The following is a 57,671-nucleotide window of genomic DNA, read 5'->3' as shown; positions in this document are numbered from 1 at the left end:
CCAGAGGCAGAGTTACTTTCATAAACGCGCCAAACCTCGTGGTACCAAAAATCATAGCTGCTTCTTCCAGCTCAACAGATATACCCATAAATATACTTGCGGTAATCCATATTGTCATTCCAATTTGACCAACCGAATATACAAGAGACAATCCAATAGGTTTATCATAAAAACCCATATTTATCAATATAATTACCATTGGCATTGCTATTGAAATACCAGGAAACATTCTAACAAACAATACGCTTAATTTAAGCCAATTTTTACCTTTAAATGTATATCTTGCAAAAGCATATCCTGCCATTCCACCAATAATTAAAGAAATAAAAACCGTTAAAAATGCAACTTCTATACTTCTCAGTAATGCTGGTAATGCATCACTTGTAACTCTAAAAAAGGTCACATAATTATCAAAAAGTTTTTTGGGCACACTAAAATGAACCGTAGCTATTTGATCGTATTTTTCTTCTATTTTAGACAATTCTGATTCTATTTCATTTATTCTAGTATTTTTATTATTTATCTCTTCCTTTATCTGAGATATTAAATCTTCCATACCTCCAATTTTTTCTGCCATCGATATTTTATCCATTAATCTTCCAACATCTACATTCAATTGATTTAATTCCCGTTCTAACAACTTCCTTTGTTGAACAAGACTATCTATTTCACTTTTATTTTTCTCTATAATTTCATTTAATTTAACTATTTGAGCATCAAACTTTTCTTTTTTTATTTCACTATTTGTTTTTCTTCTTATAAACGTTTTTATATCTTCAAACTTACTTTCTTCAATAATTGTAATATATCTTTTTTTTGCCGGACTATATACGCTAATAAGCAATTTATCAGGATTATCCCATGAACGTTCTATTCTAAAATGATTATAAAATGATGGAACCAGTCTTGTTGGCCAATCATAAGCTTCCTGATCTGACATAAGAGAAATAGTAACAAGAAAATAAATTGGAGTAAGTATTACAAGAATTATTCCCGCTACAACAATATAAAATAATGTTGAATAAAGAATTTTTTTATACGTGTATTTAGAGGATTTCATTTAGGATTCCTCCTTTTCAAAGGCACCGGAAACCTTCAAATATATTATTGAAACTATAGAAACTATAACCGAAACTATTACAGAATATGCAAGTGCTACTCTATAAAAACCAAGAATTTGTTCTTTATAAAATACAACCTCTTCCAATAATACTGGTATTCTTCTGTATCCATATATCATAACAACTATCAACCATACCTGAATAGCTGAAATTATTCTCAAAATTAATGCTGTTTGAATACTCGGTTTTAACATGGGAATTGTAATTTTTCTCAAAACAGTAAACTTTGTCCCGCCGAATATATATCCTGCTTCTATTGAATCCTTCGGTATCCCTTGAAGTCCTGCTAATAAAATAACCATCATAAAAGGAATAACCTGCCATGCATCAATTAATATTATTAACATAAGTGATTGAAAATCATTCCCTGCAAGAAATACAATTTTTTGATTTGCATCTATTATACCAAGATGATAAAGAATACTATTCATCCAACCATATGACGCAAATCCACTTGACCACATAGCTCCAACTGCAACAGCAGGTAAAGCCATAGGAATTAAAGCAATAGATAAAAGCACCTGCGAACCTCTAAATTTTTTATTTATTATTAATGCAAGCATTAATGCGATTACAAATTCTAAAGTAACTGACACTATTACAAAAAATGATGTGTTAAAAACTGCCTGTTTAAAATATGGATCTTTAAATATAGTAATATAATTATTCAAAGTAAATATATTATTTTCATCAAAAAAACTATATACAATAGCAGTTATAACCGGTCTTACCCAGAAGATTAAATAATATATAATTGTTGGAGCAATTAAAATGTAAGGTATCCATCTTTTTTCAAGTCTTTGTGTACTCAAAGGTATCACTCCTTTACTAAAGGGGCGTCCCGAGAACGCCCCATCATCAATAAATAATATTTATTTTCTCATTGCATCAATCTTAAATTGATATAATTCCATTAAATCAGGCTCAAACTTTTTATCTTCAAGAATCATCTTTTTGAATAAATCATCATATACTAATTTTACCTGTCCCCAGTCTTTCCAGATAGGTGCAATGTATGATAATACACCTGTATTCATAACTGTTACAGCATTCTTGATAATTTCATCCTGTGCATCATTCCCAAGATATTTTATAGCTTCGTCAACTGGAGGTATAAATCCACCTGTACCTTTACTTGCTTTAAGCATTATATCTGGTCTTGTCATATATTCTAAGAATTTCAAAGCAAGATTAAAGTGTTTTGTTCCTTTTACAATTGCAAATCCGCTTGTACCTGCTACAGAACCTCTTCCTGCTGGTCCTTTTGGTGCAGGTGCAACTATAAACTGTGTAGGATTGCTGTTATATACCTCTCCAACCCTTGCACAATGTGCAACTGTCATCCATGTTTCTCCTCTTTTCATTGGAGGTCTTGTATCATCATATGTTTTTATTGCAGGTGAAAATGCATCTTTCATCTTATAAATAAGATACCATGCTGCCATTGAACCTGGATTGTCTAAATTTGGCCAGTCTGCGCCATAAGATAATGCAATAGCACCAATTTGATAAATCAATGATTTCATAGGAACACCAGTAACAGCAAATTTTCCTTCACCTTCTGCTTTTGCTACAAGATTAGCCCATTCTGCAAGTTGTTCCCATGTCATATTGTTAATATCAATATTCTCTGGTTTGTACTTTAATGCTTTTTTATTAATAAGTGTAAGATATACATCAGCTCCTACAGGTAAGAAATACCTTCTTCCATTAAACATGGTCATTGAATCAAAACCTTTAGAAAATGTTCTATCTGTCCATTTTTCAACATAAGGAGTTAAATCATATACATATCCTTTATCTACCATTTTAGGCATGTTTGAAGCATATAATATTATTACATCTGTAGTTACCTTATTTGTTCTAACCTGAACATCTACTTGATCCATTATACTTTGATCGTCCATTGTCTGGAATTTAACCTTACAATTATACATATCTTCAAATGGTTTAATAATCTCGTTAATAATAAACTCCTTTTCTGTTGGTGGAGTCCATAATCTTGAAGATACTACTAATGTTTCAATAGCAAAAGAAAAAACAACAATTGAAATAATCAAAGATACCAAAATAATCTTCTTCATGTCTAACCCTCCCCTAAAATTTTTAGGCATAAATGCCCACTATATAAAATAATATCACTTTATGTAAGCGGTTACAAATACCAAAAATAATGATTATATACAATTACAGTTGATAATCCATCTTAAATATTAATTATTCATATAATATTCATATTATCGTGTATAAGGTTTAATGGTTAAATATGATAATATTTAATTAGAGAGAATGGAGGCGATTTTATGGAATATAATGATTATATAAACGAGCTTAATAAGATAAAAAAAGATTCTATAAATGGTTTAAACAAAGATTGGAAAGTATTAGAAAGTGTTTATTTAAAAGTAAATGAAAATGGTGAATATAAAAAGTTTATAGGAAATACAGTTGTTATTCCATTGAATAATGAAGACAAAAAAAAGGTTCAAATTATTCAAAAATTATTATACAGCGAATTAAATGGAATATTGGCTAATGAACTACCTGAAGAAACCTTTCATTTAACCATTCATGATTTGTGTAATTATTTTACTGCTGATAATCTGGAAAAATGCATGAAAAATTCTGAAAATAAGGTAAAGGAAGTCTTCCGAGAATTAAAGGAGATATATGAAAATACAACAATAACATTAAATTCCAATGGATTATTCAATGGTGGTGCTGCAATAGGAATACAATTTTATCCAAAGGATTTCCCAGATTTTAATGCACTCATAAATATGTACAATATTTTTGAAAAGGTATTACCTTTGAAAAAAATACTCATTCCTCATGTTACTCTTGGCTATTATTTGCCCAAAGAATATACCTATGATGAAATTCAAACAATTAAAAAAGTTTTAAATGACATTGAGTTTTCATTTGAAATTACACTCAGTTTAAATGCCTTAACTTTCCAGAGGTTTGAAAATATGATAAAATATATTGATCTCTTTTCATTAAAAGATATTTAATAATTTTTATACAGGGGGATTTGTATATGAATACAGACAATTATCTCATTATCGATGCACATTTTGATTTACTTACATATGTAACTGAAAAAAGGAAAGAAGGAAAAAACAAGGTAATAATGAATAGATTTTATGATGATTTTAAAAAAGGAAAGGTTAATATTATAGTGTCTTCATTATTTATTTCAGAAAAATACATTCCTGAAATGGCATTGAGAAACGCTTTAGACCAAATAGCATCTTTACATTATGAAATTGAGGAATCTGAAGGAAAAATAATGCTATGCAGAAATATGAAGGATATTCAATACGCAATTGATAATCAAAAGCTTGGAATATTACTTTCATTCGAAGGTTTAGATCCCATTGGAAATGATTTATATTTATTAAAAGTGTTCTATGAATTAGGAGTAAGATTTGCTGGTTTAGTCTGGAGTCGAAGAAATTACGTTGCAGACGGTGCTTTTTTCTCTGAAGTAGAAACTGGTACAGAAGGAGGATTAAGCAGTTTCGGAGTTAAAATAGTGAAAGAAGCGGAACGATTGGGAATGTTGATTGATGTAAGCCATTTAAACGATAGTGGTTTTTGGGATGTAATTAAATTTGCTACAAAACCTATTATTGCATCACACTCCAATGTCAGAAAACTTTTTAATTCAAAAAGAAATTTAACAGATGAACAAATAAAGGCTATTGCAGATAGCGGTGGAGTAATTGGAATAAATGCAAATGGTATGTTTGTAACAGATAATAACTCTGAAAATAATATTAATGGCTTAATTAAGCATATAGATTACATTGCAAACCTTGTAGGAGTAGAACATGTGGGATTTGGTTTTGATTTATGTGATATGTTTAGAGATGAGCAAGTAGATTCTTTAAACACTCATAAAGAAATACCTGTATTAATTGAGAAATTAAAAGAACATGGATATACTGAAACCGAAATAAAGAAAATAACAGGTGAGAATTTCTTACGTGTATATAAATCTATTTTATAAACTATTCTAAAGGGAGTGATAAAAATTAATTTAAAGCAAATATCCTTACTCTCCGGTATTTTGTTGATATTATTTTCAGTTTTGATTTTGGTAAAAGTGTTATTAAGTCCAACAAATGGAGGAGGACTTTATCTGAGTTTAATGATAGCTTTTACCTTTCTCGGAATAGCTTCTTCATTAATATATTATTATATAAAAAAAGAAAAATAGATTTTTAACCTAAATTTATTTAATACTATATAATTAATTACTTTGAAAGATTTTTATCATCTTTTATCTTATAACACAGAAATAGATCACTAAAAGCTAAAATAAATGCTATATCAAATCTTACTTTCAAGGAAATGCCTATTATATATCCAAAACCAAAAACTATTATTGTAGTTATTAAAATTTTAAAAAAAGTAGTTTTCCATTGGAAATCAACTCTCCTTCCAATTTCAAAAATTATAATGAACATAAGATAGACCAAAATAAAATTGACAATATTATTGTTATTATTTTCTATTGAATTTTTTATAGAAAAAAACCAAAAAATACTACTTATAATCAATATATATAATAGACTTTCTATTGATTTTAACATTTTTCTCAAGTGTTTCACCTTTATTTCCTCCATAATCTTGAATATATGAAATTCATAAACAATTTTACTTTGTTCATATCTATCCCTTTTCAAAATAATAAAAAATAATCATTTATAATAATATCTTACTTATTTTCTCCACAGCATTTTTTTCTCTACCATATAAAATAACAAGTTTGTTCTTATTTTTGTATATATAAAAATAAAGACCTTTATATTTTTGAGTAATAAAATAATAGTCTATAACTCTTATTTCAAATTTAGTCTTTAATTTTAAAAAATCACCTGAATTTAAAATTGTTTTTATTTTATCAAATTTTATTTTTGCTATTTTATTATTAAAAAATTCATAATATTCTATATATATTTTTTTGTATTCAGAATTTTCATCTATATATAATACCAAATTATTTTTGGTATTTTCATCATTAAACACGTGAATAAAATAACTTTTATTTAATGGATAATATTGAAATCCTTGATTATCCAGATTCCTCTTGAATTCATTAAATTCTCTTATTCTAATTTTTTTTACTCCACCTATAGTAAATATTATAACAATGAATAATATAAAAAAGAAAAATGTAAATTTAAGATTTTTTCCCATTTTTTCACCTCTTTTAAACCAAAATACTTAAATTTAAGATTTTTACGAATGTTTATTTAAATCTTAACAACTAACCAAATGAGGCAAAAGCCTCATTTGGTTAAATACATCCCCATCACAATTAATACTTCCATACACTTCTTTCTGGTTTCGTATAGCCCCCTCAATACTTTGGTTCATATTTCCTGAAGAATCTATATCCTATTGTGAATATTAACATTGTGATTGCCATTGGTATTATTATTCTCCACAATCCCACGTATATTACAAACTCTATCCCTTTTGAGCTTATTAATTTTTTTGTCATTAAATATACGTAGTTTAATGGATGATATATTTTGTTGTATCTTGGCAATAGGAAATATGTGTATATTACAAATAACGATACCATTATTGAGAATAGGTTGTTTTTTACTATTGTATATATCATCATTCCCAGTATTGCTGTAAATAGTATCGCTATTTCATAGTTTATATATATTACTATTGTCATTATTAAATCTTTTATTTCCGGTTTTCCTATTATTGTTATATAATAGTAGCTGAAAATTATCAGGTTATATATACTGTATATTGTTGTTATCCACAGTAACGATATGGCTTTTTTGCTGTAGAATTTTAATCTGCTGTTTTTCATGAATATGTATGTGTATAATCTGCTTTCTGTTGTTTCATGCAATACTTTTATTCCAAATATTATTGTTATTAGCTGTATTAATCCTAAGAAGTTCCACATGCCTCCAAAGTATTTTGCTGCTATATATGACATTTCTGGTTGCCCATAATATGATCTTGCTATTAGATATACTATTCCTTTGGCTTTTATTGTTGAGAAGAAGTAATATATTATTAGCGATGATAGAAAGAATTTGTCTTTTTTTATTTTTTGTAGTTCTGCTTTAATCATTTTTCCCATCTCCCGAGGATATTTTTATGAATGTTTTTTCCAGTATTGATGTGTTTTTTTCTATGTCTTTTATTTTTATCCCTTCCTGTTTTAATTTTTCCAGCGTTTCCATTATGTTGTCGCTTTTTATTATCGCTTTTCCATCTTCTATTCGGTATTCCAGCCATTCTGGATATCTTTTTGCCTCTGCGTCTATTATATATTCATTCTGTTTATCAAAGTCTTCTCTTGACATTATTTTCTGTATTTTTCCATCGTATAATATTCCCACTCTATCAGCCATTTCTTTTGCTTCTGATAATACGTGTGTGCTTATTATTATCCCTTTTCCTCTTTCTTTTAATTCTTCCATTAATTTCATGAAGTTTTTTCTTTCTATTGGATCCAGTCCTTCTGTTGGTTCGTCGAATATGTATATATCCGGATCTATCATTAATAATAACGATACTGCCAGTCTTTTTTTCATTCCCGTGGAATATTTACCTACTTTTTTCTTTGCATGTTGCTGTATTCCTGTTATTTTTAAATATTTATCCATTTCTTCTTTTGTGACTTTCTTATATATGCTCGAGCTAATATATTTCATATTTTCATACGCATTCATGGTTTTTATAAACTGTGGTTCTTCTACGAAGCCCAATAAATATTTCCCTTCTTTTATTTTTATTTCTCCTTCATCGGGATTATATACTTTTGTTAATATATAAAACAGTGTGGATTTCCCTGCTCCATTTTCCCCTAATATTACAAACTTTTCCCCTTCTTTTACGTCAAAATCCACGCCTTTTAATACTTCTTTTTCTTTGAAGCTCTTTTTTATCCCTTTTACTTCTATCATTTTTTCACCACCGTTCTTTACTCAATTTTTAATTCATAAATTTCAAATACTGAATAGTTCTTCCCATCTTTCTTTTCTGTTTCGTTTAATACTCCATAATATTTATCTTTCATTTTGAAAAAGATTATTGGTTTGTCTGTAATTTTTGTAATTTCACCAGTTTCAAAATTAATTTTGTAATTTTTTCCTTTATATAAAACTTCTTCAATTTCTGTCGGTAAATCCGGAATTAATAAAAAAATACTTTTTGTTGTTCGTGGAAAGAATACTCCATTTTTTTCTAATTCTTTTTTCCAGATTACTTTGAATTTATTATTTATTATTTCACCCATTACCAATTTCATAATATCTTCTTCATTTATTTCTATTAATACTTTTTTATTCTTATATGCAAAATATGAATATTCAATCTTTCCCTCCTTTAATAATGGATATATCTCTTCCATGTTTATATCCTCTACTTTTCCATTTTCAAGATTATATCTTTTTATGTTTATCTTCCCTCCATAATTTCCAAAATATGCATATTTCCCATCCTGATATATATAAACATAATATTTCATATCTGAAAATGCCTTTTCATCTTTTTTTAGAAGTTTATATGTCTTTGCATCAAATGTATGTTTTAGTTTTATGTATTTACTATTTGATCCAAAGAATGACGATACGCTTTTTTCCCCTGTGCTCTCAAATATATATAATTTATCCTTATACTCTGCCGTTTCAAGATATCCCGAAAAATCATTTAATGTAATTAAATCTTTATGCCACTCAAGATTTTTATCAACTACCATTATTTTTCTTTCAGACTCATTTACTCCTAAACTTATTATTAATCTATCCTTTAGTTCTTTATCAATCATCACTGCCCATGATTTTATTTTTAAATTCAACTTTTTATTGAATATATATTCATTATCCTTTTTTATATATTCATTTATTTCCATATCTCCATTCTTCTCATTTCCACATATTATCCAGAATTTATCATCAAAATTAAAAATTGTTATTGCTGTCACACTTCTAAGATCGCCTAATTCATATAATGCCGGTGATTCCTTTTTTATTATTTGTTCTGTGTTATCTTTTAATGAATATATGCGTATTTCAAAATATTTTCCACTTGCTACCCATGGCACGAGTACTACTTCATTTTTTGTAAATGCCGTAACTATTTTTGGTGGTTTTTGGACATTTTCTATTTCCAGCTCTATTTTCTTTATCATTTTTAAACTATCAGAAAACAACGAGATCGTTAGTGTCAATATAAATAAAATGATTAATCCTCTTCTTTTCATTTTCTCATCCCCCTATTTTTAATTTTTCAACTTAAATTTTATCATTTCTAACATGACTTTCAAGGTCTATTTCCAAAATAAAAAGTCGCTATTTATCAGTGTTTCAGAAATTAAAAAATGTTACTGTTTAATTAACTCATGTAACACACGTTTTTTTCATATTCTTTCTTTGTTATTTATAATATGCTTGTATTAAACTTTTTAACCAATTCCAATTATAAATCTTATGTTACAATGTAATGTTAAATTCAATGTTTCCAAGGTTTGGATTTTTACCGGTAAAATTTTGGTTAAAAAATAATTAAATAAATAAAAATCCCCTTTCGGGGATTTTGAATGTCAAATTATATACTTTTTTAATCTATTCCATGAAATTAATGCTTCTCTTAAAGAGTTCCAGATTCCAAATATAGAATTATTCATTATATTTGCTACATCTTTTACATACATGTATAATGCAATTAATGAACCAACATCTTTTAAAAGTAATCCTCTATATATTAGATATGCATATATTGAATATTGAAAAAAATCATTTATTGTAAAAGACAAAAACCAATCCAATATATTTATTTTTATTGAAAAATCTCTATATTTATTAATGTTATTTTCAAAACGTGATATTTCAGAATTTACAGCATTAAATAAATGTATCTCTTTCAATCCCTCTAATTGGTCCATTGCATCTGATATGTTATTAAGATTTATCTCAATTTGTTTATCATAATTTTCATAAAAATATTTATTTGAAATCCATATGCTAACGAACGATAATATCGTATATATTATTGTTGCAATACCAGATTTTATATCAAGGTTAAATATAAAAATTATGAGAAATATCATCTTAAATATTATAGTGAAATTTTCCATTCCTGAAGAGCTTACTGCTTCCATTATTTTTTCAGGTAATCTTAATAAACTTTCAGAATAATATATTTCATCATATTCCTTGAATTCTAAATAATCGAATTTTAAAATGTTTGATAAACCTTTTATAGTTATTAAATATGATGCTTTCTTCTTATAATATTCTAAAAAGATTTTTACCATGGTTTTTAATAAAAAAGATATTATAATTATCAAAGTCATATTTAATAAAACTTTATAATTAATTATTCCAGATGTCAAAAAATCTATGAAATCCTTTGTATAAAGTGGAATTGTAGTATAGAGATATTCTGAAATAATTGAAATAATAGAAAGAACTATGATAACAAATATTATTTTTTTCATAATATCACCATTTTATATCTTGGTTTATTGAAAATTTTTAGAATATTCCTCATATACACTTATAATCTCTGGTATTACGTTAGTATAATTGCTTATAAAAATAGAATAAGAAGTGATAATTTCAACCATTTGAATGATCTTAATTCCTTCACCAAGAGAAATGTTTTTTTCTATAATTGAAATTCCAACAATATACAAAATTGCTGGAAAAACCAAAAAATTCATAATTTCAAAACCTGAAATAAATAATTCTATTTTCTGTTTTCGCTTTATAATATTCAAAATCTCTTTGAAATGATTTGAAATTCTATTGACCTCATTTTTTAAAATATTAAATACTCTAATTTCCACAAAACCTCTTAAAATATCCTCAATTTCTTTTATTTTCTTCGCTTCTAATCTGATAATTTCCAAATTTTTTGAAGAAAGATATTTTATTTTTAATCTGGATACTATATATAAAACAATTGTATTAGCAATTAATAGTACTCCCACTATTAGGGATCTTTTCAATATATAAAAAAGCAATATAAAATAAAAAATTATATAAACCACAAAATTGACGTTTGATTCGTAAAATAAAGATGCTATACCCTCTTCAGAAAGATTAAATAGTAAATCTATCTTTTCTGAAAAATTATTTATCTCTTTATTGTTTCTCAATAAAAATTCAAAACCTCGTTTTTTATAATAAGATGAAATCTCGTATATATTTTTTGTATAAAATATTCCAAAAAAAATATTTAAAAGTAATTGAAGAAAATATACAAACAATAATATCTGAAAATATTGAAAGGCTTTTTCGCTACCAAAATTATCAGTCAATCTCTGAAATATAAACGGAACTGATATATTTCCAAATTGAATAAAAATGCTTATTATAAACACAAAAAATGTTTTTAGCTTATTAGATTTTGGTAATTCTTTTAAAATATTAAAAAAAACTTCCATTTTTATCACCTTATAAAAAATTTCGTTTTCTATTATATCATACAGATAGTCTCAAATGAGTTTTTATCTCATTTGAGACTATTATAATTAATCAAAATGTTGTATATAAATAATTATCAAATTTTATTCTTCATATTCTATACTCATTTTTTCTTCAAAACTATTTAAATAGAAATTTAAGATAAAAATTCTAAAATTTTTCAAATACCTTTGCTATTCATTTTATTTATGAAATTAAGATTTTTTGATATAATATTTTCTGTATCAAAAACATAATATATTTACGATGTATCTTAAATAGTATTTTCTTTTATTTTATCATTTCTAACATGACTTGCAAGTGTTTTTTTTAAAATAAAATTTCGCTTTTTATCAATATTTTAGAAGTTGATTTTTATTACATTTCAATTAACTCATGTAACATCGAAAAATCCGGTATTTTATTTCGTTTTTTAAAATACTTTTATATTCGTTATTTTGTCTTTTTCTTAATTCTTTATTATGTTACAAGAGAATGTTAATTTTAAAGTTTCTTACTTTCAAAAAAGATTAGTAAAAATATTTTTAACTTTTTGTAAGTTGGAGGTTAAAATGGGGATTTGTATAAAAGATATTTTAAATATAGTTGAGTATGGTTATTTTTCAAAACCAATTGTTAATTATATTTATCCAAAGATTAGTGATGTAGCATTGAAATATTATCTTCTGTTATTAAAATCAATATGGAATGAAGATTTAGATAAAGCTTTATTTTATGCAAATAAAGTTATTTCAACAACACCAACAATAATGTTAAGAGAATTAGCAAGATTTGAAAAAATAGATATATTATTAAAACAAAATAAATTTGAAGAATCAAAAAAAGAATTCATAATTCTTAGAAAAAACATTAAAACACTTTCTGAAGATGCACGAAATATTATTTTACCTGGATTAAAACATATCTCTTCGAAATATAAAGATAACTATGATTATATAAAAGTATATGGTAAAAACTACAATGAAAGTTATGCTCAAAAATCATTATTGAAATATTCTCAGGCAAGAAAAAACTTAAATGATAAAAATTACAAAAAAGCATTTGAGATTTTTATTGAAGGTTACTTTATTGCAAAAAAATTTCCACATCCAACAATGATGAATGCAGGTTTAAATAGTGCAGCCTGGTGGATTCGAAAGATTGATAAAGAGAAAGCTTTAATCACTGCTAATTTATTGGAATATTATATGGGATATTATTATGATAATTTAAATTATACTTATAACTGGTTTGATACGATTTTTGAGGTATACAAAATAAATAAGTATTTAAATTTATTTGATATTTCGGTTATTGTTTTGGATTATAAAAAAAATGTATCTTTCGAAATAAATCCTGAATTTGAAAATGTTTATAACAATAAAAGTAAATTCAGAAATAGACGTTTTAGAAAAAACACTTCTCTATATTTTAAAAATAATCTATTCAAAATTAAAAAAACTAATATTTCTAAAATCCCTGTATTATTTTTTTCAACATATACAACATTAATAGAAAAACCATTTTTTACAAAGAATCATATTTTGAAATTGATTTTTGAAGGAGATAAAAATAAAATCATTAAATTCTTCTCTGCTAATTATGAGAAGATGTATTTTTTTAATATTATGATGAGTGATTTTGATTTGAAGAAAGTTGAAAGAAGATTATTGAATTCTGAAGATGTTGAAGATGCGGAATATAATATTTCACCATTTTATTTAGCAAGAAAAAAACTCATCACTGAGCTTTTTAAGAAACCAAAGAACTTTAAGGAGTTTGTTTTTAATTATTTTAAGCTCAGTGATGAGGAAATGAGAATATTTGATGTGTTTTTAAGAAATTGCGTTCGATACGATATTAAATGGCCCATTACTCCTTATCCAAAAGGTAAGGTTCGTGATTTTGCTATTAAATATGGTCTTGGTCAAAAACGTGTTGCTTTAGGCTATTACTCTTTTGAAGACGATGAAAGAGCTTTGGTTGATGAGATTATTGAGAGGTTTTTATAATAAAATAAAAAAATCAAGCTGAAAAAATCCAGCTTGATTTTTTATTGATTATTAACTTCGACTTAGTCGACAACGTCGACAATTTTCGACAACTTTCGACAGAATAATTTAAATATATAAATATTTTACTTTGCCTGAGAGTTTATAAGTTCCGTTTTGCTCTATAATTATTCCCAATTCTAATAATCTATCAAAAATTGAATATGCAGTTGATCGAGGTAATTTATTTTTTGAAATAGCTTTTTTTACAATCTCTTCTCTACTTCCAGGATATAAACTTTCATCAATAAATGTTTTTTGTTTTTCTGTTAGCGAAATTTCATTTAAATATTCTTTTACAATATTTCTCATTAAAGTTTTTACCATTTTTTCATCAATTTTTGTAATCTTTTGAGACAATGCTTCAAAAATAATCTTTTGTGTAATCCAGAATGCATCTCGCGGATTACCGTCTGAAAAATCAGCAATTAATTCCAATGATTTATCATCAAAAAAATCAATATGTTCTTTTAACCTTTTAATAAGAATTTCCTTGATTTCAGATGAGGTAAATTCTCTTAAAAAAATTATATCTTTTATTATATTTTCAAGGTTTCCACTTTCATTTCTATGCATTCTATCATTTTTATATTCTCTATATATAGAATACGGCAATGAAACAATTACAATAAGTCCTTCTTTTTGCAATTCCAACTTTAAACTATCCAATACAATTAATACATCACGTTTTTTTTCTTTATCCAATTCATCAATTATTATAATCACTTTATTATATTTTTTTATCAATTCATCAGTTAATTTATTTAAATATTCTTTTGCTTTAAAATAATTAAAACGTGGTGCTTTTTGATTTTGAGAACCAACTGATGCATTTCCAATAAAACTTATTCCTAATGAAAATCCCTTAATATATGAAATTTCTTCAAGAATCCATTCTTTAATTTCCTTTGCAATTTTTATATCTTTTTCAGATACCAAAGATAAATTATAAAGTATATCATAAAGAATTGTATCCTGATTTTCTCTTTGAGTTAATGTTATTTTTATTGTATGAAAAGGTATTTCAATATTATTTATTACAGTTGTTTTTCCAATACCAGTTTCTCCGCAAATACCATAAATTCCATATGGCTGATACTGCGTCAAAAGATTTATTAATTCAAATTCTTTTTCTCTATTCACAAGCAATTTTTTATCTGTTTTATTTAAAGGTTTATCAACTACTTTTTCAATTATCTTCCCTAATTCCATAATCTCACCCCAGATATTATTATATCACATTAGTTCGACTTAGTCGACAACATCGACAATTTTCGACAACCTTCGACAGGATATTTAATCAAGCCGCTTCCTATTCCAAAAAATTGTTTGACAAAATTATCTATCAAGGAGTTTTTATAACAAAATCCCTAGAATCTAGGGATTTTGTTAATTTTATGATTTTTCATTTTTTATAATACTGCGAAATATAATCATCAATAAAATCATTCCACAATCTTCTTACATCGATATTTTTTATTCCATAAGATATATATAATCCCAATGTATCCATAGTTACAAAAATTTTTTGAGCTAATAAATTTATATCTACATCTTCTTTTAACTTTCCATTTTCCGATATTTCCTGTAATTTTTCTCCGATTTTATTTAGAACCTTTGTTATATATTCTTCAAGCAATTCCTTTATTTCTTTGTTTTTTAGTGATTGTTGAAATAACACCATAGTAATATTTTGAGATTTTTGATCCTGTTCATATATATCTATAGCCATAAAACCAAATTCTTTTATTTTATCAAGAGAATCAAAGGAATATTGGTCAAAGATTTTTACAAACTCTTCAAAATATGATTTTATTACATGATAAAATAATTCATCCTTACTTTTAAAATAATGATAAATAGCTCCTTTGGAAACTCCTGCAGTTTCCTTAATTTTATTTAAACTCGCATTTTCATAACCATTTTCTGAAAAAACCAGATATGCTGCTTTTAAAATCTTTTCATAAGTATCTTCCATATTAATCACCAAGCTTTTTTACTATTTCATTTACCCATTTCTTTACTTTATCTCTATCTTTCTCATTAATTTTTCTTATCCATCCCCAAAAAACTCCACTCTCAACAACTAAATCTCCAACTTTTTCTTCAAGCGGTCTTAAATAGTGATTTTTTATATATTTCTCTGTAGCTTTCCCAAATAATTGAGCCATACAAACAATAAATACAGCTGTTTTTTTCTCTTTTAAGATAGAACTATTTTCTTCTAAAAAATTCATAATTCCTTTTAGGGGTTTTTCATAATAAATGGGACTTCCTATTATAAACAAATCATAATCATATTTATTGTTAAATTCATTATATTTAAATATATCCACATCTATATTGTGTTGTTGGAAATCTTCTTTAATCCATTTTGAAAAGACCTTCGTTGAATTCTTTTTGGTATCATATATTACACATATTTTCATTATTAATTTGACTCCTTATTATCTTTGCTTTCCATATAACTGATAATAGACGTAATTACATATGCTGTAATTAAAAAACTAAATATAACTCCCATTAACAATAATAGTCCAAATCCTACGAATCCTCTATATTTAGCCAGAACAAATGAACCAAAAGCTGCTCCTGTTGTTAATGTTGTCATTGTAATAGCTTTTCCTGTACTCCTTAACGCCTCTCTTAAATTCTTTTCTCTTCTATATCTATGTATCAAATGAATTCCATCATCTACACCTATACCAATAATTAATGGTAAGGCAATAATATTTACTACATTAAATTTAATATCAAACCAACCCATTATTCCTAACATTAATACAATCGCAAGTAGCATTGGCAATAACGCTAAAATCGAGTATTTCAAACTTCTAAGATCTATTAAAAGAACAACAAATATCAAAATTAATGTTAATATCAATAGATTTTTTCCCTCTTCGGCAGAGATTTTCACAACCTTATAGAATAATAAGGAAGTGCCTGTAACATTATCAACATTCAAGCCATCTAAAATCTTAAAATATTCTTTTTGGAAGTCTGCATTCCATATATCTCCTGCTGGATATACTGTAGTTAAAACTTTTCCATCATCACTGACATAGTTAGATTTTATTTCTTCTGGAATCTTATCAATAGTAATAAATTCAGAATCATTTAAATCCTTTTTTAGTGAATTTATCTGGCTAATAATAGTTTTTTGAATTGCCAAGTAATCTTCATAATTCTTATCCATTAATTTATTTATAATTCCAGATTTAACAATTTCATTTACTTTTTTCCCTAAATCTTTGTATCCAAAAGTATTTAAGGATAACGAAGCTTTTAGCATATTAAGATTTAACCTTCTCAATTCATTTTTTAATTTATTCATATCAAAATTAATAGGTTCTACATATAATGATTTTACCGTTTTTGCATTTTTTAACCTAACAACCTGTTTTTCTGTTTCGGGAATAAATGGAATTATACTATCTACTTCTGAAAATACTTTTACATTTTTAATCTTTTCATATAGCATCTTTGCTTCAGCCAGATTATTACTTATAAATATTGTATTATCAGGTGAAAGCTCAAATTCTTCAAGAATTTTGTTATTAATAGCTATACTTTCTAAACCTTTTGCTTCAATTTCAAGCATATTTTTTTCAAATTGCACCTTAGTTATTTTTACGGCAGAAAAAATAATTAATACAACAAGAAGAATTATACTAATCATTCTATATTTTTTTATATCATAATCAATTACAAATGTTTTTCCAGGATCTTTAAAACTCTTACCAAACCATTTTAATAATATAGGCAATATTGTTATTGCAGAAATCAATGTAAAAATAATACCTGCAGATAAAACAATACCAAATTCTCTAAATCCTGGAAATTCACTTATCATAAATATTCCCATTACTATAGCCGTTGTAACAGCACCGGCAACAATACCTCTAACGTTCTTTTCAAAAACACCATATAATGCATCTTTTACATTATTTCCTTTACTTCTCAATTCAAGATATAGGGATATAATGTGAATTGAATAATCAATTCCTAATCCTGCAAGTATTGCACCCATCATTACTGTCATAATATTTAATGAACCTATAGTTATTTTTGCATATCCTAAAGCAAGAATAATGCCTGTTATCAACGGAATAATTGAAAGTATCATAAACTTAAAACTTCTAAATCCAAGATAGAATATTATAAGTATCAATATAACGGACACAGTTGTTGTAATTGCCATATCCCTTTCTGTAGTAACCATTTCATCTCTTTCAATAACAGCCGTTCCTGTTAAACCGGCTTTTACATTATAATTTTTTGCTTCATCCTTTACAACCTTTTCAATTTTATTAACCAATTCAATAGTTCTATTTAAATCATTAAAGGATATACCAGGTCTAACAATAACTATTCCAAACTTTCCGTCATCAGAAATCATATATTCTTTGCCAAATAACATTCCCTGGAAATTTTGTTTAACTGCTTCTATATCATTATTATTTATTGAAACAAGTAAATTATTAAAAGAATCAAGAATATAGTTAAATTGCCTCTTTTCCTGTTCTGAAATATGATAACCGTTATCAGGAGTTTCAAACATCTGGTTTAAAGAATCAAAAAAATCAACAATATTTTCCGAAGAATATAATTTTAAAAGAAATTTTTGTTGTTCGTCTGGTGACAACAAAAATATATTTTTTTTCATAAAATCCATGGGATTCCTGGCATATATTGCATCAACCCCATCCATTGTTTTTAATTTAGATGAAATAGCATCTATATACTTTATGATATCTTCTTTATTTCCTTCAATACCAATCATAATATTATCTATACTTTTAAAGCTCTTAGACGCTTCTTTATAAACCTGAACATATGGATCATCTGCTGGCAATAAATCCAAAAAGCCAGGTTTAATATATAACTTTGTCGTAAAATATAAGGCTACAAGAGTTAAAACCATCATTAAAGCAAATACAACTTTAGAGTGTTCAATGATTATTTTTCCAAGCTTTTTCACAAAATATCCCTCCTTCTAGACCGGCTGGTCGGTATAAAAAATACTACACCTATTTCTTTACAAAAAGATAAACATAAAATAAAAAACAGAGCACTAAAAATTTAGTGCCCTGCATTAATAATTATCTTACTTATTCAAGAAAAATTTTAAATCTTCTTCTACTGTTGTAATTGGATTAATTCCAAAATTATCTACTAATACTTTTAATACATTTGGTGAAATAAATGCTGGAAGTTTTGGACCTAATTTTATTCCTTTTACTCCTAAATAAAGTAATGCAAGTAATACTGCTACTGCCTTTTGTTCATACCATGCAATATTATATTCAATTGGTAATTCGTTTATATCTTCAAGACCAAATGCTTCTTTTAACTTTAATGCTGTTACAACTAATGAGTATGAATCATTACATTGACCTGCATCCAATACTCTTGGAATACCATCTATATCTCCAAGATCAAGTTTGTTATATCTATATTTTGCACAACCTGCTGTTAAGATAACTGTATCTTTTGGCAAGTTAGCTGCAAATTCTGTATAGTATTCCCTTTCCTTATGTCTTCCGTCACAACCAGCCATTACAAAGAATTTCTTAATAGCTCCTGATTTTACGGCATCTATAACCTTATCTGCAACCTTTGCAACCTGTTCATGAGCAAAACCTATAACAATCTTTTTACCTTCTCTTTCTGGAATTGGACCCAATTCTAATGCTTTCTTGATTACTGGTGAGAAATCTTTTGGTTTTCCATCTGTTCTATTTGGAATATGAGTTAATTTATCAAAACCAACAAGTCCTGTTGTGAATACCCTATCTTTATATGATTCTTTTGGAGGTACTAAACAGTTAGTTGTCATTAAAATTGCTCCACCAAATTCAGCAAATTCTTTATCCTGTTGCCACCATGCTCCTCCAAAGTTTCCAGCTAAATGCTCGTATTTCTTTAATTCTGGATATGCATGGGCTGGTAACATTTCACCATGTGTATAAATCTTTATGCCTGTTCCTTCAGTTTGTTTTAATAATTCCTCTAAATCTAATAAGTCATGACCACTAATTAATATAGCTGGTGTATTATATGTTCCTGTATAAACTTCTGTAATTTCAGGATTTCCATATGTTGATGTATTTGCTTTATCGAGTAATGCCATAACTTCAACAGCGTATTTACCAGTTTCAAGTGTTAAATTAATTAATTCATCTGCTGTAATATCTTCTCTTAATGTTTCAGCCATTCCTTTTTGTAAGAAATATAAAATATCATCATTTGTATATTTTAAAACATAAGCATGATCAGCATAAGCTGCAATACCTTTTAATCCATATATTACTAATTGTTTTAAAGATCTGATATCTTCATCTTTATCAGCTAATACTCCTACTTCAAAACCTTTTTGTGCATATAAATTAGCGTCGCCTCTCTTATCCCATTCTGCTGCTTCTGGTACTTTTTCATCAAATGATTTGCCTTCTTTTTTAGCATAAGCTTCAAGAAATTTATGCTTTACTCTGTCTTTTAAATCTAAAGCTTTTTCTATAAATTCAACCATTCTTTCAACAGAAAAGTTTACATTTGTGATTGTAATAAATAATGCTTCTGCTACAAATAAATTAGCTTCATCGTCTTTAATTCCATATTCTTTTGCTTTTAATCCCCAATACGATAAACCTTTAGTTACCCAAAGCAACATATCCTGTAAATTAGCTACTTCTGGTGTCTTACCACAAACACCCATTGCTGTACAACCTACACCTCTTGCAGCTTCTTCACATTGATAACAAAACATTCCCATATTAACACCTCCGTGTTCATTTAAAAAAAATTGATTTAATATATGATTTTGTGAATTTTTTTATTTTATCTACATATTAATTATAACCTTTTTTGTCGGTTTTTGTCCGTAACCTATGTTACACTTTTTGAATCTTAACATTTTTTACACAGAATTAAATTTATAATATTTACTTTATTATATCTTTTCTTAAATCTTTTGCTTTATGCAAGTAAACAAAAATTTGTGTATCGCTCTCACAATGAATTAGTAATCTAATAATTGCTTTTGGAGAATTTTCAAAAACGGCTTCTTGAAGTGTAAATAATGCTACATTATCCAATTTGAAGTTTTCTCTAATAACAGTGATAGGATTATAAGCAGTTATATCAGGGGTTACAGAGCAAAATATACTAATAATTCTCTTTATGTTGTTTTTTTCTACAATTTGGGTGTATAATTCTATTGTACGAGAGATTATTTCTTCTTTGGTATTATTTTCAATTGAAGTTGCACCACGTATTCCTACTATCATTAAAGCTCACCTCCAAATTATTGAAAAATGAAAGAAGGGGTATTATGAATTTTGCCATTGTAATTAATACATATATTCGTACTAATGATAATAAAAGAGATTTTTTTGATCATCCTACACCTTTAAATGATTTTGAAAACAAAAATACATTACATAAAACTATTGATAGCATCAATAAATTAAATGTTGGTAAAAACGACAATATTAGCGTCTATATTTTCGCAGTAGCTGCACATGAAGATGTTTCAAAAGATGGAATTATAATCGAAAAAATTGAAAAAATAATGGAAGGTTTTAAATATAACTTTTATATATATACTAACACAGATATTCAATGTTGTAAAGAAAAATACAATTCCCTTTTTTTCTCTTCAAAAGGATATCCTGAAATTAGAAATCAGGGCTTTATTTTCCCGATTATGAATTGTGAAGATGTGATTATACAAATTGACGATGATGAGCTTTTACGTGAAAATTATATTTTAAAAACAAAAGAATTATTAGAAAAAAATCCTGATAAATATGTTTTTACAGCACCATATGAAAAAAATGGAACTATACGAATTACTGGAGAAGATAAATTGAAAACCTGGAAGAAAACTACCTCTATGGATATGGATATTGTTAGGTTTATGAAAAGTCCCAAACCGCAGGAATCTATTTTTGGATTCGGTGGGAATATGATTATACGAAAGGAATTTGCAGAAAAAATGTATTATCCACTTGATGTTCCACGTGGTGAAGATTTTTCTTTATTACTTGCTTCAAGATTAATATATGAAAATGGGAATGAGTATGCTGAAATTAAAGAAAAAAACCCTATTTTCAAAAGCTATTTTATTTATGATAAGGATATTACTATTATTCATGAACCGCCATATGAAGCTAATGACGATTTTCTATTTTATGTTGAAAAGAATTTAAAGCGATTTATTCTTGAATGGCTTATGATAAAAGGACAAAGTAATTTTAAGTTCAATGATCTAAAAAAATATTCTTATTATCTGTATGAAATGATTGGTTATGATGATTATATTTCTAAAATTTATGAAATTCTGGAAGAATTAAAAGAATTTTATCCAAAAGAATCAATCGAAAATCTCAAAAAAGAATTAATAAGTTTTTATAATAAAAACTACAGTGAAAATAGATTTGAAAAATTTAAAAAACTACAAAAAGAATATATTTCTCTTATTAATCGAATAAAAGTTTAGAATTCCGTTAAATATTTCCAATAGCGTATAGGCATAAATTGTTTTTGAAGTTTAGAATTGTTTCTTTCTGTAATCGCTGCACTATTAAAATATGTTTTCCATAAACTCTGGTATTCAATTTCATCTTTTGATAAATTTTCCAAATCTTTAAAAAAATACTGATTTGAAATATTTATATTAATTAAATCCACCTTGCCCTTTGAATAAACAAGGGCAAGGTTTCTTTTTATATCATGAATAATCCAATTTTGATTTGAAAATCGGTTTATAAAATGCCGGGCAAGTAGAATAATAATATTATGGTCGGGTTCAAACGGTGCATAATAAAGTCCATTTGATAATTCTCTAAAACGTAATAACCCTATAAATTTATGCTTTTCATTTGACACTTTATATATTACCTTTTTTATTTTCAAAATATAGTCCTTTTCTATATAATTTATGGGGTCTTTTTTCAATTTCAAAGCGATATTGACATATTTTATAATATCAACTTCTATGTTTTCATATTCCGAAAGATAGGCTAAAAATATATTTTTCAAAATTCCATTATTTATTTTTCTTTTTATAAAATTACTCACATATTCAGCTTTTTTAAAGTCGGTTTTTATAATATTACCGTTGCCAAAAATCCCTTTATTTCCTTCTTTTAAAATTAAGTCAGGTAATTTCCTTTTTTCAAAACAATAATATGTAATAGTAAGTAATCCCTGAAATGTTCCATCATATGTAAGTATATTCATAATTTCAGCTCCTTGAAACTTCAATTGCCGTTGTGGGAAATAATGGTATTTTCATACTTAAGTTTTCAGTTAATTTTTCCCTTATTGCGTCAGGAGATAAAAAAATATTACTATAATATTTACCGTTACAGGTAATAAAATATTTTGCTCGTTTTAGAACAACACCTATTTTTTTCAAATCATCAAAGGTTATAGGTGAATATTTTCTTGCTTTAATTATAGTCAATGCTGATTTTATTCCTATTCCAGGCACTCTGATTAATTCATCATAAGATGCTCTATTAATTTCTATAGGGAAAAAATGAAAATTTCTTAATGCCCATGACGTTTTGGGATCAAGCTTTTCATCTAAAAATGGATTTTTCTCATTAAGAATTTCAGAAGCTGAAAACTTATAAAATCTCAATAACCAATCTGCCTGATATAATCTATGTTCTCTTTTCAATGGTGGCTTTATATTTATAGGAAGACGCTTATCTTTATTAACAGGTATAAATGCTGAATAATATACTCTTTTCATATTGAATTTTTTATACATACCTTCTGCCAATCTCAAAATCTGATAGTCGCTTTCAGGCGATGCTCCAACAATTAACTGTGTGCTATGGCCGGCTGGAACAAATAGAGGAGTTTTTTTATATTTCTTTCTATCTTCAACATTAGCCAGAATATTTGTTCCCAAAAATTTCATGGGTTTAATTATATTTTCTTTTTTCTTTTGTGGGGCCAATAGTTTTAAACTTTTTTCACTTGGCAATTCAATATTAACACTTAACCTGTCCGCATAAAAACCTGCTTCACGTATAAGTTTCAAATCTGCTCCTGGAATAGCCTTCAAATGGATGTAACCATTAAAATTTTCTTCTTTTCTGAGCTTTTTTACTACTTTCAACATTTGCTCCATAGTATAATCAGGACTTTTTATTATTGCGGAACTTAAAAATAAACCTTCTATGTAATTTCTTCTATAAAAATTCATTGTTAACTGAACAACCTCATCAACAGTAAATGTTGCCCTCTTTACATCATTACTTGCTCTATTTATACAATAAGCACAATCGTAAATACAGGCATTAGAGAATAAAATCTTCAAAAGTGAGATGCATCTTCCATCTGATGTCCAGCTATGACATACACCACTGGTTACGGCATTTCCTATACCTTTTTTTTCATTATTTCTATCAGAACCGCTTGAAGCACATGAAACATCATATTTAGCCGATGAGGATAATATCCTCAATTTTTCATTTATATCCATGGCATCACCCTATAATATAAACTTATTTATAATCTTACTACACATAGTATACTACAAAATAGTTGCTGTGTCAAGTTTTTAATTAAAAATAAAAAGGCCCCTTTCGGGACCTTTAATATAAATTATTTTCTACCGCCTCTATAACCATTTCCTGGTTGAGCATTTTCTGAACCGTTTAAAATATCGCTAAGTTCATCTGGTGAAATATATTGTGCTGAATATGTTTCATTATACCTTTCTAATAACCCCACAAATGCTCTCATATGATTTTCAGAACCGAATTTAAGATTTTCATATACCACTTTTATATCTTCATTATCTGTTTCTTTTAATAACTCTTCAAGATCATATATATCTAAGTCTTCTATTGTTGCTCCAACTTTTAAGGCATCTATGATTGAAGTTTTTCCCTGTTCAACAAGTTGATCATATAATTTTTTTAATTCTTCATTTTTAAAAACACCAACTGTATAATCTGTAATTGGATCTTCAATATCATATTTATCTAAAATAGTTTTTACTGCATTCATATGTGTTTGTTCTGATTGAGCAATGTTATAAAACGTTTGAATTCCCCAGATATCATATAATGTTAAATAAACATCTCTTGCTAATTTTTCCTCTTCTCTCATTTGTAATAAACCATCAATTTCATTTGAAGACAACTCTTGTGTTGGTAATGATTCTACTGCTGCTGCCGGATTATTGAAAAAGCCTCCTGCGAATGATACTATTACTAATATTAAAATCATACTTCCTAATAACAAACCTTTTTTCATAATACCGCCTCCTTATTCCTCGATTAATTTTCTTTTTCTTAAAAATTCTTCTTCACTAATTTCGCCTCTCGCAAATTGTTCCTTCAATATTTCAAGAGCTTTATTTATCTTCGACATCTTTATAATACTCTATAAACCTTAGAGGAGACTTAGAAAAAACTTAAAGTTACCTTAGAAAAACTTGATTTTCTTTCTTATTTATGATATTATAAACAATAGACTAATTAAATAAACAAAAGTTTAGGTGATAAAATGACAAATAGAGAAAAGGAAATTTTAGAACTAATAAAAGAAAATCCTTTCATAACCCAGGACGAATTGGCTAAGCAACTAAATATAGCCCGTTCTTCTGTTGCTGTACATATTGCCAATTTAATAAAAAAAGGATATATTTTAGGTAGAGGATATATAATAAATAAACTTGATTATGTAACGGTAATAGGCGGAGCAAATATTGATATCAACGGATTTCCAAATAAAAAACTAAAATTAAAAGATTCAAACCCTGGTGAATTAAAAATCTCACCTGGTGGTGTAGGAAGAAATATCGCAGAAAATCTTTCAAGATTAAATATAAACACTAAATTACTAACAGCTATTGGAAATGACATATATGGCAAAAAAATTATTGAACATTCTAAAAATATAGGAATTGACATTAGTGACTCATTAATACTAAACGACTTCTCAACATCAACTTATCTTGCTATACTCGATGAAAAAGGAGATATGGCTGTTGGATTATCCGATATGGAGATATGCGAAAAAATAGATATAAATTATATTAAATCCAAAAAAAATATTATTGAAAAGTCTAAAGCTGTTATACTCGATACTAATTTACCTCAAAAAACAATAGAATACATTACAAAAAACATTAACAACACATTTATTGTAGATACAGTTTCTACCGCAAAAACCGTTAAAATATTAAATATACTCAATTATGTCCATTCCATCAAACCTAATATATATGAAGCTGAAATACTTTCTGGCATAAAAATCGAAAACAAAAAAGATGCTGAAAAAGCTGTTAGAAATATTATTAATAAAGGAGTTAAAAGAGTATTTTTAACAATGGGAAAAGATGGAATTTTATGTGCTGACAAAAATAAAACGATATATATAAAAACACCGAAAATTAAAGTAATAAATGCAACTGGTGCCGGAGACGCATTTACAGCAGGAATAGTATTAGGATATTTAAACAACTATTCTTTAGAAAAAACAGCGAAAATTTCCATAGCTGCCTCGGCAATTACATTAGAGTCAGAAGGGGCAAATTCAGAACAATTATCAAAAGAAAACATAGAAAATAAATTAAAGGAGATGAAACTATGATTGAAAAATACCTTGAAATTTCACCAGAAGTAAAAAAAGCTTTAGAAGAAGGAAAACCTGTTGTAGCTCTTGAATCAACAATAATATCCCACGGAATGCCATATCCACAAAATGTTGAAACAGCTTTAAACGTTGAAAAAGTAGTTAGAGACAATGGAGCAATCCCTGCCACTATAGCTATTATTAATGGAAAACTAAAAGCTGGATTATCCGAAGAAGAAATTGAATATTTAGGTAAAAAAGGATATTCAGTAATGAAAGTAAGTAGAAGAGATATTCCATATGTAATTTCCAAAAAAATAGATGGAGCAACAACTGTAGCTGGAACAATGATTATCGCCGAAATGGCTGGAATAAAAGTTTTTGCAACCGGTGGAATCGGAGGAGTTCATAGAAACGCCCAGGAAACCTTTGATATTTCTGCAGACCTTCAGGAATTAGCAAACACAAATGTTGCAGTGGTTTGTGCCGGTGCCAAATCCATACTCGATCTTGGATTAACTTTAGAATATCTTGAAACTTTTGGCGTTCCAGTTATTGGATACCAAACTGAAGAATTACCAGCATTTTATACACGAAAAAGCGGTTTTAATGTCAATTTCAGATTAGACACACCAGAAGAAATTGCAGAATTTTTAAAAGCAAAATGGGCATTAAACTTAAAAGGTGGAGCTGTTATTGCTAATCCTATCCCTGAAGAATATCAAATGGATTATGACACCATAACCAAAGCTATCGAAGATGCTTTAAAAGAAGCAGAAAAACTTGGAATAAAAGGTAAAGAAACTACGCCGTTTCTATTGGCAAAAATAAAAGAAATAACAGGCGGCGAAAGTTTAAAATCAAATATTCAACTTGTATACAATAATGCAAAACTTGCTGCATTAATTGCTAAATCATTATAAATTACCTTATTATATAAATTTTAAAAATAAAAGTGCTTAATTCCTTCTAAATTTTGGAATTAAGCACTTTTTTTATAAATAAATTCAAGTCCATCTTTAAATTTATTGATTAAATTAAATATTTTTAATAAAAATCTTGATTTTATTATAAAAATATGATATACTATTTTATGATTTCTAAAATATGTTTTATTTTTTTGAAAGGAAGGGATTAAAATGAACGAATCTGAAAAAAGAAATTTTATTCTTTTTGTTGTTGGAAGAATGGTTTCTTTAATAGGAAGTGGTATTCAAATGGTTGCAATGCCGTTATTTATATTGGATTTAACCGGTTCAGGTACAAAAATGGGATTATTTGCAACTATAAATATGGTTCCCGCTCTTATCATGGCACCTTTTGCTGGAGTAATAGGAGATAGATTCAATAGAAAAAAGATTATGGTACTTATGGATTATTTAAGAGGTTTTATAATTTTATCCCTTGCATATTTGACATATATAAACAAATTGAATTTATTTGTATTATTTTCATTTCAGGTTGTTATTTCTTTACTTGATAGTTTTTTTGGCGCAGCAACCAGCGCTATGATTCCTGATCTTGTCCCCGAAAAAGATTTAATGAAAGCAAATTCAATCACCGAGAGCATTAGTAGCGCTTCAATGATAATAGGTCCTGTATTAGGCGGAGTTATTTATGGATTCTGGGGAATGCAATGGATTTTTATATTAAATGGTATTTCCTTTATCCTTTCAGCCATTAGCGAAATGTTCATCCGATATGAAAAAACAAGCAAATTAAAATCTCACGTAAATGCTAAAATTATTTTAAATGATCTAAAAGAATCCATTCTTTTTATTTTTAATAATGACATTTTAAGAAATCTCATTTTATTGGCAATATCTTTAAATTTTTTATTCAACCCACTTTTTGTTGTTCTTCTTCCATATACATTTAGAGAAATTATTGGTTTTTCTGCACAACAATATGGCTTACTAGAAACATCATGGACTGTTGGAATTTTAGTAGGAAATATCTTTTTAGCTATTTTCTTTTCAAAAAGAAATCCTCAAAAATTATTTAAAAATGGCTTTTATGGTATGATTGTTCTAAATTTTTTAATAGCAATAATGGTATTTCCTGACATATTAGCATATTTTGGTAATATCTGGACAATTTTTATTATAGTTAGTATAATCTTAATCATGATAGGAATTACAAATGCATTTGTCAACACACCTATAAGCGTTTATTTCCAACAAATAATCCCAAACGAAAACAGATCAAAAATTTTCTCTGCACTTGGCGTAATCTTTCAAGCAGCAACACCAGTTGGAATGTTAATTCTTGGCATTTTAATAGATCACGTGGCAGTTCATTGGTTATTTTTAGCAATTGGTATCCTATTGTTTATAGATATATTCTTATTCTCTGGAAAAATTAGTCAAATATCCTTTGTATTACCAGAAGAAGAGTAGCACTCTTCTTCTTTTTTTATAAAGATATTGAAATATATCTGTTATTTTTTTCTCATATAAAATAGTTATAATATACGTGAAATATATATCAAATATATATAGGAGGCGATACAATGAAAATTGCAATTCCAGTATTAGAAGACAATGGGAAATCTTCCCCTATAAGCGAACATTTTGGACACGCACCATATTTTGCTTTTATTACATTAAACGACAATTCTTATGAAGTTGAAGTAATAAAAAATCCTCTTGAAGAACACGGACCTGGAGATATTCCAAATTATCTTAACGACAAAGGAGTTAATATGCTTGTAGTAAGAGGTATAGGCGGAAGAGCAATAGCATTTTTTGAGCAGTTTGGAATTCAGGTAATTAGAGGTGCTGATGGAACCGTCGAAGAAATCATCGAAGCTTTAAAAGAACATAAGCTTATAGATAGAGAATATGAAGTAAAAGAAAAATTCCATAATCATTAATAACACCAGGGATAATCCCTGGTGTTTTATTCTAATATCCATTTAAATACTTCATCTTTAGAAATTGTAGCCAGTGCAATATAGTTATCAGCTGCGCCATAATAAATATAATATTCATCCTTATACTCAACCATTGCATCAGAAAACACAACAGTTGGAACGCCACCAAACTTTTCCCATGTTTCTTCAGGTTCAAGAATTGGTTTTTCAGAACGTTTTAATACTTTCGTTGGATCATCAAGATCAAGCAACATAAATCCTAATCTATATATATTTCTCGAAGCCTCCTCAACCCCATGATATAACATTAACCAACCATACTTAGTTTTAATCGGAGGCCCTCCAAGACCTATTTTTAAACTATCCCAATACCCTTCCCGAGGACTGGCTATTTTTACATAATTTCCCCAATGAATTAAATCGTCAGAATACGCAAACCATATATCAGGTTCTAATCTATGAATCATAATATACTTTCCATTAACCTTTTCAGGAAATATACCTGCATCTTTGTTTGGACTTTCAGGCAAAACAATTCCATATCTTTCCCATGTAAAAAAGTTCTTTGTAGAAGCCAAAGCAACACTAATATTATCAGGGGAATATGCAGTATAACACATATAATACTTTCCATTAATAAAGGTTAATCGAGGATCCTCTACACCATATAATTCATTTAATTCCTGGGGCTCAAATACAGGTTTTTCCATTCTATTAAAATGCACACCATCAACACTCACAGCATATCCAAATCTTGAAACCATATCTTCTCCTTGAGCTCTATATAACATATGGAATAATTCCCCGTCATAAACCACAGCAGGATTAAAAACGAATCTCGATTCCCATAAATGATTTGGTATTGGAGCTAATATTGGATTCAATGGATGTCTTTTTAATTTTAAAGCCATAATAACACCTCACTTAATTAAAATTGTATTTTTCATTTGATTTTACCAACAATCCAAAAGTAACAGCTATAGTAAAATAACCAAGACAAATTGGTATTCCGTCTTTTATTCCTCTATAAAATTCTTTCATAGTATCTCTCCAATTTTTTATAATTATAACATAAAATTATTCTGATTTTAACGAATTTTCATTAGTAAATATTATGTTAATTTCAAATTAATAAAAATTATGAAAAATTCTTTGATAATTAGATATAACCACATCTATTTTTATTTTATCCGGGTAAATTAACTCAAATACCATTTTGTCAAGAATGTAAAATGTGCTTTAATTAAATCGGTAACGTTACCGATAACGTTACCGAATAAAAATCCGAGGTGGTTTTTATGGGAAAAAGGTATGTAACAATAAAAGATATTGCAAAAGTTGCTAATGTTTCTATAAATACAGTTTCAAGAGCTTTAAATAATAAACCAGATATTAATGAAGAAACAAAAAAGAAGATCTTAAAGATAGCTGATGAATTAGGATATGTAAAAAATGCAACAGCATCATCTTTGAGAAACAGGAAAACAAAAACAATAGGAGTTATTTTCAAAGATATTACAAACCCTTTCTTTGTTGAGGTTTTAAAAGGAATTGAAAAAGCTACTAAAGAAAATGATTACAGTCTTATTTTAATAGATGTTGAAAAAAATTATGAAGTTGAAAAAAAAGCTCTAAAATTAATGTTCGAAAAACGTGTAGATGGAATATTAATTAGTCCTGTTAGAAATCAAAAACAAAAATCTGATAAATTTCAGGCATTGATAAACCTCAATATTCCATACGTTATAGTTGGTGATCATTTTGAAGGAATGGATGCCGATGAAATATATGCTGATGATTTTAAAGGCGGATATTTGGCTACAAAACATTTAATAGAAAACGGAAAGAAAAAAATTCTTTTTCTGGACGTGTATAATCATAATTTTGTTTCATATTCAAGGTTTTCTGGTTATAAAAAAGCTTTAAAAGAATATAACATAAGATTCAGCAAAAAAATGGTCTATACAATAGAAGAAGATATGATTGCCGCATACGAAAAGATAAATGAATTAATAAAAGAAAAGGTGGATTTTGATGGAATATTCTGTTTTAACGATATTTTAGCTTATGGTGCATTAAAAGCCTTAAGAGAACATAATATTAATGTTCCAGAAAAAGTAGCTGTAGTGGGATATGACGATATTATTTACTCCTCAATTATAGATTTAACGACAATAAAAATACCAAAATTTGAGTTAGGTTTCAAAGCTTTCAATTTATTATTGGAAAAGATTAATAACAAAAGGCATAAACCGGAAAAAATTATATTAGATATTGACTTAATAAAAAGAAAAACCACATAGTGGTTAAATATCAATCCTAAACAGGGGGTGTGAAGGTATGAAGAAGTTTTTAGTAGGTTTCATTGCTGTATTATTGTTGGTAAGTAGTGTATTCGCAGCATCTAATGATTTAGAGATTTTTAGTTGGTGGACCGGTGGAGGAGAAGAAGAAGGTTTATTAGCCTTGTTCCACAGATTTAATGAAATATATCCAAACATAAATATCATCAATGCAGCTGTAGCAGGTGGCGCAGGTACTAATGCAAAAGCAGTTTTAAAAACAAGAATGCTCGGTGGTAACCCTCCAGATTCATTCCAGGTACATGCTGGTATGGAATTAACAGATACATATGTAATTCCAGGATTAATGGAACCATTAACACAATATTTAAAAGACTGGGGCGTATATAATAAATTCCCAAAAGATGTTATGAATATTTGTAGCTATCAGGGAGAAGTATATTCTATACCTGTAAATGTTCATAGAGGAAATGTTGTATTCTATAACAAAAAAATATTCAGAAAATTAGGTTTAACAAAAGAACCAACAACATGGTCAGAATTTTTTGCAGCATTAAAAAAGGCTCAAGAAGCAGGATACATCCCTCTTGCCTTAGGAGATAAAAATAAATGGACAACAACACATTTATTTGAAAACATAATGCTTTCAACATTTGGACCTGAAGGATATAAAGGATTATTCACAGGAAAAACATCTTTCGATTCTCCAGAATTAGAAATGTCATTTGTTATCCTTGAAAGATTAATTCCATACTTCAATAGAGACCATTCAGCATTAACATGGCAGGATGCTTCAAGACTTGTATTTGAAGGAAAAGCTTTATTTAACGTAATGGGTGACTGGGCAGAAGGTTATTATAAAACATTAGGCTGGAAACCTGGCGTAGACTTTGGTTGGTTTGCAGTACCAGGTACAGCAGATGCATTTATGTTTATTTCAGATACATTTGGACTACCAAAGAATGCACCACATAGAGAAAATGCTCTAAAATGGTTAAAATTCATCTCAACCAAAGAAGCTCAGGATATCTTCAACCCAATTAAAGGTTCTATCCCTGCAAGAATTGATGCAGATAAATCAAAATATGATGTTTACTTAACATGGTCAATGAATGATTTCTCAAAAGTTGCAGTTGTTCCATCAATCATTCACGGTTCAGCAGCACCAGAAGGATTTGTAACTACATTAAACGATACATTAAACAGATTCCTTGTTAAAAAGAACGTATCTTCTGCTTTAAGAGATATTATGTGGGCTGCAGAAGACCAAGGTTACCTTACTGAATAATAGACAAACCCGGCTTCACAGCCGGGTTTTATAAAAAAGAGGTGAAAAGATGAGCATTCAAAAAAGAAAATCGAGGATAGGTTTTTTAATAATTCTTCCATCATTGATTTTAATAGGTATATTTGTATACTATTTTATTTTCTGGACAATAAGGACCTCTTTTTCCAACTGGAATAGCTTCAGCAGTTTATTAAGAGGTGTATATAAATTCGTTGGATTTAGAAATTATCAAAGAATATTTATGGATGCAAGATTCCAGACCGATTTGTGGAATACATTGTTTTTTACAGTATTCTTTATAGCAGGTTCTGTTGGATTAGGCTTATTCTTAGCAAATATGATTGACAAAGGATTAAAAGGTTCACGATTTTTTCAAAATCTCTTTTTATTTCCAATGGCAATTTCATTTGTAGTTACAGGTACTGTATGGAGCTGGATTTTTGCACCTGGAAATATTCCTAATGATCCTCAGGGAATTAATTTGTTATTAAAAAAATTTGGTTTAGAAAATCTTCAATGGATGTGGTACACAAGCACAGAAAGTATAGGTCACTTTAATCTTGCTTTAATAGCAGTTATAATAGCTGCCATATGGCAAATGTCAGGATATATTATGGCAATGTATCTTGCAGGATTAAAAGCTATCCCTGAAGATATTCTCGAAGCTGCAAGAGTTGACGGTGCTGATGAAAGATATATATTCTGGAAGATAAAAATGCCTTTACTAAAACCTATTACTTTAAGTGCCATGATAGTTCTTGGCCATGTTTCATTAAAAATATTTGATTTGATATATGCAATGACTGGAAGCGGACCTAATAACGTTACGGACGTTCCTGCTATATATATGTTTGAACTTACCTTCAGATCAAACAGATATGCAATGGGTTCGGCAATTTCTGTAATAATGTTACTTATGGTTGCAGTAATAATTATACCTTATCTCTACTCTTCCCTGAGAAAGGGGGCTGAATAATATGACATTAAAAAAGATGTGGATATATTCATTGCTTATTCTGATTTCAGCATTTTTTATTTTACCTTTTTATGTAACGATAATCACCAGTTTTAAACCTCTTAGTGAAATTTCAATTGCCACAATGTGGGATTTTCCAAAACATTTTTCACTTGAAGGTTTTAAAGGAGCATTTGAAAAACTTGCTCCAAATATGAAAAATAGCTTTTATTTAACAATTCCTGCAACTATAATCTCAGCATTATTGGGTTCTATAAATGGGTTTGCTTTATCAAAATTAAGATTTAGATTTTCAAATTTAATATTTGCTTTAATATTATTCGGTATGTTTATTCCATATCAAAGTGTTTTATTTCCTTTAATTCAATTTTTTCAAAAAATAGGATTATATGGAACAATTCCGGCTTTAATTATAATTCACGTTATTTACGGTATTCCTATTACAACTTTAATGTTCAAAAATTATTATGAGGAAATTCCTGATGAATTAATTGAGGCTGCGTCGATAGATGGTGCTGGATTTAGAAAGATCTATACACAAATTCTTCTTCCAATATCTATCCCTGGATTTGTAGTTGTGGCAATATGGCAATTTACAAATATATGGAATGAATTTCTATTTGCAGTTACAGTAACAAATAATCCTTCAAAACAACCAATTACCGTTGCTCTTGTAAATCTGGCTGGTAGTCAGGTCGTAGAATGGAATATTCAAATGGCTGGTGCATTAATTGCTGCATTGCCAACATTAATAGTATATATACTCCTCGGAAAATATTTCATTAGAGGTTTATTAGCCGGTTCCGTAAAAGGATGATAGGAGGTCCCTATATGAAAATTTTTAATATAAACTACGAAAATGACTATTTTGAAATTCAAAAAGATAATTATATGGTTTTATTAAAAATGGAAGAAATTCCTGAAGGATATATTCTCAGAGGAAAAATAAAAGGAAAAATTGACAAAATAAACATCTTTGAGGATATTATAGATGAAAATATTATCGTCAATGATTGGCATAGCTGGGGTGAAACAAAAAGTATAAACATAAAGGATTATCCGGAAATAAATTCAGATTATTTTATTCTTTCTGAAAAAAAATTAATAGGATTTTTATCCTCAAAGGTTTCTCATAATCATTTTAAAGTAAAAAATATGACCGTTTATGGATATATGAATTTCTTTGAAAAAAAATTAGATGATTATATTGATTTTGACCCTTTAATAATTATTGAAGGGAAAAGTCCAGAAGATTTACTTGAAATATATGCTGATTATGTAAAGTTTGAAAATAATATAAAATTGAATAAAAAAAGACCTGTAGGATGGTCTTCATGGTATCAATATTTTGACAAATTAAACTGGGAGGATGTGAAAAAAAATCTTGAATTATCCCAAAAATATGGTTATGAAGTATTTCAAATAGATGATTCATGGCAAAAAGATATTGGCGACTGGGAATCAAAAAATAATTTCCCATCTTTAAAAGAAATGGCAGAAAAAATAAAATCATATAATATGACGCCTGGAATCTGGACAGCGCCATTCAATGTTTCTGAAACATCTCAAATATTTATAAATCACCAGGATTGGCTCATAAAAGATGAAAATGGAAATCCAAAGATAGCTTATAAAAACTGGAATAAAAACATCTATACACTTGATATAACAAATCCTGATGTACAAAAACATCTATATACATTATTCAAAAATATGTATAATGCCGGTTTCGAATACTTCAAAATAGACTTTCTCTATTCAGGTGCAATAGAAGGAAAAAGATTTGATAATAATATAACTCCAATTGAAAGCTACAGAAAAGGGTTGGAGATAATAAGATATGCAGTAAAAGATTCTTTCATATTAGGCTGTGGTGCTCCATTATTACCTTCTCTCGGTTATGTAGATGGAATGAGGGTTAGTGAAGATACAGCGCCTATATATACCACAGATGAATCTGTAAAATTAAATGCATATATCGCTTTAAAAAACAGCATTAACAGGTTTTTCATGAATGAAAAATGGTGGTGGAATGACCCTGATTGTTTAATCTTAAGAAAAGAGGATACTCAACTGGATTCAATTGTTCGCCAGATGTATGGTTATGCCACAGGATTATTGAATTATATGATTATACAAAGCGATAATCTCTCTCTGGATATTGAAGAAGATATATACTTTAAAGCTTTAGAGCTTCAAGGTGGAATAGTAAAAGTAAAAGGTATTATGGACGGAAATTATATTATAGAGTCAATTCATCCAAAATATGGAAAGATAACACTAAAAATGAACCTTGAAGAAAAAAGATATAATATAACATTTGAAGACAATATTATTTCATTAAACAAGAAAACAATAGTCAATGAGGATAAAAGACTGTTCCATTTTTATACATTAGAAGGTGAAAATAATGCTTGAAAGACGTTATAATCCTATAACAGATGAGTGGGTAATGATATCCTCTTCCAGGCAGAAAAGACCTAACCTTCCAAAAGACAGCTGTCCTATTTGCCCGGGAGTACTGGAATTACCTGAAGAATATGATTTAGTTAGTTTTGAAAATAGATTTCCTGCTTTAAAAAGAGATGCTGAAAATGTGGAAAACAATAGTGAAATATTAAAAAAAGCGTCTTCACAGGGAATTTGCGAAGTGGTTGTATACACCAAAGAACATAATTCCGAATTATCAAAAATGCCATTAACTCAAATAGAAAAATTAACCTCAATGTGGGCTGATAGAACTTTAGAATTATCTAAATATGAATTCATAAAATACATTTATATATTTGAAAATAAAGGAAAAGAAGTGGGAGCAACATTACCTCATCCTCATGGTCAATTATATGCCTTTCCTTTTTTGCCTCCAAGAATAAAGGTAAAAATAAATGCATTAAAAAAATGGTATTCCGAAAGGAAAACATGTTCAATATGTGAAATCATAAATGAAGAAAAAAAACTTAACGAAAGAATCATATACGAAAATGAAACAATGATAGCTATAGTTCCATTCTATGCAAGATATCCATATGAAGTCCATTTATATCCCAAAAGGCATATTAGCTCCATATATGAAATGACCGGAAAAGAAGAGAAAGATTTTTCCAAAGCTCTAAAAATCATTACTTCAAAATATAATGGCCTATTTAATATGCCATTTCCATATATGATGATGTTCTTTCAAAAACCCTTTAATCTACCTGAAAATATGCATTATTTCCATTTTCATGTAGAATTTATCTCACCAATGAGAGGACCAAATCTTATAAAATGGATAGCGAGTGTAGAAAGCGGCACCTGGGCTTTTATAAACCCCATTGAACCAGAAAAGGCTGCAGAACAACTGAGAAATATCGAGGTGAATATAAATGAGTAAATACAGATCGCCGGGAAGAATCAATATAATTGGAGAACACACTGATTACAATGATGGATACGTATTTCCATTTGCAATAGATAAATACATATATATAAATTTAGAAAAAAGCGAAAAATTTGAATTTTATTCTGAAAGCAAAAATAAAATAATAATTCAGGAAAAACTCGAAAAAACAAATACATGGGCAGATTATATTATAGGTGTAATAAAAGAAATCGAAAAGATTCTTCATATAGGTATACCTCCTTTTAAGATTAACATATCTTCAACGCTTCCAATTGGCGCAGGGCTTTCAAGCTCTGCTGCTTTGGAAGTGGGAATTGCTTATGGAATAAACGACATTCTCAATTTAAATTTATCCCGGGTTGAAATTGCAGAAATTGGTTGGAAAGTTGAAAATGAATTTATTGGTTTAAGGTGTGGAATTATGGATCAATATGCCTGTTCCCTTTCAAAAAAAGACAATGCCATTTTGCTTGATACTTATACAAAACAATTCCAGCATATTCCTCTAAAACTTGGAGAATATAACTTTTTTATCATCAATTCAGGTGTAAAACATGAATTAGGGAATTCCGAATACAACAAAAGAAGGCAGGAATGCGAAGAAGTTTTAAATAAATTAAATAAAAAAACATTTAGAGATGTAAATAAAAATGATCTAGAAAAACTCAACGGAACATTATTTAAACGTGCAAAACACGTCGTTGAAGAAAATGAAAGAGTGTTAAAAACTGTAGAAGCTTTAAAAAACAGCAATATACAAGAGGTGGGGAAATACCTTTTTGAATCACATGAAAGCTTAAAAAATCTATATGAAGTTTCCTGTGAAGAAACGGATTTTATAGTTGATTTTCTAAAAAATAATGTTTTAGGTGCAAGAATGGTTGGAGGAGGATTTGGCGGAAGCATTCTTGTTTTAAGTAAAAAAAATGAATTTTATAATTTAATAGATGAACTAAATAAAAGATACCATGAAAAATTTGGTTTGAATATAGATTATTTTGAAGTTAATTCAGCTAATGGAGTGGAAAAGATAGGTGACTGATGTTGAAATATTTAAATATGGAAGCAATTGAATTGGAAAATGATTTTTTAAAAATTCATATATTGCCAGAATTGGGTGCTAAAATAGCTTCTATATTCTACAAGCCCCAAAACTTCGAGGTTTTATTTCAACCAATAAAGGGGTTTTATGAAAAAACAAAATATGGAGATAATTATGACAAATACGACACCTCAGGCATTGATGAAATGTTTCCAAATATTGATCCCGGAATATATTTAAATGGAAAAGAATTACCGGATCATGGCGAATTATGGTCAATTCCGTGGAAATGTAAAAAAGAGAATAATAAAATTTTCTGTTGCGTAAAAAGTCCTGAATTCAATTATATTTTTTGCAGAGAAATAATACTTTTTAATAATTCAATTAAATTATATTATTCAGTTAAAAATACCGGAAATGATATATTTTATGGTTTTTGGACTTTTCACGGATTACTTGCAATAGATGAAAAAAGTGAAATATTTCTGGAAAATGTGAATCAAGTTCTAAATGTCCATAACAGCAAATTCCTTGGAAAAATTGGAAATATATGTACATATCCAGAATATAATAACTACAAATTAAATAAATTTTTACCGCCATCAAGCCAAAATACAGAAAAGTTTTATATAATAAACAAAATCAATAAAGCAGAGATTACTTTAAACAATAATAAATTAAAATATACAATAGAATTTCCTGACATTCCCTATTTTGGAATCTGGAAAAACGAAGGCGGCTTCAAAAACGAATACAACTGCGCCCTTGAACCTTCAAACGGCTTTTACGATTCATTTGAGATTGCATATAAAAACAAGAAAATTCTAAAAATCCTGCCGAATCAAGTATTAAAATGGGATATAGTTATTAATCTTTCAGAATAAAAACAGATCTTCAAAAATCTGCTTTTATTTTTTAGATTTTATATGCTATAATTAGTATAGCTAACATTTACAAAAAACAAGGAGGCATATAGATGATAGTAACTGATGAAAAAATTACAAAAAAACCCAGAAAATACTTCAAAGAAGAAATAAATTTAAATGATTGGAATGAAGTAAAAAAGGTACTTGAAGATTTATTAAGCACAGAAATCAAATCTAAAGATGAATTAATTGAATTTTTAGAAAAATGGTCAGAACTTGAAAGTATTATATCAGAAGAAATGGCATGGCGATATATAAAAATGACATGTGATACAAAGGAAGAAAATTCAAAAGCTTTTAATGAATTTTATGCAAATATAGTTTCACCAGCTCAGGAATATGATTTCAAATTAAAAAAGAAATTCTATGACAGCCCATATAGAAACGAACTAACTGGTGAATCATTTGAACATATGAATAGATTAATATCCAGGGATATTGAATTATTTAGAAAAGAAAATCTGCCATTAATGGTAAAAGAACAGGAATTAGGTTCTAAATACGGTGAAATAATCTCAAAGATTACAGTTACATTTGACGGAGAAGAAAAAACATTATCACAGATGGGAGTTTACTTAAAAAATCCAGACAGAAAAGTAAGAGAAGAAGCATGGCGTTTAACAATGAATGCAGTTGCTGAACATCATGAAGAGCTCGAAAAGCTTTTTGATGAATTAAAAGAAATTAGAATTAAAATTGCCAAAAATGCAGGATATGATAATTATAGAGATTATATGCATGATGCTAAAAAACGATTTGATTTCACACCGGAAGATTTATATGAATTCCATAAATCTGTTGAAGAAGTTGTAGTACCAGCCTTAAAAAAATTAAATGAAGAAAGAAAAGAAAAACTCGGTGTTGAAAGCTTAAGGCCTTGGGATACAGAGGTAGATGTTGATGGTAAAGTCTTAAAACCTTTTGACAACGTTGAAGAATTCATCGATAATGCAATTAAAATATTATCAAAAGTGGATATTGAATTTGCTAAAAATCTTGAAAAAATGAAAAATACAGGATTTTTGGATTTAGAAAACAGAAAAGGAAAAGCACCAGGTGGTTATAACTATCCTTTATCAGAAACAGGTGCAGCATTTATATTCATGAATGCTGTTGGACTAAGCGGTGATGTTCGAACATTATTACATGAATCAGGACATGCTCAACACACATTCAGGTCAAAAGATATAAGCATCTCCTTCTTAAAAGATTTTCCAAGCGAAATTGCAGAGCTTGCTTCAATGTCCATGGAATTATTAACCCTTGAATATCTTGATGAATATTATAAAAATGAAGAAGACTTAAAAAAAGCAAAAAGAGAACAATTGGAAAGCACGTTAAAGATTCTGCCATGGGTTATGATTGTTGATGCATTCCAGCACTGGATATACACAAACCCAGATCACACCATTGAAGAAAGAGATGAATATTTTGGCAGTTTAATGGATAGATTCAATACAGGAATAGATTGGAGCGGATTGGATAAAGAAAAAAGAATAAGATGGTTAAGACAATTACATATCTTTGAAGTACCATTCTACTATATTGAATATGCTATGTCACAACTTGGAGCAATAGCGGTATATAAAAATTATAAAGAAAATGGACAAAAGGCTATTGAACAATACAAAGAATTCTTAAGTTCCGGTTATAAGTATCCTGTTAAAAAATTATATGAAATTGCTGGAATTAAATTTGATTTCTCAAAAGAATATATTAAGGAATTAACAGACTTTATAATCTCAGAAATTGAAAAAGTAAAATAATATTGAGGGCCTTTTTAAAGGCCCTCAAATAATAATTACAATCACAGGAGTTGATTTCATGAAAAAAGCGGAAACCTATTTTGGATTCAGCACATTTTACCTATTCGGTTTTTCATTAATTCTTGTCAGTACTTTAATTCCAATAATAGAAAAGAGCTATCATATCGATCATTCATTAATAGGACTTGCATTTTCAGTTGGTTCAATTGCATTTTTCTTCTCTTCTATAATTTTTGGATATATACTTGAAAAGTATAATATGTATTACACCATAATATTTACCTTATTGCTATTTATAATTGGAAATTTCTTTTTGTTTTCCATGACAGGTTATATACATCTTTTACTTGGAATATTTCTAACAAACTTTGCAGGTGGAGGCTTAGAATTATCAATTCCATTTTTAATAGGACTATCTCAAGAAGAAAAAAAGAGCAAAACCCTTAATTTATTACACTCTGCTTTTGCCCTTGGAGCCGTATCAAGTCCTATAGTATCCTCATTAATACTGAGATACACTAATCAATGGAAATTACCATTTTTAATTGCAATTATTCTAAACATAGTTCCATTTATACTTTTCTCATTATCAAAACATGATATTTCTAAAAAACATACTGAATATCTGGCAAATCCACACAAAAAAGAATCAAAATTTATTATCACCAAAGCGCTTATAATATTAACGCTATCTCTTGGAATTTATGTAGCTTATGAGATGAACTTCACATCATGGCTTGCAACATTCTTATATGAATATAGAGGCTTTAAAGTATCAGATGCAGCCATGTATCCTTCATTTTTATGGATAGGTCTTTTCCTTGGAAGAACATTGCTTTCACACATGCCAGAAAAATATGGCTATAAAAACTGGCTCGTTATAGCTGTACTCATGTCATTAATCTTTTCAACATTTACGGTATTTCTTGGAAAAACACTTTTATTATCTTTAATTGGAACACTTTTAACAGGTATTGGGTATGCAACAACATATCCAACAATTCAAGCATTATTAATTGAAAAATTTAAAAACAATAAAGGTTTTGCTCTAAGTTTTGCTTCTGCTTCAACATCAGTAATTTCGGCTATAGGTTCGTCAAGTGTTGGATATATAGGAAAATTATTTGGTATTTTCTTTGGATTGCTCTTTTTAATCGGATTGAACTTTATTGAATTTCTGCTTATTTTTAGAATAGAAAAACAATAATTAATTTAGGTATTCAAATTATTTAAAAAGAAATATTATTCAAAGACCACTATATAATAAATATATTAGAAAAAGACAGTTAAAGGGGGAATACCATGAAGATAACAGGAATTGTAGATAATTACAAAGTACATCCTTTACTAAAACGCGACTGGGGGCTTTCCATACTCGTTGAAAATAACGGAAGTCTCACATTGTTCGACACAGGAAACGATTATAGAATCTTAGAACACAACATCACACATCTTGGTTTAAGATTCAAAACAATTGATAATCTTTTTTTGAGCCATTACCATGACGACCATACTGGTGGGCTGGAATATATAATGGAAAACTATACTGTTAAGAGAAGCTTTATACCTTCGCGATTTCCTGAAAGAATGCTTAAATTACTCAGAGAAAAAAGTGAAGTAATAGTTTGTGATTCACCAAAAGAAATTGAACCTAATATATATTCTACAGGAACTTTTGAAGGTGATATTCCAGAACATTCAATGGTTTTAAAAACTCCAAAAGGTCTTGTAGTCATAGTTGGATGTTCTCACCCAAAGGTTGAAAACATTCTTGAATTTGCTAAAAAAGAATTTAAAGATAAACTTCACGCAGTAATTGGCGGATTTCATTTCTATAAACTATACGAAGAAAAATTATTTGTTAGAATCGATAGAATTAAAAAAACAGAAGTAGAATATATTTTACCTTCACACTGTACTGGAACAGATGCATTAAATGTATTAAATGTAGAATTCAAAGGCAGGATTATGAAATTTGGTGCTGGAACAATTTTAGAAATATAATTTTTCAATAAAGGGCTTTTGCCCTTTATTTTTTTATAATTTATAATATAAATTTATAAAATTATAAAATATCACTTGACAATTTATAAATTTTGTTTTATAATCATAGTAGAAAGGGGGATGAAAATGTTTGGTGCAATTATTTTAATAATTATTGGATTGTCTCTAATCTTTGGTGGCGCAAAATTTTTCTGGGCTTCACTCTTTATTGGATTGGGTATTTATATAATCTACTCATACTATGAAATTTCAAAAAGAAAAAAAGAAAACAAAAAAATATTAACAAGAAATATTGAAAAGATCATTGAAACACATACACCTCAAGAAGCAGCTAAAATTATCTCTGAAAAAGTTAAAGATCCTGTTGGTTCAAAATTTGTTATTTTAGTGGATACAGAAGATGCTAAAGTTAGATTATTCTTCCCTTTTGGAATCCTTATGTCATTTAAACCATTACTTATATTTACGAAAAAAATCATAAAAAAGAAAATAGAAGAGGAATTTTCAAAAAAAGATAAGAAAATACCTATTGATGTCGATGAAATAGTAGATTTAATCATGGAATCCATGGATTTATTATATCAATATTATGGTGATTTTATCGATGTTGAAGCAGATAATGGAAAAACTAAAGTAAAAATATTTATTGCGTAGGAGTGATTAATATGTATAAAGCACCTGTTATATGTCCAGTATGTGGTAACAAATTACACATTGAAAAATTAAAATGTTCAAACTGTAATTCCAAAATAGAAGGTGAATTTGAATTAAATGAATTTGCAACTTTAAGTAATGAAAATATAGATTTTTTAAGGCTTTATCTTTTAAACAGAGGGAATTTATCAAAAGTCTCAGAAATACTCGGGATTTCATATCCAACTGCATTAAACAAATTCAACAAATTACTTAAAGATTTAGGTTATATTCAAAAAGAAACTTTCGAAGAACCAAATGAACAACCTCAAAATACAGAATTAGAAAAAAAGAAAATTATTGAAATGCTTGCTAACGGTGCAATTTCTTCAAAAGAAGCAATTGAAAAACTTAAAAAATTAAAGGGGGAATGAAAAAATGAAAGAAGAATTATTGAAAATCCTTAATATGGTTAAAGACGGTAGCATTGAAGTAGAGGAAGCTGCTGAATTAATAGAGGCATTTTATGATAATCCACAACCAAAAAGCACAAATCAAAATCCAAGAAAAAAACTTGTTATTAAGGTTAATTCATCAGATGGAGACAAAGTAAATGTAAAAATACCTATGGGATTAATAAAAATTGCGAAGGTTATGATACCTTTAGCATTAGCGAAAGAAGGAAAAATGAAGGATGAGGAAATAAACCAGATAATGCAATTTATCAACAATATAGATTTTGACCAATTTGAAGGAGAAGAATTAATAAATGTAGATTCTGCTGATGGTGATGTAGTAAAAATATATATAGAATAATAAATTACTATGGTTTTTAGAATACTTTAATTTTTCCATCTAGTCTTGACTAAATGTAATTTTAATGGTATAATATTTTTGCTGTGCCGAGATGGCGGAATTGGCAGACGCGGTAGACTCAAAATCTACTGAGGGTGAAACCTCGTGTGGGTTCAAGTCCCACTCTCGGCACCATGTAACCGGCTTATGCCGGTTTTTTTTATACCATAATAAAATCCCCATTAAAACGGGGATTTTATTATATCTATTAAATTTTTTCAATTATATAATCCTCAATATTCCTTTTTTCTGAATTTATATTTATTCCTATCAAATAGACTTCTTTTCCTGCATACTTTTCATAATACTTCATTTCTTTTATCTGTTTTAATGCTTCCTCTGCGCTTTGATCAAGCTTTATTTCAAATAAATATATCCTATCTTCAAAATCTATTACTAAATCGCTTCTTCCTAAGTTTGTCAATTCTTCTGCTTTTACATCTATTCCTGCTGAGGCTATTATTGTGAACATCAATGAATGATAATACTTTTCTTCTTTTTTGTGTAGATTATACGGCACTGCACTTATTATTTTTTTTATTTCTTCTATTAATCCTTTTATGTCATTTTCTTCTATTTTTAAATATATCTCACTTACCCTGTTTATTTCTTCATCATTAAATCCATAATTGGCTTCTAATATTAGTGTTGAAAAACTGTTTTTTACTTCAAAATTTGGATAGTCCAGTATATATTTTTCTTTAAATCCATATTTTTTTATTCCTTTAAAGGTTAAATATCCTGCCTGCGTAAAGAAGATATTTGCTTTTGCATCTTCTATTTCTCGTGTTGAGAAGTCTTCTGCACTTACTGGTGTTTTTACTAAATCCTCATATTCTATTTTTTTGCCTTTTATGTATTCATACAGAAAACTCGGTGATCCACTTTCAAACCAAAAGTTCTGGAATTTTCCTTCGCTAAAAAATCTCAATATTGAATATGGATTATATACATAATGTTCTCCGTCAAATGAAAAGCCATTATAATATCTCTTCATTTCTTCAAGCAATTCTTTTTCTGTTATACCCATTTCTTCTGATAATTCTTTTATGTAATCTTTGAAATAATATTCCAATTCTTCCTGCGTATATCCAAACATCTGTCCATATTTCCTGTTTAATGATATATCGCTTAAATTGTTTAATGCTGAAAATACTCCTGTTTTGGTAAATTTTGTTATTCCGGTTATGAATACAAATTTTACATATGCATCCTTTGTTTTTATCTTTTTATAGAATTCCCTTAAAAATCCTCTGAATTTTTCAGCTTTTTTCTTATCATTTATATGTTCCAATATTGGTGATTCATATTCATCTATTAAAATGACAACTTTTTCTTGATATTTCTCATTTAACTTTTCTATTAAATTTCCAAACTTTGTTGGTATGTCATCTATATCAGGAATTATACTATATGCTTTATAAATTTTATCAAGCATATTATCAAGAGATTTTTCAAATGATTCTATATTCCTCAATGTATTATCCGACATATCCAATTTTATTATTGGATACTCTTTAAATTCCCATTTGTCATATATATATGTATCCTTAAATAATTCCTTTTCCCCTTTGAACAAATAATAAAATGTTGATACTGTTAAGCTTTTTCCAAATCTTCGAGGTCTTGACATAAAATAAAACTTTCCACTATTTATTAAATCATATAAATATTTTGTTTTATCCACATATATATAATTTTCTTCTATTATTTCCTTATAATCTTGTATTCCTACTGGTAATTTCTTCATCGTTTCACCTCCATGGCTTTCCACATCTTTTTCTAAAAAATTTCTTCACGCTTTCACAAAGTAAGCTATTTTATATTATTCTTTCTATTTTAATTATATCATATTATATTAAGAGGTAATGTTTGGTAAAGGATAAATATCCATAATCAAAATTAAAAACAAACATAAAGAGTAAAGAAAAAATTATTTCAGTGTATAAGTCTTTTTATTATTATATAGTATAATAATTACGAATACAATTATAATAACTCTGGAGGTGGGAAAATGCCAAAGGTTTCATTTACATATGAAATTCCGGAAATCGCAGAAAAAAAATTAAAGGACGCTGGTTTCGATGTATGGGTTAACAGAGAAGAGAGAACATTAACCCATGAAGAAATAATAAACCTTGCAAAAGAATCAGATGCATTAATAACATTATTAAGCGATAATATTAACAAAGAAGTATTGGAAGCTGGAAAAGGAAAATTAAAAGTTGTTTCCAATTACGCTGTTGGATATAATAACATAGACGTGGAATCAGCTAAAGAATTTAGCATCTACGTTACCAACACACCAGGTGTATTAAGTGATGCTACTGCTGATTTAGCATGGGCTCTTTTATTTGCAGTTGCAAGAAAAATCGTCGAAAGCGATAAATTTGTAAGAGAAGGAAAATTCATAGGCTGGAGACCTCAATTATTTCTTGGCTATGACATAAAAGGAAAAACACTTGGAATAATTGGAATGGGAAGAATCGGAAAAGAAATGGCAAAACGTGCTTTAGGATTTGATATGAAGGTTTTATATTATAAAAGAAATAGATTAAGTGAAGCTGAAGAAAAAGAATTAAATGTCGAATATGCACCTTTAGAAGAATTAATTAAAAAATCAGATTATATATCATTACATACACCTTTAACTCCAGAAACACATCACTTATTAGATGAAAAAGAATTCTCAATGATGAAACCAAATGTTATAATCATAAATACTGCAAGAGGTCCTGTAATCAATGAAAAAGTTCTTATAAAATATTTAAAAGAAGGAAAAATAGCTGGTGCTGGATTAGATGTATATGAAGAAGAACCAAAAATTCCAGAAGAATTATTAAAATTGGATAATGTAGTTTTAACCCCGCATACTGGAAGCGCTACATTTGAAACAAGGGACAAAATGGCAGAAATGGTTGCCGATAATGTTATTGCAGCCTTAAAAGGAGAGGTTCCGCCAAACAATGTTTATTAATCTAATTGAAATATACGAAACTTTAAAAAAAGAATATACAATTCCTGAAGGTTGGTGGCCTGGCGAAAATCAATTTGAAATAATGCTCGGTGCATTATTGACACAAAATACAAATTGGAATAATGTAGTAAAATCCCTGGAAAACATTAAAAACAAAAACCTTTTATATCCAGAAAAATTATATGTTTTAGATATAGAAGAACTACAGAAATTAATAAAACCAAGCGGCTTTTTCAAGGTTAAAGCTAAATACGTGAAAAATCTATTAGAATGGTTCAAAAAATATGATTTTTCATTTGAAAAACTGGAAAAAATAGATAAAATCACCTTAAGAAACGAATTACTTTCTGTAAAAGGTATAGGGAAAGAAACTGCCGATTCTATACTATTATATTCACTCAACAAGCTAAGTTTTGTTATTGACGCATATACAAAAAAAATGTTTTCGAGATTAGGGTTAAATATAAAAACCGATTATGATGCATACCAAAAATTTTTTGAAGAAAATCTCCCCGAAGATATAATGATATATAAAAATTATCATGGATTAATTGTAGAACATTCGAAAAATATCTGCAAAAAGAAACCTTTATGTGAAAATTGTATATTCAAAGATCTATGTAAATATAATAAAGGCGCTTAATTTAGCGCCTTTATTATTATATATACTTAGCTGCCATTGTTATATATGTCATTGCAAGTAATCCTTCAAAGATCGTACTATAATCTTCACTAACAAGCTTCACCTTTCTTCCGTCTATTCTCTCAACTAAAGGCATAGATTCCACCATATCTGCCCTTAACGTATCAGAAAATTCGACAATCATTTCAACTGGTGACTCAAACTTAAATAATTCAAAATCTTCCTTTTTCATGCTTAGCATCTTCCTCGTTGCATTTTTTATTTCTTCAATCAATTTTTTCATTGGCTTAAATTTTGCAGAAAATCTTCCGAGAGACTCTTTAGTTGAAACATATACAAGTTTATTATAATGCTCTTTTAATTCCTCACCAAGTTTATCATCACCAACAACCATTGCAAGCGGAACATTATACAAACTTCCATATGCAGCATTAATCAAAGTTTCATTCACTCTTACACCATTAATCCAGACATTGTGTATTGAAGAACTGGAATAAGTATGATCCATTGTGGCATATCTTGTTCCAACACCTGCATGATAACCAAAGAATATCATTCTATCAAACGTTGAATCCAATCCAGCCATCATATAATATTTCCTTATTCCTCCGCTAATTAATTCCACATTTGGAAATTCATCAGTAACACTCCATAAAATATTATCCCCCATTGCATGAGAATCTGAAATTACTACTTCATGTTCTTTTAATTCTTCAAGCATAGCTCGTAACTGTATCATTGCATAATTCTGTTTATAATCTCTTCCTTTCGAAACATCGTTCCAGTGATTAACACCAGCCAATCCTTCAAAATCAAATGAAATATAGATTTTCATTATATCCCTCCCAAATTTTATTAATACTACAATTAAATTATACAATATCTTATAACTTTTATGCATATTATCATGCTATAATATCAAAAACAAGCAATGGAGGTTAAAAATGAAAAAATCCATTTTTTATATAATACTCGCTGCATTATTAATGGGAAGCACATTTCCTATTCAAAAGCTTGGATTAAACAATATAAATCCTCTGGCATATACAACATTAAGATTTTTCATTGCTTTTATTTTTTCTTCGATAATATTTAAATTTGGTAATTTCTTTTATTCTTCGATATTGGGAATAGTTTTATCAATTGGTTATATTTCACAAATTGTAGGTATAAAATACACCACAGCAACCAAAGCAGGTTTTATTACCTCACAATATATAATTTTTATTCCTATATTTGCATATTTAATCAACAGAGAAAAAATCAACAAATTTCAAATAATCGGATTAACCTTTTCCATAGTGGGTTCTTACCTGTTATCTGGTGGAATTAATGGATTTAATATAGGAGATATGCTAATGATAATATGTGCTATCAGCTTCGCTTTGCATATAGTACTAATAACAAACTTCAGTCAAAAAGTGGAAGAAAAATCGCTTTTAACATTTCAGTTTTTAACTGTAACTATTATCAGTGGAATTTTCTCTTTAATTTTCAAAGCATCATACAATATAAATGCTATTTCATTATTAACAATATTTTATTCTGCAATAATTGGAAGTATAATCGTTATCTTTCTACAGCTAAAACATCAAAAAAATATAGGAAGTAACCTAACAGCTATTCTATTCCTTACCCAACCTATATTTTCAGCATTACTATCTTTTATTATTTTAAAAGAAACTTTAAATGCTACACAATTTTTAGGAGCTATTATATTGATATTAAGTATACTTATCGCTAATTCAAAATATATTTTTCAAAAAAATAACAGGGGGGAATTTCAATGAAAATAAAGGTTATAATTGTTATTATATCCACTTTAATTATTTTACTAAGTTGCTCTTTTTTAAAACCCAATTATGAAAATAGATACTTCGTATATCAATTACAGAATATAAACATTCAGGAAATAATCACATATCCTGTAAATTTTCTTGTAATGGACTATTCCCGAACAGGTTTAGAGGATGGTAAATATACATACGATGAAATAAAAAAATTAAAAGGTGTTGGAATGGCACCAATCTGCTATCTTAGTATTGGTGAAGCTGAAGATTATAGATACTATTGGCATGATGAATGGAAAACTAATCCTCCTTCATGGCTTGGACCTGAAAACCCTGATTGGGAAGGGAATTATAAAGTAAAATACTGGAACGAAGACTGGAAAAAGATAATTTACGATTATCTTGATAAAATAATTGACATGGGCTTTTCAGGTGTATATCTCGATATAATCGATGCATATTATTATTGGTCAAATGAAGGTGAAGCACCACAAGTTGATCAAAGACCTATTGAAGAAACAGCAAAGGACATGATAGATTTTGTTGTGGAAATAGCAAATTATGCCAGAAGTAAAAAAGAAAATTTCTTGATTATACCTCAAAATGGTGAAGATATACTGGATTACGATAATAATGGAATATATTTAAAAACCATTTCTGGAATTGGAATAGAAGATTTATTTTATGATTCAGAAGAACTCGACAACGGAAGTTATTTAATACAAAAAAGCACTGAAACAGAATATAAGCTAAAATACATAAACAAAATCCTATCTTCTGGAAAAGTGGTATTGAGCGTAGATTATGTGGTCGATGAAGATAATATAAACATCGATATAATAGACGATTATATCAAAAATTGCAGAGATAGAGGAATAATCCCATATCCAGCATATGTTGATAGAGAATTAGACAGACTATCCACAATTATTTATGATATAGAAATACAATAAAAAACATTTATTATCTTTTTCTCATGTTTAGGCTTAAATACGGAAAAATACAAAAACATTCCCTGATAGAATTGTAATATAATTCTATCAGGGAATTAAAGAAATTAAAAATTATTTTTACCAGATTAAAATTGCCCCAAAATCTGACATTGGTATCTTCCAATTAATTCTTACAGAATCTGGCTTTAAAACATTTATCTGCATATATCCCATTGACCCTGCAACATAAACAACATTATTATTTGAATCAAATTTCACATCATAAATATAACCATAATCATAATTTTTAATTTTAACAGGCGATGTTATCTCAGAAATATTTTTTGTATCATAAGCTGCTATTTTTGTTGGATTTGTTTTGTCGCTTATATCTACTATTACAAACTCTGAATTTCCAGCTGCAAGATATGCGTAATTCCCATCTACATATACTTTCTCTACATTATAAAAATAACCTGGACTATACGCCCCCACCTTTACTGGATTTGTCTTATCACTTATATCCACTATTTCTAAGCCTTTATAACTATTTGCAACATATGCATAATCACCATCCACATATATTCCTATAGCAAAACCTAAACCAGTAGTATTATACTCCCCTATTTTTCTTGGATTTGTTTTATCACTTATATCCACTATTACCAGACCTTTATCAAAACCTGCTATATATGCATAATCACCGTCCACATATACTCCGTAAACCTTAGTAAAATTATTATAGCTTCCTACCTTTTTGGGTTTTGTTTTATCACTTATATCTACTATTACAAGTCCAGAATCTCCAGCTGCAAGATATGCATAATTTCCTTCCACGTACACTCCCTCTACACTATAAAAATAACCGGGATCATAATCTCCTACTTTTTTAGGATTCGTTTTATCACTTATATCCACTATTTCCAAACCATGATAATAATTTGCTACATATGCATAATTATCATCTACAAAAACATCTCTTGCTGTACCTTCAAGATAAAGAGTATATGTTTTCCTTGTTGTTTCATTATATATAGCAAGTCCACTATCTCCCGCTGCAATAATATCATAATCATCCACATGAACACCGCTATATGCAGAAGGATTTGAATATTTATCTACATATTCATAAATTGGTTTATCAAAACTATATTGATTACTAATATCAACTACCGCATACCCATCCCCTGTTACATAAGCATAATCACCTGAGATCACGCCATGATGTACTGAAAAATCATCAAAATATGAATCAATAAGATACGCTTTGTTTAAATCAGTTATATCAACAGCTTTTAATCCTCCTTCAGTTCCAAGAAATATATTTTTTTGAACACCATATATTTTTATACCAATAATTTCATATGCAGAACCATTTGTTGAAACTGACGTTACCTTTATTGGATTTGTTTTATTTGTTATATCAACTATTACCAACCCATTATCATAATCTGCCACATATGCATAATTGCCATCTATATATACTCCATAAGCTGTCCCTGTATCATAATTTCCCACTTTTTTAGGATTTGCTTTATCGCTTATATCCACTATTTCCAGACCTGAAATACCAGCTGCAAGATATGCATAATTTCCATCTACATATACTCCATAAACATATCCTGTATTATACATCCCTATCTTTTTAGGATTCGTTTTATCGCTTATATCCACTATTTCCAGCTTATCAAAAGTTGCTATATACGCATAACCATTTGTTACTACAATATCTCGAGCATCCGATGGCATATACGCACCATCATGCTTTTCTATTAATTCTGGATTTTTTACATCGCTAAGATCAATTATATCAAGATCTTCGGTATACAAATATACACCGTCAAAACAGAAACTTGTAGATTCATGCGGCAAATCTATTGATGATACAAATACCGGATGTTCCGGATCTGAATTTACATCATATATCGCAAGCATACCATCACCATACACAAACATATAACCATTTTGAATCATTTTCTTTTCTGTTGTAAATGACCATACTTTACTTGATAGCTCCTCTCCTTTACGATTTTTCGCAACCACTTTCCAATAGTATGTTTTACTTTTTTCAAGTTCAGGTATATTTACAGAAGTTTTATCTAAATCTTTATAAACTAGTTTCATCGAATTCTGTGATTCTCCAAAATACACATCATAACTTATAATATCTCCTTCTGAACCTATTGATCCTTTCCATTTCAAACATAGGTGATTTATATTTACATTTTTTGCTCCATCTACAGGCTCTGGAGTAGTTGGTGCTATTGTTTGAATATTTTCTTTTGCTTTTTCCGATTGGTGAAAACAGGATACCATAAAAAACAGCATAGTTATTGTCACCATCAAAAATACAATGACTCTTTTCATCATCCTGCCCCCTTATTTTCAATTGAATAAAATATTAAATTACCAACTATAATGTATCATTTTTTTTTTTTTTTTTTTTTTTGAATTTTTATTAACTAAATATTTTAATTTAGAAAATTTTTTGTTTTTATGATGATTTCACAAATACTAAATGGTTTCAATAATAATTGAAAGATTTCATTCAAAATTTAGAAGTATCATAATAAATATGGTATAATATTTGCAGAGTAAGTGAAATAACTTTATATTATATTGAAAATAATACTATTTCTATAAAACCACCAATTATACCAGGAGATGATTGTATGGAAAGAATAAAGGTTAAAAATTTTATAGTTCTTAAAAATATAGATATTGAGTTAAAACGGTTAAATGTTTTTATAGGAAAACAGGAAAATAGAATGAAAATATTAAAATATTTAAAATTTAGTAATTTTATAAGCGAAGCCTATTGGCTTCGTTTTTTTATTAGCATGTTATAATTAATTAAGTGGAAAAGTTATAGTTGACAGCAGGGAGACAGATATTGATGATAGAAATTGTTGCGGTTTCTGATGAAGAAAAGGGAAGTATTCATAAAATAATTAAAAAATGCGACATTTTGCTTGGTTGCGGTGATTTATCACCGGGATATTTTGATTTTTTATTGAATACATTAACCCCTAAAATTAGCCTAATGATTTATGGAAATCACGATAAAAAATATTTCAAAAAGTTTGAAGATATAAATTTAAACGATTTTTCTAATATTTATACAGGAATTAAAGTAATCCACAATGAAATTATAAATATCAAATCAGCTCTTAATATTTCTGAAGATGTGTATATCACCGGATTTTCCGGTGCATTATCTTATGGTAAAAAACCATTTCATTTTAAAGAAAAAGATGCAAGGGCTTTTTGCCACAAGTTAAATCGCAGCAAATTTTTAAATAGATTTAAAAAACTGGATGTGATTATCTCCCATTCGCCACCGGGAATTTCAAATATTTTTGATGATATGGATGATTATCACAAAGGTTCAAAACAATTAGCAAAAATTTATTTAAAATATTTTCCAAAAATCTGGTTTTATGGCCATATTCATCCAAGATATACCAGCAAACCTTTAAATTTCAAGATTTATTATAAAGGGAGAATTTCATATTTACTTAATACAGTTCCTTTTAAGTATGTATTATATGATGAAAATTTGCATGATATTGTAAAAATAAAAGGTGAAAATGGAAGGATTAAATTAAAGGAAATTTATTTATGATTTTCGGGGAGAGGATATAATGAATCGATTTGACAGCGCAAAGGAATACAAAAATGCAAAGAAAAAAGGGGAAAGGGAGTTATTATACTGGGAAGGTAGAGGGAAAGACGGATATTTACCTTCTTTAGAACATTTGCTTCAAAAATATGAAATTAGTGGAGAACAATATCTTGGAACAATAGAAATACCGCTAAAAAAGGTTAAAGGCACTTATTACGAATCCCGAAGAAGTGCATTTTCAAAAAACTTTCTTCCATTGTTAGAAGAAACAAGTGAATTTGCAATTAAATGGATGAATCTTTTTGAAGCACAGCAGGAAGAAGGCATAAGGGAACCTATAGTAGCTTATGAATTTTTAAATTATTTTTATGTTGTAGAAGGAAATAAACGAGCAAGTGTTTTAAAATATCTCGAAGCACCTTCAATTGTAGGAAATGTAAGAAGGATAATACCAAAATATGATGAACTGGACCCTAAAATCAGAATTTATTATGAGTTTCTTGATTTTTATGAAAAAACAAAAATAAATATGATATGGTTTAAAAGGGAAGGAAGCTTTAAAGAGCTTGAAGAAATCCTTTTAAAACATATAAAGGAAACCAATCAAAATCCAAATGAATTTTTCAAATATTTTGAAAAATTTATATACTGGAACTTTAGAAAGGTGTATCATTCTCTTGGTGGCGAAAGTCTTCCTTTGACTACCGGCGATGCCTTTCTTGAGTATATAAAAAAATATGGAATTGAAGATAATATTTTAGACAAAGAATTAAAAGCAAGAGTAAAAGAATTAATTAAGGAGCTTGAAACTGTTTATTTAGAAGAAAAAAAAGATTTACTACATGAAATGTTAGCTTCTTTTATTAAATTGTCAGCTGCACAGGAAAAGACTTTAAATATAGCTTTTGTGTATAGAAATACTATTAATGAAAGCACCTGGGTTCAGGCTCATGAAATTGGAAGAAATTATATTGAAGAAAAGTTTAAAGATAAAATTCATACTACATATATTGAGAATGTAAAAAAAGAAGATTCATATGAAGTTATTCAAGAATTGGTGGATAAGAATTATAATTTAATTATTACTACAAGTTTTGATTTTATGGATTCAACTTATAAAGCAGCTGTAAATAATTTGTCTGTAAAGTTCTTAAATTGTGCGGGATATAAGAGTTATAGAAATCTTTCTGTATATTTCGGAAGAATATATCAACCACAATTTTTAACAGGAATGATAGCGGGAATTATGACGAAATCAAATAAGATAGGGTTTATTGCGCCTTATCCATTACCTTTATTTGTAAGGAATTTAAATGCTTTTGCTATAGGAGTTAAAATGGTAAATCCATCAGCTGTTATTGACGTAAAATGGACAAAAGAATGGATAAACTATGAATTAGAAAAGGAATTAACGGTGAAACTTATAGAATCTGGAAATGATATAATAGCTTCTAATCTCGACACTCTTACTCCTCTGGAAATTGCCGATGAGCATAATGTATATAGCATAGGATATAATATAAAAAAAGATGAATTATTTCCAAAAACCAATATAGCAGCTGCAACATGGAATTGGGGACCTTTTTATGAAAAAATTGTAAAAAAACTTTTGAATGATGAGTGGGAAATTACCACTTCAAAACATCTAAAGGACTTAAGAAAGTACTGGTATGGAATGGATAGAAAAATTGTAAGATTATTTAAATCGAAGAATTTGCTTCCCGGACAAAGCGAGAATCTTATTGAATTAATGAAAAACGCAATAAAAAACAGGGAATACGATGTGTTTAGCGGTCCAATTATAGATGCAAATGGTAATATAGTAGCAACAAATGATGAAAGTATTACAGATGAAGAATTATTAAAGATTAATTGGTATCTTGATAATATAAAAGGAGAACTGGAAAAGATTATATTTACTACTGATTAAATTTAATAACAAAGTGCCGGAATTAATCCCGGCACTTTAATTTTATATTATTTATTAGAAATAAATTTTTATATTTAATGAGATTGAATTTAAATCTTCCATTGATTTTAATGAGTGTTCATCTGATTCGGCATATGCATATTTTAACTGTATTGACGGTTCGAAGTTATCAATCCCATTATATGCAATTTTCAATGTTCCCATATATCCAGGTTCATATTTATCATTGATTTTTGAAAACGCTGCTAATCCAAGACCTTCAAAGGATACATTGTTTATCTTTGCTTTTATATACATATCGCTTCCAAATGAAATATGCCCTTTTAATTCCTCTGTTGGCAAACCGTTAAATCCTTCAATTCCCAATGTAAAGTCTTCTCCGTGTGTATATTCGATACCTCCTACAGCCTTTACATAATACTTTTCAAAAATGTCCACTTCTGTTGAATCTTTTGTCTGAACTGTTGTTGTTGGATTTTCAGGATTTGGAACATAATATGTTGTATCTACTTTTATATATGTTTTTTCTGGCATAATTAATGCTGCTTCGCCATGATAGCTTATAGAATCAAAGAAATAGGATATCCCCTGAAAATCTAATGTTACTACATTTCTATATGGTCTGTATAATGTTGTTTTTGATGTTCCTGTTCCATCTTTTGAATAATTTATTTCTATTGTTTCTGGAACTGTAAAGTGATAATGGTCATGAGCATAACCTAATTTGATATTGTAATTTGAAATATCCATTGAAACCTTTGCACTATAATCGCTATTTACAGGCAATAATTCGTCTATATTTTTTGTTTCTGTATAGATATTTTTAACTTCATATATATCTGGTAAGACCATTAATGTTTTAAATGCATATGTAAGTGTTGCTGCGTTCTCAGAAATTATTGTTTCGTTTATTGTTTTTGGATATAGTATAAATGAAGGTATATCGTCATATGTTTTTGGTGTAAAGGTTAATTCATATGTATAGTCTGCAATGTATCCATTTAAATATATTCCATCTACAGGTAATGTTTTTAATGGTTCAAATGGATTAATTCCATCATGTGCTGGAATTGTTACTGAAGGACTGTAAAATGTTGAACTGCCGCTATCAGGAATAAACCTTCCGACTCTTAATGTTGCTTCATCAAGATAAATATCTGCAAACGCTTCATTGAGTACATATAATGCCCATGGTAATGATGGAGATATTAAATATACTGATGATGGCATCAATGCTGCATACTGTGTTGTATCAATATCTGAGTTAACATTTAAATCAAAACCGTCTAATTTGAATAAATCTATTGAAAATCTATAATAAAGATTGTCGAGTTCATTTTCAAGTGTAATATTTGTTTTTAATCCACTAAATGTTGTTGATGCATTATTTGAGAAATTATAACCGTATATATAATTTAAATCACCAGAAAAGCCAAATAATGTCAATGCTAACAATGTGAGCGATATTATTGTTACTATGCTTTTTTTC

54 protein-coding genes and 1 tRNA gene (2 of these 55 cut by a window edge) are annotated in these 57,671 nt (G+C 28.1%); 30 read left to right on the top strand and 25 right to left on the bottom strand.

What is annotated here, in order from left to right; genetic code table 11:
• The 3 genes in view from XO10_RS10355 to XO10_RS10345 are tightly spaced (at most 60 nt apart) and all read right to left on the bottom strand, a layout consistent with a single transcriptional unit that may run on beyond the window.
• Positions 1 to 1,060, bottom strand: the 5' portion of a protein-coding gene (locus XO10_RS10355) for a carbohydrate ABC transporter permease (protein ID WP_014297543.1). 248 nt of this gene lie to the left of the window's left edge; the window shows 1,060 of its 1,308 coding nt (coding positions 1-1,060); the start codon lies at positions 1,058 to 1,060; the stop codon falls past the left edge of the window.
• Entirely contained in the window at positions 1,061 to 1,933 is an 873-nt protein-coding gene (locus XO10_RS10350) for a carbohydrate ABC transporter permease (RefSeq protein ID WP_175421482.1), read from the bottom strand. It lies immediately after the preceding gene.
• Between the two features lie 60 nt (positions 1,934 to 1,993).
• Positions 1,994 to 3,205, bottom strand: a complete 1,212-nt coding sequence (locus XO10_RS10345) for an ABC transporter substrate-binding protein (protein ID WP_014297541.1) — start codon at positions 3,203 to 3,205, stop codon at positions 1,994 to 1,996.
• 219 nt (positions 3,206 to 3,424) lie between these two features.
• On the opposite strand from XO10_RS10345, the gene XO10_RS10340 reads away from it, so the two are divergent.
• Together XO10_RS10340 and XO10_RS10335 are read left to right on the top strand one after the other, a co-directional pair.
• Entirely contained in the window at positions 3,425 to 4,135 is a 711-nt protein-coding gene (locus XO10_RS10340; protein ID WP_014297540.1) for a hypothetical protein, read from the top strand.
• A 26-nt stretch (positions 4,136 to 4,161) separates the two neighbouring features.
• Positions 4,162 to 5,136: a dipeptidase gene (locus XO10_RS10335; RefSeq protein WP_175421481.1), complete on the top strand. Its 975-nt coding sequence runs from the start codon at positions 4,162 to 4,164 to the stop codon at positions 5,134 to 5,136.
• Positions 5,137 to 5,383: 247 nt separating this feature from the next.
• On the opposite strand, the gene XO10_RS10330 is transcribed toward XO10_RS10335, so the two are convergent.
• The 7 genes from XO10_RS10330 to XO10_RS10300 all read right to left on the bottom strand — a co-directional run bounded on the left by XO10_RS10330 (position 5,384) and on the right by XO10_RS10300 (position 11,559).
• Positions 5,384 to 5,740, bottom strand: a complete 357-nt coding sequence (locus XO10_RS10330) for a hypothetical protein (protein ID WP_014297538.1) — start codon at positions 5,738 to 5,740, stop codon at positions 5,384 to 5,386.
• A gap of 94 nt (positions 5,741 to 5,834) precedes the next feature.
• On the bottom strand, positions 5,835 to 6,329 hold the full coding sequence (locus XO10_RS10325; protein ID WP_014297537.1) for a hypothetical protein: 495 nt from the start codon (positions 6,327 to 6,329) through the stop codon (positions 5,835 to 5,837).
• 163 nt (positions 6,330 to 6,492) lie between these two features.
• Positions 6,493 to 7,236, bottom strand: coding sequence for an ABC transporter permease (locus XO10_RS10320; RefSeq protein ID WP_014297536.1), 744 nt, complete (start codon positions 7,234 to 7,236; stop codon positions 6,493 to 6,495).
• Positions 7,229 to 8,074, bottom strand: coding sequence for an ABC transporter ATP-binding protein (locus XO10_RS10315; protein WP_014297535.1), 846 nt, complete (start codon positions 8,072 to 8,074; stop codon positions 7,229 to 7,231). The genes XO10_RS10320 and XO10_RS10315 overlap by 8 nt, the downstream gene beginning before the upstream one ends.
• Positions 8,075 to 8,091: 17 nt before the next feature.
• Complete coding sequence (locus XO10_RS10310) at positions 8,092 to 9,372, bottom strand: hypothetical protein (RefSeq protein WP_175421480.1); 1,281 nt, start codon at positions 9,370 to 9,372, stop codon at positions 8,092 to 8,094.
• 339 nt (positions 9,373 to 9,711) lie between these two features.
• On the bottom strand, positions 9,712 to 10,608 hold the full coding sequence (locus XO10_RS10305; protein WP_175418598.1) for an ABC transporter ATP-binding protein: 897 nt from the start codon (positions 10,606 to 10,608) through the stop codon (positions 9,712 to 9,714).
• Positions 10,609 to 10,632: 24 nt separating this feature from the next.
• Positions 10,633 to 11,559 (bottom strand): ABC transporter ATP-binding protein, encoded by a 927-nt coding sequence (locus XO10_RS10300; RefSeq protein WP_014297530.1) that lies wholly within the window; start codon positions 11,557 to 11,559, stop codon positions 10,633 to 10,635.
• Between the two features lie 591 nt (positions 11,560 to 12,150).
• Here XO10_RS10300 and XO10_RS10295 point away from each other — a divergent pair.
• Positions 12,151 to 13,590 (top strand): hypothetical protein, encoded by a 1,440-nt coding sequence (locus XO10_RS10295; protein ID WP_175421479.1) that lies wholly within the window; start codon positions 12,151 to 12,153, stop codon positions 13,588 to 13,590.
• Between the two features lie 108 nt (positions 13,591 to 13,698).
• Here XO10_RS10295 and XO10_RS10290 read toward each other — a convergent pair whose 3' ends face one another.
• The 6 genes from XO10_RS10290 to aroH all read right to left on the bottom strand — a co-directional run bounded on the left by XO10_RS10290 (position 13,699) and on the right by aroH (position 20,918).
• Positions 13,699 to 14,841 carry an ATP-binding protein gene (locus tag XO10_RS10290; RefSeq protein WP_175421478.1) on the bottom strand — a complete coding sequence of 381 codons (1,143 nt, stop codon included), beginning with the start codon at positions 14,839 to 14,841 and terminating at the stop codon, positions 13,699 to 13,701.
• A 193-nt stretch (positions 14,842 to 15,034) separates the two neighbouring features.
• Positions 15,035 to 15,607 (bottom strand): TetR/AcrR family transcriptional regulator, encoded by a 573-nt coding sequence (locus tag XO10_RS10285; RefSeq protein ID WP_014297526.1) that lies wholly within the window; start codon positions 15,605 to 15,607, stop codon positions 15,035 to 15,037.
• A 1-nt stretch (position 15,608) separates the two neighbouring features.
• The gene (locus XO10_RS10280; protein WP_175421477.1) at positions 15,609 to 16,058 is read right to left on the bottom strand and encodes a flavodoxin domain-containing protein; all 450 of its coding nucleotides are present in this window, start codon (positions 16,056 to 16,058) and stop codon (positions 15,609 to 15,611) included.
• A gap of 2 nt (positions 16,059 to 16,060) precedes the next feature.
• Positions 16,061 to 18,610: an RND family transporter gene (locus XO10_RS10275; RefSeq protein WP_014297524.1), complete on the bottom strand. Its 2,550-nt coding sequence runs from the start codon at positions 18,608 to 18,610 to the stop codon at positions 16,061 to 16,063.
• Between the two features lie 126 nt (positions 18,611 to 18,736).
• Positions 18,737 to 20,398: a hydroxylamine reductase gene (hcp, locus tag XO10_RS10270; RefSeq protein WP_075780827.1), complete on the bottom strand. Its 1,662-nt coding sequence runs from the start codon at positions 20,396 to 20,398 to the stop codon at positions 18,737 to 18,739.
• Between the two features lie 175 nt (positions 20,399 to 20,573).
• Positions 20,574 to 20,918, bottom strand: coding sequence for a chorismate mutase (aroH, locus tag XO10_RS10265; protein ID WP_175421476.1), 345 nt, complete (start codon positions 20,916 to 20,918; stop codon positions 20,574 to 20,576).
• A gap of 44 nt (positions 20,919 to 20,962) precedes the next feature.
• Here aroH and XO10_RS10260 point away from each other — a divergent pair, with 44 nt between their 5' ends.
• Positions 20,963 to 22,132: a hypothetical protein gene (locus XO10_RS10260; RefSeq protein ID WP_014297521.1), complete on the top strand. Its 1,170-nt coding sequence runs from the start codon at positions 20,963 to 20,965 to the stop codon at positions 22,130 to 22,132.
• Here the strand turns inward: XO10_RS10260 and XO10_RS10255 are convergent.
• The 4 genes from XO10_RS10255 to XO10_RS10240 form a co-directional block, all read right to left on the bottom strand.
• Positions 22,129 to 22,875, bottom strand: coding sequence for a TIGR03915 family putative DNA repair protein (locus XO10_RS10255; protein WP_014297520.1), 747 nt, complete (start codon positions 22,873 to 22,875; stop codon positions 22,129 to 22,131). The genes XO10_RS10260 and XO10_RS10255 overlap by 4 nt on opposite strands.
• 4 nt (positions 22,876 to 22,879) lie before the next feature.
• The gene (locus tag XO10_RS10250) at positions 22,880 to 24,133 is read right to left on the bottom strand and encodes a putative DNA modification/repair radical SAM protein (RefSeq protein WP_014297519.1); all 1,254 of its coding nucleotides are present in this window, start codon (positions 24,131 to 24,133) and stop codon (positions 22,880 to 22,882) included.
• Positions 24,134 to 24,255: 122 nt separating this feature from the next.
• Complete coding sequence (locus XO10_RS10245; RefSeq protein ID WP_175421475.1) at positions 24,256 to 24,912, bottom strand: DUF2202 domain-containing protein; 657 nt, start codon at positions 24,910 to 24,912, stop codon at positions 24,256 to 24,258.
• Between the two features lie 12 nt (positions 24,913 to 24,924).
• Positions 24,925 to 25,029 (bottom strand): SHOCT domain-containing protein, encoded by a 105-nt coding sequence (locus tag XO10_RS10240; RefSeq protein ID WP_175418591.1) that lies wholly within the window; start codon positions 25,027 to 25,029, stop codon positions 24,925 to 24,927.
• 135 nt (positions 25,030 to 25,164) lie between these two features.
• Here XO10_RS10240 and XO10_RS10235 point away from each other — a divergent pair, with 135 nt between their 5' ends.
• The 4 genes from XO10_RS10235 (at position 25,165) to XO10_RS10220 (ending at position 29,110) form a co-directional block, all read left to right on the top strand.
• On the top strand, positions 25,165 to 26,253 hold the full coding sequence (locus XO10_RS10235; protein WP_175421474.1) for a PfkB family carbohydrate kinase: 1,089 nt from the start codon (positions 25,165 to 25,167) through the stop codon (positions 26,251 to 26,253).
• Positions 26,250 to 27,158: a pseudouridine-5'-phosphate glycosidase gene (locus XO10_RS10230; RefSeq protein WP_014297515.1), complete on the top strand. Its 909-nt coding sequence runs from the start codon at positions 26,250 to 26,252 to the stop codon at positions 27,156 to 27,158. The genes XO10_RS10235 and XO10_RS10230 overlap by 4 nt, the downstream gene beginning before the upstream one ends.
• A gap of 216 nt (positions 27,159 to 27,374) precedes the next feature.
• A complete protein-coding gene (locus XO10_RS10225) occupies positions 27,375 to 28,634 on the top strand; it encodes an MFS transporter (protein WP_175421473.1) in 1,260 nt (419 codons plus the stop codon).
• Positions 28,635 to 28,747: 113 nt separating this feature from the next.
• Complete coding sequence (locus XO10_RS10220; protein WP_175421472.1) at positions 28,748 to 29,110, top strand: NifB/NifX family molybdenum-iron cluster-binding protein; 363 nt, start codon at positions 28,748 to 28,750, stop codon at positions 29,108 to 29,110.
• 26 nt (positions 29,111 to 29,136) lie between these two features.
• On the opposite strand, the gene XO10_RS10215 is transcribed toward XO10_RS10220, so the two are convergent.
• On the bottom strand, positions 29,137 to 30,021 hold the full coding sequence (locus tag XO10_RS10215; RefSeq protein WP_175421471.1) for a glycosidase: 885 nt from the start codon (positions 30,019 to 30,021) through the stop codon (positions 29,137 to 29,139).
• A gap of 387 nt (positions 30,022 to 30,408) precedes the next feature.
• Here XO10_RS10215 and XO10_RS10210 point away from each other — a divergent pair, with 387 nt between their 5' ends.
• The 15 genes from XO10_RS10210 (at position 30,409) to XO10_RS10140 (ending at position 44,420) form a co-directional block, all read left to right on the top strand.
• A complete protein-coding gene (locus XO10_RS10210; RefSeq protein ID WP_175421470.1) occupies positions 30,409 to 31,413 on the top strand; it encodes a LacI family DNA-binding transcriptional regulator in 1,005 nt (334 codons plus the stop codon).
• 37 nt (positions 31,414 to 31,450) lie between these two features.
• On the top strand, positions 31,451 to 32,701 hold the full coding sequence (locus XO10_RS10205; protein WP_014297502.1) for an ABC transporter substrate-binding protein: 1,251 nt from the start codon (positions 31,451 to 31,453) through the stop codon (positions 32,699 to 32,701).
• A gap of 49 nt (positions 32,702 to 32,750) precedes the next feature.
• Complete coding sequence (locus XO10_RS10200; protein ID WP_014297501.1) at positions 32,751 to 33,677, top strand: carbohydrate ABC transporter permease; 927 nt, start codon at positions 32,751 to 32,753, stop codon at positions 33,675 to 33,677.
• A 1-nt stretch (position 33,678) separates the two neighbouring features.
• A complete protein-coding gene (locus tag XO10_RS10195) occupies positions 33,679 to 34,494 on the top strand; it encodes a carbohydrate ABC transporter permease (RefSeq protein ID WP_014297500.1) in 816 nt (271 codons plus the stop codon).
• A 14-nt stretch (positions 34,495 to 34,508) separates the two neighbouring features.
• Positions 34,509 to 36,095 (top strand): glycoside hydrolase family 36 protein, encoded by a 1,587-nt coding sequence (locus XO10_RS10190; RefSeq protein ID WP_175421469.1) that lies wholly within the window; start codon positions 34,509 to 34,511, stop codon positions 36,093 to 36,095.
• On the top strand, positions 36,088 to 37,050 hold the full coding sequence (gene galT, locus XO10_RS10185; RefSeq protein WP_175421468.1) for a galactose-1-phosphate uridylyltransferase: 963 nt from the start codon (positions 36,088 to 36,090) through the stop codon (positions 37,048 to 37,050). The genes XO10_RS10190 and galT overlap by 8 nt, the downstream gene beginning before the upstream one ends.
• The gene (locus XO10_RS10180) at positions 37,043 to 38,101 is read left to right on the top strand and encodes a galactokinase (RefSeq protein ID WP_175421467.1); all 1,059 of its coding nucleotides are present in this window, start codon (positions 37,043 to 37,045) and stop codon (positions 38,099 to 38,101) included. Before galT ends, XO10_RS10180 begins: the two co-directional genes overlap by 8 nt.
• Positions 38,101 to 38,985 (top strand): hypothetical protein, encoded by an 885-nt coding sequence (locus XO10_RS10175; RefSeq protein ID WP_175421466.1) that lies wholly within the window; start codon positions 38,101 to 38,103, stop codon positions 38,983 to 38,985. Before XO10_RS10180 ends, XO10_RS10175 begins: the two co-directional genes overlap by 1 nt.
• A 92-nt stretch (positions 38,986 to 39,077) precedes the next feature.
• Positions 39,078 to 40,793 carry a M3 family oligoendopeptidase gene (locus XO10_RS10170; protein ID WP_014297495.1) on the top strand — a complete coding sequence of 572 codons (1,716 nt, stop codon included), beginning with the start codon at positions 39,078 to 39,080 and terminating at the stop codon, positions 40,791 to 40,793.
• Between the two features lie 58 nt (positions 40,794 to 40,851).
• The gene (locus XO10_RS10165) at positions 40,852 to 42,000 is read left to right on the top strand and encodes a sugar MFS transporter (protein WP_175421465.1); all 1,149 of its coding nucleotides are present in this window, start codon (positions 40,852 to 40,854) and stop codon (positions 41,998 to 42,000) included.
• A 95-nt stretch (positions 42,001 to 42,095) separates the two neighbouring features.
• Positions 42,096 to 42,797: an MBL fold metallo-hydrolase gene (locus XO10_RS10160; protein ID WP_175421464.1), complete on the top strand. Its 702-nt coding sequence runs from the start codon at positions 42,096 to 42,098 to the stop codon at positions 42,795 to 42,797.
• Between the two features lie 126 nt (positions 42,798 to 42,923).
• The gene (locus tag XO10_RS10155; protein WP_014297492.1) at positions 42,924 to 43,451 is read left to right on the top strand and encodes a hypothetical protein; all 528 of its coding nucleotides are present in this window, start codon (positions 42,924 to 42,926) and stop codon (positions 43,449 to 43,451) included.
• 11 nt (positions 43,452 to 43,462) lie between these two features.
• Entirely contained in the window at positions 43,463 to 43,864 is a 402-nt protein-coding gene (locus XO10_RS10150; protein ID WP_014297491.1) for a DUF2089 domain-containing protein, read from the top strand.
• A gap of 4 nt (positions 43,865 to 43,868) precedes the next feature.
• Positions 43,869 to 44,246 (top strand): hypothetical protein, encoded by a 378-nt coding sequence (locus XO10_RS10145; RefSeq protein WP_075780774.1) that lies wholly within the window; start codon positions 43,869 to 43,871, stop codon positions 44,244 to 44,246.
• Positions 44,247 to 44,331: 85 nt separating this feature from the next.
• A tRNA-Leu gene (locus XO10_RS10140) sits at positions 44,332 to 44,420 on the top strand.
• Positions 44,421 to 44,493: 73 nt separating this feature from the next.
• Here the strand turns inward: XO10_RS10140 and XO10_RS10135 are convergent.
• Entirely contained in the window at positions 44,494 to 46,035 is a 1,542-nt protein-coding gene (locus XO10_RS10135; RefSeq protein ID WP_175421463.1) for an ATP-binding protein, read from the bottom strand.
• A 264-nt stretch (positions 46,036 to 46,299) separates the two neighbouring features.
• On the opposite strand from XO10_RS10135, the gene XO10_RS10130 reads away from it, so the two are divergent.
• Both XO10_RS10130 and XO10_RS10125 read left to right on the top strand, forming a co-directional pair.
• Positions 46,300 to 47,262 carry a D-glycerate dehydrogenase gene (locus XO10_RS10130; protein WP_014297488.1) on the top strand — a complete coding sequence of 321 codons (963 nt, stop codon included), beginning with the start codon at positions 46,300 to 46,302 and terminating at the stop codon, positions 47,260 to 47,262.
• A complete protein-coding gene (locus XO10_RS10125; protein WP_175418578.1) occupies positions 47,252 to 47,905 on the top strand; it encodes an endonuclease III domain-containing protein in 654 nt (217 codons plus the stop codon). Before XO10_RS10130 ends, XO10_RS10125 begins: the two co-directional genes overlap by 11 nt.
• A gap of 16 nt (positions 47,906 to 47,921) precedes the next feature.
• Here the strand turns inward: XO10_RS10125 and XO10_RS10120 are convergent, their stop codons facing one another.
• Positions 47,922 to 48,740 carry a M55 family metallopeptidase gene (locus XO10_RS10120; RefSeq protein ID WP_175418577.1) on the bottom strand — a complete coding sequence of 273 codons (819 nt, stop codon included), beginning with the start codon at positions 48,738 to 48,740 and terminating at the stop codon, positions 47,922 to 47,924.
• Positions 48,741 to 48,849: 109 nt separating this feature from the next.
• Between XO10_RS10120 and XO10_RS10115 the strand changes: the two genes are divergently transcribed.
• Positions 48,850 to 49,695 (top strand): DMT family transporter, encoded by an 846-nt coding sequence (locus tag XO10_RS10115; RefSeq protein WP_175418576.1) that lies wholly within the window; start codon positions 48,850 to 48,852, stop codon positions 49,693 to 49,695.
• Positions 49,692 to 50,648 (top strand): MJ1477/TM1410 family putative glycoside hydrolase, encoded by a 957-nt coding sequence (locus tag XO10_RS10110; protein WP_175418575.1) that lies wholly within the window; start codon positions 49,692 to 49,694, stop codon positions 50,646 to 50,648. The genes XO10_RS10115 and XO10_RS10110 overlap by 4 nt, the downstream gene beginning before the upstream one ends.
• 117 nt (positions 50,649 to 50,765) lie before the next feature.
• Here XO10_RS10110 and XO10_RS10105 read toward each other — a convergent pair whose 3' ends face one another.
• Positions 50,766 to 52,994, bottom strand: coding sequence for a hypothetical protein (locus tag XO10_RS10105; protein WP_175421462.1), 2,229 nt, complete (start codon positions 52,992 to 52,994; stop codon positions 50,766 to 50,768).
• A gap of 305 nt (positions 52,995 to 53,299) precedes the next feature.
• Here XO10_RS10105 and XO10_RS10100 point away from each other — a divergent pair, with 305 nt between their 5' ends.
• Genes XO10_RS10100 through XO10_RS10090 form a run of 3 tightly spaced genes read left to right on the top strand, consistent with a single transcriptional unit; the run spans position 53,300 to position 56,182 of the window.
• Complete coding sequence (locus XO10_RS10100; protein ID WP_175418573.1) at positions 53,300 to 53,476, top strand: hypothetical protein; 177 nt, start codon at positions 53,300 to 53,302, stop codon at positions 53,474 to 53,476.
• 47 nt (positions 53,477 to 53,523) lie between these two features.
• Positions 53,524 to 54,252 carry a metallophosphoesterase gene (locus tag XO10_RS10095; RefSeq protein ID WP_014297481.1) on the top strand — a complete coding sequence of 243 codons (729 nt, stop codon included), beginning with the start codon at positions 53,524 to 53,526 and terminating at the stop codon, positions 54,250 to 54,252.
• A gap of 19 nt (positions 54,253 to 54,271) precedes the next feature.
• Positions 54,272 to 56,182 carry a BMP family ABC transporter substrate-binding protein gene (locus tag XO10_RS10090; protein WP_014297480.1) on the top strand — a complete coding sequence of 637 codons (1,911 nt, stop codon included), beginning with the start codon at positions 54,272 to 54,274 and terminating at the stop codon, positions 56,180 to 56,182.
• Between the two features lie 54 nt (positions 56,183 to 56,236).
• Here the strand turns inward: XO10_RS10090 and XO10_RS10085 are convergent, their stop codons facing one another.
• Positions 56,237 to 57,671, bottom strand: the 3' portion of a protein-coding gene (locus tag XO10_RS10085) for a hypothetical protein (RefSeq protein ID WP_175418570.1). Its footprint extends 2 nt past the window's final position; 1,435 of the gene's 1,437 nt are visible here — the last part of the coding sequence; its start codon straddles the right edge of the window (only 1 of its three bases is visible, at position 57,671); the stop codon is at positions 56,237 to 56,239.

The sequence above is a fragment of the Marinitoga sp. 1135 genome (genome assembly GCF_013363245.1).
In the GTDB taxonomy this organism is placed as follows: Bacteria; Thermotogota; Thermotogae; order Petrotogales; family Petrotogaceae; genus Marinitoga; species Marinitoga piezophila.
The sequence above is the reverse complement of the archived record's forward strand: the minus strand, read 5'-3'. Positions and strand labels throughout refer to the sequence as shown.

Bases quoted from the DNA above. Each gene is read 5' to 3' on its own strand.
- XO10_RS10200 (WP_014297501.1), top strand. From the start codon at position 32,751: ATGAGCATTCAAAAAAGAAAATCGAGGATAGGTTTTTTAATAATTCTT.
- XO10_RS10190 (WP_175421469.1), top strand. From the start codon at position 34,509: ATGAAAATTTTTAATATAAACTACGAAAATGACTATTTTGAAATTCAA.
- XO10_RS10175 (WP_175421466.1), top strand. From the start codon at position 38,101: ATGTTGAAATATTTAAATATGGAAGCAATTGAATTGGAAAATGATTTT.
- XO10_RS10345 (WP_014297541.1), bottom strand. From the start codon at position 3,205: ATGAAGAAGATTATTTTGGTATCTTTGATTATTTCAATTGTTGTTTTT.
- XO10_RS10230 (WP_014297515.1), top strand. From the start codon at position 26,250: ATGATTGAAAAATACCTTGAAATTTCACCAGAAGTAAAAAAAGCTTTA.
- XO10_RS10215 (WP_175421471.1), bottom strand. From the start codon at position 30,021: ATGGCTTTAAAATTAAAAAGACATCCATTGAATCCAATATTAGCTCCA.
- XO10_RS10310 (WP_175421480.1), bottom strand. From the start codon at position 9,372: ATGAAAAGAAGAGGATTAATCATTTTATTTATATTGACACTAACGATC.
- XO10_RS10240 (WP_175418591.1), bottom strand. From the start codon at position 25,029: ATGTCGAAGATAAATAAAGCTCTTGAAATATTGAAGGAACAATTTGCG.
- XO10_RS10260 (WP_014297521.1), top strand. From the start codon at position 20,963: ATGAATTTTGCCATTGTAATTAATACATATATTCGTACTAATGATAAT.
- XO10_RS10150 (WP_014297491.1), top strand. From the start codon at position 43,463: ATGTATAAAGCACCTGTTATATGTCCAGTATGTGGTAACAAATTACAC.
- XO10_RS10165 (WP_175421465.1), top strand. From the start codon at position 40,852: ATGAAAAAAGCGGAAACCTATTTTGGATTCAGCACATTTTACCTATTC.
- XO10_RS10180 (WP_175421467.1), top strand. From the start codon at position 37,043: ATGAGTAAATACAGATCGCCGGGAAGAATCAATATAATTGGAGAACAC.
- XO10_RS10255 (WP_014297520.1), bottom strand. From the start codon at position 22,875: ATGAATATACTTACATATGATGGAACATTTCAGGGATTACTTACTATT.
- XO10_RS10235 (WP_175421474.1), top strand. From the start codon at position 25,165: ATGACAAATAGAGAAAAGGAAATTTTAGAACTAATAAAAGAAAATCCT.
- XO10_RS10305 (WP_175418598.1), bottom strand. From the start codon at position 10,608: ATGAAAAAAATAATATTTGTTATCATAGTTCTTTCTATTATTTCAATT.
- XO10_RS10220 (WP_175421472.1), top strand. From the start codon at position 28,748: ATGAAAATTGCAATTCCAGTATTAGAAGACAATGGGAAATCTTCCCCT.
- XO10_RS10290 (WP_175421478.1), bottom strand. From the start codon at position 14,841: ATGGAATTAGGGAAGATAATTGAAAAAGTAGTTGATAAACCTTTAAAT.
- XO10_RS10340 (WP_014297540.1), top strand. From the start codon at position 3,425: ATGGAATATAATGATTATATAAACGAGCTTAATAAGATAAAAAAAGAT.
- XO10_RS10320 (WP_014297536.1), bottom strand. From the start codon at position 7,236: ATGATTAAAGCAGAACTACAAAAAATAAAAAAAGACAAATTCTTTCTA.
- XO10_RS10090 (WP_014297480.1), top strand. From the start codon at position 54,272: ATGAATCGATTTGACAGCGCAAAGGAATACAAAAATGCAAAGAAAAAA.
- galT (WP_175421468.1), top strand. From the start codon at position 36,088: ATGCTTGAAAGACGTTATAATCCTATAACAGATGAGTGGGTAATGATA.
- XO10_RS10170 (WP_014297495.1), top strand. From the start codon at position 39,078: ATGATAGTAACTGATGAAAAAATTACAAAAAAACCCAGAAAATACTTC.
- XO10_RS10155 (WP_014297492.1), top strand. From the start codon at position 42,924: ATGTTTGGTGCAATTATTTTAATAATTATTGGATTGTCTCTAATCTTT.
- XO10_RS10245 (WP_175421475.1), bottom strand. From the start codon at position 24,912: ATGAAAAAAGGTTTGTTATTAGGAAGTATGATTTTAATATTAGTAATA.
- hcp (WP_075780827.1), bottom strand. From the start codon at position 20,398: ATGTTTTGTTATCAATGTGAAGAAGCTGCAAGAGGTGTAGGTTGTACA.
- XO10_RS10295 (WP_175421479.1), top strand. From the start codon at position 12,151: ATGGGGATTTGTATAAAAGATATTTTAAATATAGTTGAGTATGGTTAT.
- XO10_RS10325 (WP_014297537.1), bottom strand. From the start codon at position 6,329: ATGGGAAAAAATCTTAAATTTACATTTTTCTTTTTTATATTATTCATT.
- XO10_RS10135 (WP_175421463.1), bottom strand. From the start codon at position 46,035: ATGAAGAAATTACCAGTAGGAATACAAGATTATAAGGAAATAATAGAA.
- XO10_RS10195 (WP_014297500.1), top strand. From the start codon at position 33,679: ATGACATTAAAAAAGATGTGGATATATTCATTGCTTATTCTGATTTCA.
- XO10_RS10210 (WP_175421470.1), top strand. From the start codon at position 30,409: ATGGGAAAAAGGTATGTAACAATAAAAGATATTGCAAAAGTTGCTAAT.
- XO10_RS10335 (WP_175421481.1), top strand. From the start codon at position 4,162: ATGAATACAGACAATTATCTCATTATCGATGCACATTTTGATTTACTT.
- XO10_RS10110 (WP_175418575.1), top strand. From the start codon at position 49,692: ATGAAAATAAAGGTTATAATTGTTATTATATCCACTTTAATTATTTTA.
- XO10_RS10100 (WP_175418573.1), top strand. From the start codon at position 53,300: ATGGAAAGAATAAAGGTTAAAAATTTTATAGTTCTTAAAAATATAGAT.
- XO10_RS10115 (WP_175418576.1), top strand. From the start codon at position 48,850: ATGAAAAAATCCATTTTTTATATAATACTCGCTGCATTATTAATGGGA.
- XO10_RS10125 (WP_175418578.1), top strand. From the start codon at position 47,252: ATGTTTATTAATCTAATTGAAATATACGAAACTTTAAAAAAAGAATAT.
- XO10_RS10095 (WP_014297481.1), top strand. From the start codon at position 53,524: ATGATAGAAATTGTTGCGGTTTCTGATGAAGAAAAGGGAAGTATTCAT.
- XO10_RS10285 (WP_014297526.1), bottom strand. From the start codon at position 15,607: ATGGAAGATACTTATGAAAAGATTTTAAAAGCAGCATATCTGGTTTTT.
- aroH (WP_175421476.1), bottom strand. From the start codon at position 20,918: ATGATAGTAGGAATACGTGGTGCAACTTCAATTGAAAATAATACCAAA.
- XO10_RS10280 (WP_175421477.1), bottom strand. From the start codon at position 16,058: ATGAAAATATGTGTAATATATGATACCAAAAAGAATTCAACGAAGGTC.
- XO10_RS10205 (WP_014297502.1), top strand. From the start codon at position 31,451: ATGAAGAAGTTTTTAGTAGGTTTCATTGCTGTATTATTGTTGGTAAGT.
- XO10_RS10250 (WP_014297519.1), bottom strand. From the start codon at position 24,133: ATGGATATAAATGAAAAATTGAGGATATTATCCTCATCGGCTAAATAT.
- XO10_RS10160 (WP_175421464.1), top strand. From the start codon at position 42,096: ATGAAGATAACAGGAATTGTAGATAATTACAAAGTACATCCTTTACTA.
- XO10_RS10225 (WP_175421473.1), top strand. From the start codon at position 27,375: ATGAACGAATCTGAAAAAAGAAATTTTATTCTTTTTGTTGTTGGAAGA.
- XO10_RS10130 (WP_014297488.1), top strand. From the start codon at position 46,300: ATGCCAAAGGTTTCATTTACATATGAAATTCCGGAAATCGCAGAAAAA.
- XO10_RS10120 (WP_175418577.1), bottom strand. From the start codon at position 48,740: ATGAAAATCTATATTTCATTTGATTTTGAAGGATTGGCTGGTGTTAAT.
- XO10_RS10105 (WP_175421462.1), bottom strand. From the start codon at position 52,994: ATGAAAAGAGTCATTGTATTTTTGATGGTGACAATAACTATGCTGTTT.
- XO10_RS10315 (WP_014297535.1), bottom strand. From the start codon at position 8,074: ATGATAGAAGTAAAAGGGATAAAAAAGAGCTTCAAAGAAAAAGAAGTA.
- XO10_RS10145 (WP_075780774.1), top strand. From the start codon at position 43,869: ATGAAAGAAGAATTATTGAAAATCCTTAATATGGTTAAAGACGGTAGC.
- XO10_RS10300 (WP_014297530.1), bottom strand. From the start codon at position 11,559: ATGGAAGTTTTTTTTAATATTTTAAAAGAATTACCAAAATCTAATAAG.